Here is a 55,699-nt window from a genome sequence, read left to right as displayed (position 1 = left end):
ACATCCATGTCCTCGCCCAGTTTTCCGGTGATGAACCCGCCCGGCTTGGTCGAAACCTGCCCCGAGACATAAACCATGTCGCCCACCTGAACGTAGGACACATAGTTCGCCGCCGGCGCCGATGCCTCGGGCAGGGTGATGCCAAGATCGGCGAGTTTGCTTGCGATGCTCATGGGGTGGGCTCCTTCTTGCGCGTGACTGTCGCGCGGAACCTACCCGTCCGGGCCCGCCGGGAAAAGGCCTAAGCCTATTCCCGGAACGCCTTGGTGAAGTAATCCGCCATCGGTTTGACCAGATAGCCCAGCGGCGAGCGATCCTGCGTGCGCAGGAACGCCTCGACCGGCATCCCGGGAATCAGCGTCGCGCCCTTGGGCAGACGGTCCTGTTCGCCGTCGTTCAGCTTGATCTCGGCCCGATAGAAGGACAGGCCGCGATCCTGGTCCTCGAAGGCGTCGGCCGAAATCTGCGTGACCGTGCCGAAGAGTTCCGGCGTCTCGCGCTGGTCGAAGGCCGAGAACCGCAGCGCGACCTCCTGGCCGACAAAGATCTTGTCGATGTGAATCACCTCGATCCGGGCGGCGATGACCAGCGGGCGGTCCTGCGGCACCAGATACAGCACCGGCTCGGCCGCGCGGATGACCGAGCGGGGGGTGTGCACCTGCAAACCATAGACGATGCCCGACACCGGCGCCGTGATATCCAGCCGCGACAGCCGTTCCTGCAGCGACCGCCGCTGTTCCGCCAGCTCAAGCTCGCGGTATTGCAGGTCGCGCAGGCGGGTGATCGCATCCTCGCGCTGGCGGGTGCCGATCTTGAGCACCTCGATGTCGATCTCGGTGATCCGCCCCTCCGCCTGGGCCTGCGAGGCGATCAGCTCGCCCAGCGAACCCTCCAGGTTGGCGGCGGTGCGCTGCAGGTTCAGCACGGTTCCGGCCTGCGCCAGCCCGCGGTTCAGCAGCGACTGCTGGTTGTTCAGTTCGACCTCGATCAGTTCCAGCTGCCGCCGCATCGACTTCTGCTGCGCGCCGATCCCGACGATCTGGTCACGGATCTGCCCGCGCCGCTTGTCCAGTTGCTCGACTTCCCGCTCGACCGATTCCTTGCGGGCGACGAACAGGCGCTGCTGGCCGTCCACCAGTTCGGCCACATCGGGGTTCTTCGCGGCGGCCTCCATCAGTTCCTTGTCAAAGACGATGGTGTCGGCCTCGTCACGCTCGGCCTCCAGCCGGCCGCGCCGGGCGCGCAGCTCGAACAGTTGGCCTTCGGCGATCAGCAGATCCGAATGCAGCAGCTGCGAATCGAGTCGGATCAGCGTCTGGCCGACCTCGACCTGATCGCCCTCCTTCACCAGGATCTCGGCCACCACGCCGCCGTCGGGGTGCTGCACCACCTGGCGGTTGCGGTCCACTTCGATCCGCCCCGACGAGATGATGGCGCCGGAAATCTGCGAGACCACCGACCATGTCCCGAACCCGCCGATCAGAACCAGCAGGGCGATGACGCCGGTCAGAACCTGACGCCGGGCGGACCAGGGTGTATCGCTCATCGCACGCCCCCCATCGCCGTGGATTTCTGCAGTTCCTCGTGGTTGGCCACCATCTCGCGCAGCACCTTCTCCTTGGGTCCAAAGGCGGCGCGGGTGCCCTGGTCAAGCATCAGCAGGGTGTCGCATTCCTGAATCGCGGCAGGCCGGTGGGCCATGATCAGGCAGGACCGGCCCTCGGCCTTGAGCGAGCGGATCGCATGGTTCAGCGCCTGCGACCCCTCGTTGTCGAGGTTCGAGTTCGGCTCGTCCAGGATCACGATCACCGGATCGTCGTACAGCGCGCGCGCCAGGGCGATCCGCTGCATCTGCCCGCCGGACAGCCGCCCGCCACCGGCCGTCACCTTGGTGTCATAGCCATCGGGCAGGCGCAGGATCATGTCATGCGCGGCGGCCTTCTTGGCGGCGGCGACCACCTTCTCGGGGTCGGGCGTCGGGCTCAGCCGGGCGATGTTCTCGGCCACCGTGCCGTCGAACAGCTGCACCCGCTGCGGCAGATAACCGATATGCGTGCCCAGCACGTCGGGCGCATATTGATCCAGCGCAGCACCATCCAGCCGAACGATCCCCCCTGCCGGTCGCCAGACGCCGGTCAGGGCCCGCGCCAGCGTCGATTTCCCGGCGCCCGAGGGGCCGATCACACCCACCGCCTGGCCCGGTTCGACGCGGAAACTCACGGTCTTCAGAGAGGCGCGGTTGTCGCCCGGCGGCACGATGGTCAGCGACTGCACATCCAGCAGCGCGCGCGGCTTGGGCAGGGCGGTGCGCGGCTGTTCCGCCGGCACCTTGTCCAGCAGATCGGCCAGGCTGTTCCAGCCCTTCACGCCGCGCTGCACCAGCGCCCACTGGCCGATGGCCATCTCGATCGGGGCCAGCGCGCGGCCCATCAGGATCGACCCGGCGATCATCGCGCCGCCGGTCATCTCGTTCTGCAGCACCAGATAGGCGCCCAGGCCCAGCATCGCGGATTGGAGGAACAGCCGCAGCGTCTTGGTCATCGACGAAAAGGACCCCGACACGTCGTTGGCCACGACCGTCTGCTGCAGCGACGTGTCGCGCGCGACCTTCCAGCGGCGGAAGGCGGCGCCACGCATACCCATCGACTGGATCATCTCGGCCTCGTTCCGGATCTCCTCGGACATGAGCGAGGCGCGGTGCGAGGTCATGTTGGCCTGCATCATGGGCCGGCGCGAGAAAATCTGGTTCAGAAAAGTGATCAGGACCAGCAGCGCCCCGCCGCCCAGCGCAAGAAAGCCGAGCCAGGGGTGAAACAGCATGATCCCGGCCAGGAACACCGGCGTCCAGGGCAGATCGAAGGCTGCCATCAACACCGGCGAGGCGATCAGGCGCTGAACCGCCTCGAGATCCGCCAGACCGGTCTGCGCCGCGGGATCCTGCGCCACGGCCGACCGGCGGATCATCGCGTCGAACACCCGCTGGTCCAGCGCGGCCTGAAACCGTGCGCCGACGCGCGCCATGATTCGCCCGCGGGTGTGGTCGAGGATCCCCATGATTCCGTAAAGGAACACCACCAGCAGCGAGAGCGCGACCAGGGTCGCCTCCGACCGGCTGCCCAGCACCCGGTCATAGACCTGCAGCATGTACAGCGGTCCGGTCAGCATCAGCATGTTGGCGACAAAACTGAACAGGCCGACAAACCAGTACAGCGCGCGCCCCTGCCGGCGCGCGTTGCGCAATTCTTCCCGTCCGGGACTGTGCTTAACCACCTACTCGGCCCTTCGTTTTTTGTGCATCTTGCGCCCGATCCGGCGATTCTATCAGGATGAGGACGCCGATGGCAGCCTCTGTATGTTTCATTCCCGCCACAAATTCATTAAGTGACTAGTCAATAACTGTGAACCGCGTGGCTTTGCCCTACATACACAGCCAACGGTCGCGTCGAATCTGTCGAGTGGACAATTGATAGTATGAATCCAAAGTTGCAACCTGCCCGTCTCGCGATCGCCGCTGTTCTTCTGGCGCTGGTGTCTGCCTGCACCACGCCAGATCGTGTCATGCGCGGGTCAGGGGATGTTTTCGACCCCTACGAGCGGACAAACCGCAAGATCCACGCGCTGAACGTCGGTCTCGATCGCGTCGCCTTCCGCCCGGCGTCCAAGGGCTATGTCACCATCGTGCCCGATCCGATGGTCGAAAGCTTCTCGAACTTCGCCGACAATCTGTCGATGCCCAAGAACATGGTGAACGCCCTGTTGCAGGGCAATCCCAAGCTGTTCGGCCAGGCGCTGGCACGCTTCCTGATGAACACCACCATCGGCTTTGCCGGGCTGGCCGATCCGGCCACCGAATTCGGCCTGCCGACGGCGCAGACCGACTTTGGCGAAACACTCTACGTCTGGGGTGCGCAGGAAGGCGCCTATATCGAACTGCCGGTGCTTGGTCCCTCGACCGAACGCGATGCGGTGGGCACCTTTGTCGACTTTTTCCTCAACCCCATCGGCTATGCCCGCAACCAGCCGGCCGACAACATCACCACCTATGCCGAGATCGTCCAGCGCATGGGCGACCGGGGCAAATTCGCCGATACGGTCGACTCGATCCTCTACGAAAGCGAAGACAGCTACGCCCAGGCGCGGGTGATCTACCTGCAGAACCGGCGCTTCGAACTGGTCGGGGCAGGGGGCGAGACCTATGCTGATCCCTACGACGACGCGTTTCCGGATGACACATACGAGGACCCCTATGCCGAGTAATCTTTTCACCCGCCGTTCCTTCACCGCAACTGCGCTGGGCGCGCTGGCCGTGGCCTTCCTGCCCAGGCCGGTGCTGGCCCTCTCCGAAGCCGGAGCGCGCAAGCTGGTCGACACGCTTGTGGCCGACATCAACCAGGTCATCAGCTCGGGCAAGTCCGAGGCCGCGATGATCAAGGACTTCGAGCGCATCTTCGTGCGCTATGCCGACGTTCCGATCATGGCCCGCTACGCGCTGGGCTCGGACGCCCGCCGTGCATCGGGGGCGCAGATCAATGCCTTTACCAAGGCGTTCCAGCGCTACATCTCGACCAAATACGGCAAGCGCTTCCGCGAATTCATCGGGGGCAAGATCGAAGTGAAGTCGGCGCGTCAGATCAAGGCCGGCTACGAGATCCGGTCGACCGCCTATCTGCAGGGCCAGGCGCCGTTTGACGTGACCTTCCTGGTCTCGGACAAGTCGGGCAAGGATCTGTTCTTCAACATGTTCATCGAAGGCGTGAACATGCTGCTGACCGAGCGGACCGAGATCGGCGCCATGCTCGACAAGCGCAAGGGCAACATCGACCAGCTGATCGCCGACCTGTCTCGCATGGGCTGACCGCTCGGCGCTGTCACAAAACGTCAAACGCCCTTCCCGTCAGGTGAAGGGCGTTTTCGTTTCCGGCGCTCAGCGCTGTGGCTGGGTGACCGCGTTGTTGCTGCCCTGACCGCCGCCGCCCAGCAGGTTCTGCAGGAACCGCTCCACGCCCGAGCCGACGGGGTTGTTCTCCTGCGCGGACGGGTCCAGCATGTCCGACGCACCGGTGGGCGCCATCATCGGCAGGGGCTTGGGTGTCAGCCCCTCGTGCACGCGCACCATGGTTTCGTGGAAGATCTCCGCCGGAAGGCCCGAGCCGGTGACGCCCGACAACGGCGTGTTGTCGTCGTATCCCATCCAGACGCCGGCCACGTAATCCGCCGTGAAGCCGATGAACCAGGCATCGCGCGCCGCCTGCGTGGTGCCGGTCTTGCCGGCCACCTGCCAGCCCGGGATCTGGGCGCGGCGTCCGGTGCCTTCGCTCACGACCTTTTCCATCATCCAGATCAGTTCCTGCGCGGCTTCGGTGCGGATCACCCGCTCGCCGATGCCGCCCTCTGTGCCCATCAGCGGCTCCTTGTCGTCCAGCAGCCGCAGGTCGATCAGCCCGTAGGGCTTGACCGAAGAGCCGCCGTTCAGGATGCCGGCATAGGCGCCGGTCATCTCGATCAGCGTGCTTTCTGACGCCCCCAGCGCCAGCGCGGGGCCCAGCGCCAGATCGCTCTGAATGCCAAAGCCTTCGGCCACCTTGCGCACGTTCTCGCGCCCGACGCTTTCCGAGACCTTGACCACCGGCACGTTCAGCGAATCGCGCAGGGCCTGGGCCAGGGTCACCCGGCCGTAGTGCTGGCGGGTATAGTTGTCGGGGCACCATTGGCCCGATCCGGGGATGTTCATGCAGAAGGGTTCGTCCAGAACCGTATCCAGCGGCGACCGCCCGAGGTCCAGCGCGGTGGCATAGACGAAGGGCTTGAACGACGACCCGGTCTGCCGCAGCGCCTGCGTGGCCCGGTTGAAGGCGCCGGTCACCTTGGTGTCGCGTCCGCCGACCATCGCCCGCACCGCGCCATCGGCAGACATGACGACAATCGCCGCCTGCGCCTTCGACCCCTCCTTGACCTTCTCGGTGAAGATGAACCGCATCGCATCCTCGGCCGCCTTTTGAAGGCGCGGGTCCAGCGTGGTGCGGATGATCACGTCTTCGGTCGTGTTGCGGGTAAAGAACTCCGGCCCGCTCGACATCACCCAATCGGCGAAATAGCCGCCGGCGCGCGCCTCCGCCGCTTCCGACAGCTGGGCGGGATGGGCGATGGCGTCCTGCGCCTGGGCCTCGGTGATATAGCCCTGATCCCGCATAAGCCCGATGACCACCGCCGCCCGGTTCTGCGAGCGTTCCAGGTTGTTGGTCGGCGCCAAAGAGGTGGGCGCGGTCAGCAGACCGGCAACCATCGCGCCCTCAGCCGGGGACAGCTCGGCCGCCGGCTTGTTGAAAAAGCGTTTCGCTGCGGCCTCGGCCCCATAGGCGCCGCCGCCCATGTAGGCGCGGTTGAGATAGATGCCCAGGATCTCGTCCTTGGTATACTTGGCCTCCATCGCCAGCGCATAGACGGCTTCCTTGCCCTTGCGCCACAGAGAGCCGCGGCGGCAGTCGGCTTCGTATTCCGCCTGGTTCTTCCACTCGTTCGGCACGTATTCGACCCCGAGACACAGCAGCTTGGCCGTCTGCTGGGTGATGGTCGACCCGCCATGCCCCGACAGCGGCCCGCGCCCTTCTGACAGGTTGATGCGCACCGCGCTGGCCACGCCCCGCGGGCTGACGCCGAGATGGTGATAGAACCGCTTGTCCTCGGTCGCGATGATCGCGTTCTTCAGATAGGGCGATACCGAATCCGCGGTGACGACGCCCCCGAACTGATCGCCGCGCCAGGCGAAGGTCTTGCCCTCATAATCCTGCAGCGTGACCGATCCGCGCGCACGCCCGTCCAGCAGCGCCGAGGCGTCGGGCAGCGTCGAATAGACATAGGTGACCGCCAGCCCCAGCATGATCGCCACCACCGCGGCGATCCGCCAGGTGATCCGCCAGATCAGCCGCAGGATCCAGCCGATCAGCCCGCCGAAGAACCCGCCGATCCCGCCGCCCGAGCTGCGACTGCGCGGCTTTGCCGTGCGGCGGCCCGCGGTCTTGGCCTTCGGGGCGCCCGGTTTGGCAGGGGCCTTTGATTTCGGCTTGGACGAGGCCGCCGGCTGCACCGCCTTCGCTGCACCATACCGTTTGTCGGCCACCAGAGGTGGGTTGCGCCTCGATTTATCGCTCATTCCAGCCCTGCCCGGCCCTCTTGGATTTTGCGCGAGACTACTCTCTCTCGTTGGGATTGTTGAGGCCCGTTCGTCCGCACACGGATTCGTTTTCAGCTTAAATTTTAAGCATCAACAAATAAACGTGCAAAAATTGTGCAACTTGTCGGACTCGTAGCCGGAACATTGGGCGCAAAATGTTTCCTTTAGCTGCGGTGCAGCGCTTGCTGGCCCCACAGAATGCAGGTGGGGCCTGCGTCATGGAAGGGGACAGAGGTGAAACTCATCATAGCGACAATCAAGCCGTTCAAGCTGGAAGAGGTCCGCGAGGCGCTGACCACCGCCGGCGTGCGTGGCATGATGGTTACCGAGATCAAGGGCTTTGGTTCGCAGTCCGGACACACTGAAATCTATCGCGGCGCCGAATATGCCGTGAACTTCGTTCCGAAAATCAAACTGGAAATCATCGTTTCCGCCGGGATGGCGGACTCTGTGGTCGAGACGATCACCAAGACCGCGCGCACTGGCAAGATCGGCGATGGCAAGATCTTCGTGCTGGACGTGGAACAGGCCATTCGGGTGCGCACCGGCGAGACCGGCGAAGACGCGCTGTAACCGACACCGCAGAGACTGAGGGAAACAGATATGAAAAACGTGAAGACTCTTTTGCTTGCGGCGCTTCCGGCCTTGATGCCGGTTGTGGCGATGGCGCAGGATTCCACTGCCGCCGTCACCGAGGTTGCCGCCGAGACCATGGACAAGGGCGACGTCGCCTGGATGATGACCGCGACGCTGCTGGTGCTGTTCATGCTGCTGCCGGGCCTGGCGCTGTTCTACGGCGGCCTCGTGCGGTCCAAGAACATGCTGTCGGTCCTGATGCAGTGCACCTCGATTGGCGCGCTGATGATGGTGATCTGGGTTCTGTATGGCTATTCCTTCGCCTTCGGCGGCAGCGACAGCGCCTACTGGGGCGGTCTGGGCAAGCTCTTCCTGAAGGGCGTGACGGCCGATTCGATGGCGGCCACCTTCACCGATGGCGTGGTGATCCCGGAATATGTCTTCATCGCGTTCCAGATGACCTTTGCCGCGATCACGCCCGCGCTGATCATCGGCGCCTTTGCCGAACGCATCAAGTTCGGCGCGCTGATGCTGTTCTGCGCCCTCTGGGTCACCTTCGTCTACTTCCCGATCGCCCATATGGTCTGGGATGGGAACGGCATGATCTTCAACTGGGGCGCCATCGACTTCGCCGGCGGCACCGTGGTCCACATCAACGCCGGGATCGCCGCTCTGGTCGGTTGCATCGTGATCGGCCCCCGTGTCGGCTTTGGCAAAGAGAACATGGCGCCGCACTCGATGACGCTGACGCTGGTCGGCGCGGCCATCCTGTGGGTCGGCTGGTTCGGCTTCAACGCCGGTTCGAACCTCGAATCGAACGGCGGCGCGGCTCTGGCGATGATCAACACCTTTGCGGCAACCGCAGGTGCGATCCTGGCCTGGAACGTGATCGAGAAGTTCACCCGCAGCCATTCGTCCATGCTGGGCGCGGCCTCGGGCATGATCGCCGGTCTCGTCGCCATTACCCCGGCCTGCGGCACCGTCGGCCCGGTGGGCGCCATCGTGCTGGGCGCGATTGCCTCGGCGGTCTGCTACTTCTTCGTCGCGGTGGTGAAGAACAAGTTCAAGTATGACGACAGCCTGGACGTCTTCGGCATCCACGGCATCGGCGGCATCATCGGCGCTGTCGGCACCGGCATCTTCACCGCGCCCGGCCTCGGCGGGACCGGCGGCGAAGACTACGTGATGGCGGCGCAGACCTGGATCCAGATCAAGGCCGTGCTGGTGACCATCGTGTGGTGTGGCGTCGTGTCGTTCATCCTGTTCAAGATCGTCGACGCGATCATGGGCCTGAAGGTCTCGGAAGAAGACCAGCGTCAGGGCCTCGACCAGACGAGCCACGGCGAATCCGCCTATACCGCCTGATCGGCCGAAGCTCAGGGACAGTAAAAGGAAAGGCCCCGGCACTGCCGGGGCCTTTTCACGTTCCGACCGGCCGGGTCAGCCCTGCTTGGCGCGCAGGTAAGCCGGGCGCTGGCTCAGCTCGCGGGCATAGGCGCGCAGCACTTCGTTGGTCACCGGAAACTTGGCGATGGCCGCCCAGTTCAGGCAATGCACGGCCAGGATGTCGGCAATCGTCATCGTGTCGCCCATCAGGAACGGCCCCTCGAACCGGTCGGCCAGCCGGTTCAGGTTGCGCTCGAACTCCACATGCAGCCCGGGCAGCACGCTGGGCACGCGCAGCTCTTCCGGCAACAGCCGCGTCATCCGCGCCACGGTCCACAGCACCGCGTCGAACTCATCCAGCAGCAGGTTCGTCAGCGCATCCTGCCGCGCGCGCGCGATCGTCCCGGCGGGGAAGGTCAGCTTGCCATGCTTGTCGGCAAGATAGGTCATGATCGCGGTCGAATCGGTGATCACATCCTCGCCGACCTGTAGCGCCGGGATCTTCCCGCTCGGGTTGACGCCGGCGATCCCGGGGCTGTGCGCCGCCGCCTCGATCAGCTCGTAGGGCTCCCCCAGTTCCTCAAGCAGCCAGAGCACCCGAAAGGCCCTGCTCGCCACCAGACCATAGACCTTGTACATGCGTCACTCCCATTGTTTCGCCAGACTGTTCGCGCGGCCTCGCGGGCCGGTCAAGCCCGATTCAGCGGCGGCCGCCCAGCTTGGCCAGGCGGATCAGCGCGCGTTCGACCAGCGCCATCGCCGGCGCCCGCTGCCCGGCCGAGCGCAGCAAAAGGTCGGTGTCGGTCAGATGGGTCAGTGCCATCTCAAGCCGGTCCGGCCCCCAGTTCTGCGCCTGCCGCACCAGCCGGTCGCGCCGTGCGCCGAACAGCGGCGGGCGCACCTTGCCAGCGCCCGAGGACGCCCCGCCGGGGTCCGAGGCCATGGTATAGAGAATGCGGAAATGCCGCGCCGCGCCGATGCAGAGCGAGACCGCCGTGGTGCCCTGCGCCGTCAGCCGGCGGATCAGCGGACCGATCTCGCCGTCTCTGCCCTCGGCCACCACGTTCAGCACGTCATCCAGCGCGGCCTCGGTGGACTGCGGCGCGCAGGCCGCGATTTCGGCCAGCGTCACCGGCGAGGCATCGCCCAGCTTGTAGAGCGACAGTTTTTCCAGCGTCTGGGCAAAGTCGCCCGGCCCGATATCGGTGGCCAGCGCGGTCAACACCGCCATGCTGTCGTTCGGCACCGCGCCCAGGCCCGCGGTCGCCAGCATCCGCTCGATCTCGGCCCGGCCGGGCGGATCGTCATACAGCCCGACCGCATAGGCGTTGCGATGGCCCTCGAACAGCTTGCGCAGTTTCGACGTCGCCTTGAGCGCACCGGCGGTCACCACGATTTGCGCATCGCCCGGCTTCCAGTCGGTCAGCGCGGCCTCGATTGCGGGGGCCGCCGTGTCATTGGCGTCTTCAACAAAGACGGCGCGCTGGCCGGGGAAGAACCCCTGCGCCTTGACCGCGTCGATCAGCAGCGCCGCGTCCTTGCGCAGATCGGCGCCGGGCATCCGGGTCAGCCGCATCTCTTCATCGGCGCCGGGGCCAAGCAGCGCGCCCAGAACCTGCTGGCGTTTCAGCGACACCCGCATCGCGTCGCCGCCATAGATCAGCAGGCCGGTACGCTCCGGCTCGGGCCGCGCGAAATAGCCGTCGGCGTCACGGGTGGAAAGCTTCATGCCCCAAGGCCGGGCGTCGCATACAGCCGGGTCACGATCTGGTCGGCCAGGATGACCATCAGCCGCTCGCGCGCGTCGGTTTCGGCGGCCAGCGCCTCGACGGTCGAACCGGTGGCGGAATAGCCGGTGAAGTTGCGCACATCGCCTTCGGCCAGTTTCACATCGCTGCCGGCGCGCGTCAGAACATAGGTCGCACGCCCGACCAGGCTGATTCGCGTGATCGCGCCCGAAGCCGTCACCGCCTGACCCTGCGGTTCGACCTCAGTGGTGACGCTCAGATGATAGGCCGGCGTGCCGGCACGGCCCAGCCTGTCCTCCAGCGCGCGTACGATCAGATAGCCGTCCTCGGTATCGACCGGCTCCATGCTGACCTTGCCGTCCAGCGCCCGCCCCGCGCCGCCCGGTCCATAGACGGGACGAAACCCGCAGGCGGCCAGCGCCAGCGGCAGGGCGATCACAAAGCGGCGGCTATACGACGACATTCACGATCCGGCCGGGGACAACGATGATCTTGCGCGGCGTGGCCCCATCCAGCGCCTTCACCACAGCTTCGACTTCCAGCACCGATTTTTCAACCTCGTCCAAGGGCATGTCGGCCGGAACGCTGATTTCCGCGCGCCGCTTGCCGTTGATCTGGATCGGCAGCGTCACGGAATCGTCGAGCAGCATCGCCGGATCGGCCTTGGGCCAGGGCGCGGCGGCCACCAGCCCTTCGCCCCCCAGGATGGCCCAGACCTCTTCCGAGAGGTGCGGGGTCATCGGCGACATCAGCTGCGCCAGAACCCGCATCGCGCTCCATTTCGCGCGGGCCGAGGCCTTGGAGCGGTTCAGCGCGTTGACGAAGGTATAGATGCGGGCGATGGCGGCGTTGAAGCCGAAGCTTTCGATGCCCTTGGTCACCTCGTCGATCATCTTGTGCGTGGTGCGCAGCAGCTCGTCGTCCATAGGGTTCTGGCCCAGCTGATGGGCGTCCATCACCTCTTGCAGGGTGGCGTCGATATCGCCGACGCCCTGATCGCGCTGGTCGGCCAGGTCGCGCGCCATGCGCCAGACCCGGGCGAGGAACTTCGACGTCGCCTCGGCGCCCGAGGCGGTCCATTCCACGTCGCGTTCCGGCGGGCTGTCGGACAGCACGAACCAGCGCGCCGTATCGGCGCCGAAGTCACGGATGATGTTGACCGGGTCGACCACGTTCTTCTTCGACTTCGACATCTTGGCCGAGGGGATGATCTCGACCGGGGTGCCATCGGCCAGCTTGCCGTCGGTGACGTCCTCGGGCAGGTGATAGACCGGGCGGCCCTTGTCGTCGCGGGTCTGGTAGATCTCGTGCGTCACCATGCCCTGCGTGAACAGCGCATCGAAGGGCTCGGCGCATTTCGCCGGCAGGTGGCCGGTGATGTGCATCGCCCGCGCGAAGAAGCGGGAATAGAGCAGGTGCAGGATCGCGTGTTCGATCCCGCCGATATACTGGTCGACGTTCATCCAGTAATCGGCCGCGTCCATCTCGGTCGGCGTGTCCGCATGGGGCGCTGTGAAGCGGGCGAAATACCACGACGAGTCCACGAAGGTGTCCATCGTGTCGGTCTCGCGCTTGGCCGGTTTGCCACAGACAGGGCAGGGCACGTCGCGCCAGGTCGGATGCCGGTCCAGCGGGTTGCCGGGCACGTCGAAGGTCACATCGTCGGGCAGCTTGACCGGCAGGTTCTCCTTCTTCTCGGGCACCACGCCGCAATCCGCGCAATGCACCACCGGAATCGGGCAGCCCCAGTAGCGCTGCCGCGAAAGGCCCCAGTCGCGCAGGCGGAACTTGGTGACGCCCTTGCCCCAGCCCTGCGCCTCGGCAAAGTCGATGGTGGCGTCGATCGCCTCTTGCCCGCTGGCCACGTCGAGTCCGGCAAAGTGGTTGATCCACTTCACCTTTTCTTCCTTCGGCGGGACATAGGCGGTGTCGCCGACCGGCTGCGGATCGGACAGCGATTCAAAGGTGGAAATCACCGGCAGGTCGTATTTCCGCACGAAATCCAGGTCGCGCTGGTCATGGGCCGGACAGCCAAAGATCGCCCCGGTGCCATAGTCCATCAGGATGAAATTGGCGATCCAGACTGGCAGCTGCCAATCCGGGTTCAGCGGATGGCGCACGGTCAGGCCGGTGTCGAAGCCCAGCTTCTCCGCCGTCTCCAGCGCCTCTTCCGTTGTGCCGCCCTTGCGGCAAAGGGCGCGGAACTCCTCGACCTCTGGCCGCGTCTCGGCCAGCGCCTTGGCCAGCGGGTGGTCGGGAGAGATGCCGACGAAAGACGCGCCCATCAGCGTGTCGGGGCGGGTGGTATAGACCTCGATGGGGTCGAAATCCTGAACCGGCTGGAAGGCCATCTGCAGCCCGCGCGACTTGCCGATCCAGTTTTCCTGCATCAGGCGCACCTTGGCGGGCCAGTTGTCCAGCCCGTCGAGCGCGGCCAGAAGTTCGTCGGCCATGTCGGAGATGCGGAAGAACCACTGGGTCAGCTCGCGGCGTTCGACCTCGGCGCCGGATCGCCAGCCCTTGCCGTCGATCACCTGTTCGTTGGCAAGCACCGTCATGTCGACCGGGTCCCAGTTCACCACGGCGTTCTTGCGGGCGACGAGACCGGCCTCCAGCATGTCGATGAACAGCGCCTGCTGCTGGCCGTAGTATTCCGGGTCGCATGTGGCGAACTCGCGGCTCCAGTCGATCGACAGGCCCAGCGGCTTCATCTGCGCGCGCATGTCGGCGATGTTCTGGTAGGTCCAGTCCTTGGGGTGGCCGCCAATCGCCATCGCCGCGTTCTCGGCCGGCATCCCGAAGGCATCCCAGCCCATCGGGTGCAGCACGTTGTGCCCGGTCGACAGCTTGTAGCGCGCGATCACGTCGCCCATCGTGTAGTTGCGCACGTGGCCCATATGGATGCGCCCCGACGGATAGGGGAACATCTCGAGCACATAGTATTTCGGCTTGCTGCGATCGAGCCTGGCGCGGAACAGGCCGGCCTCGTCCCAGGCCTGCTGCCACTTGGTTTCGATGTCCGCTGCGGAATATCGCGACATGCGGTTCAGTTCCTTGAAATGAACGCGCCGGGCGAGAAGGCCCGGCGCCACGTTGGGGGCCTGTTGGGCGAAAGAGCCCGGACTAGAGCTTGCGGTCCTGGATGCGCAGCTGCCGGGCACGGGCCAGAATCGCGTCTTCGATGGCCCGCGCGGTGGCCGGGTTGACCGTCCCGCCGCCCTGACTGTGCAGCGAGACATTCAGCGACCGCGCGTCCAGCGCCGGATCGCGCACATGGACGGTTGCCCGATAGGCCCGTCCGCCGCCCGGCGGGTTGCCGTATCCTGTCACGATCACGCCGGTGAAGGGATCGACCGACTGGACCGGCAGGAAGTTCAGCACATCCAGCGAGGCCGCCCAGATATAGCGGTTCACATTCACGGACTGATCGGCCTTGTTCGGGCCGAAGGCATCCCAGAGGGACGACTTGGAATATCTGCCGGCGCTGCCCTCGCGTCCGGGCTCTGCCGCATAGGTCGCTTCCGAGCCCACGACGACCGGACCCAACAGCCCGCCTCTACGCTCGCCGCCCCGTCGCGCGCCGCAGGCGGCCACGGCGAGGCACAGAGCCAAAATCAGGGTCACCCGCAGGGGCCTATCAAGTGTCATGACGGTTTCCGGTCATTATCGCTATGAAATGTCCTACCCAAGCCCGCTTGAGGGGGCAAGGGCAATGTGCCTTTTGGCGAATCTGGCCCGGTATTAAGATGTATCGTGCGCACGGGGGGCCGTTCCTCGCGCGATGCGGGCGCAACGCCGGAGAACATGGGGAGATCGGGCGTGCCCGCGATCCCCCGCGCCTGAAAAGACCCTTTGGTGCCGGTGCGTTGAACTTACTGTGGCAAAGCTGCACCATTCGCCACGACTTTGCCCCAATCCCGTCCGCGAGCCTTGCCAAAACAGGGGTGAAAGAGCGAAACCGCTGCATATACCCACACCAGATTCTCTGGTTTGGGCGTATGATTTGAAACCGAGGGAAAAACTATGAAAAAGGTTCTCTTCGCTACGACGGCGCTGATCGCTACCGCGAGCATGGCCGCCGCCGAAGTCAAGATCAGCGGCTACGGCCGTTTCGGTCTGGATTACAACGATCGCAACGCTGTCTCCGGCACCAACGGTATCGGCGCGCCTGCGAACGGTATCTCGGAAACCACCATCACCAGCCGTCTGCGTCTGCAGTTCGACATGTCGACCGAAACCGACGGTGGCGTGACCCTGGGTGCCCGTTTCCGTGCACAGGCCGAAAGCCGTGACAACGTCGCTGGCACCGCTGGCTTCAACGGCGCCCGCTTCTATGCAAGCTACGGCGGCTTCACCCTGGGTGTCGGCAACATCATCGGCGCCATCGAAGGTATGCCGGGCCTGTACCTGGAAACCAACTCGGCCGGTATCGGCATCGACGGCGCTGGCTTCCACAGCCTCGTGACCAACGTCAACAACTCGTTCTTCGACTGGGACGCGTATGACTCGGTCGGCGCTGGCGCAAACGGCATCGAAGTCCTGTACAAGTCGGGCGCCTTCGCAGCGCACATCTCGTACTCGGAAACGAACGCACGTGCTGCAACCTTCCGCTTTGACCCGACCACCGGTCTGGCCGTTCCGGTTCCTGCAACCCCGCGCACCAACCGCACCGCGGCCAACGTTGCCTACACCTTCGGTGACTGGACTGCCGCTCTGGCCGTTCAAAGCTCCGACCGTATCGGCGAAGACAAGACCGTCTTCACCATCGCAGGCAACATCGGCCAGTTCGGCGTTCGCTTCGCAGCTGCTGACAACGACGGCATCAAGAAGTACGGTATCTATGGCAACATGGACATCGGCACCGCCTCGAACATCCTGCTGTTCGTGACCTCGGAAGACGCAGCTGACGCCGGTGCAATCGCACAGGGCCGCGACAACCGTGACTCGACCGCTGGTAACGACACCGGTGGCGAAGGCGAATCGTATGGTATCCACTACGCCTACGACCTCGGCGGCGGCGCTTCCTTCGAAGCCGGTGCTGTCCGTTCGTCGAACGACCAGACCCAAGTTCAGGCCGGTGTGTTCTTCAAGTTCTAACTTGAAACACACGCTTGACGCGTGAATCTGGGCGGGTCTTCGGACCCGCCCTTTTCTTTTCCGGCGTCCTGGTGTTTGCCTGCACCGCAAAGACAGGAGGCGAAGATATGTCGCTTGGCGAGATAAAAGACAGGATTTCCGCGGCAGAGCTGAAGGCGGGGCGGCGCGACGGATCGGTCACGCTTATTGCCGTGTCGAAGATGCAACCCAATGCACGGGTCGAGGCCGTTCTGCTGGAAGGCCAGCGGGTGTTCGGCGAGAACCGGGTGCAGGAAGCGGCAGGCAAGTGGCCGGCATTCCGGGAGCATTACGAGGGCATCGAACTGCACATCATCGGACCGCTGCAGACCAACAAGGTGCGCCAGGCGATCGAGCTGTCGCAGGCGATCCATTCGGTGGACCGGCCCAAGCTTGCCAGCGCCATCGCGCGCGTGGCTCAGGAAACGGGGTCGTGCCCGGAGCTGTTCATCCAGGTGAATACCGGGGAAGAGATGCAGAAGGCAGGCATCCTGCCGGCCGGAGCGGACGGGTTCATCTCCGACTGCCGGCGGATGGATCTGCCGGTCGCCGGGCTGATGTGCATTCCGCCGGTGGACGAGGAGCCCTCGATGCATTTCGCCCTGCTGGCCAAGATTGCCGCGCGGAACGGGCTTGAGGGGCTTTCCATGGGGATGAGCGGCGATTTCGAGTCCGCGATTGCCCTCGGTGCGACCCACGTTCGGGTCGGATCGGCCATCTTCGGCGAGCGGAAGTAAGGGAATTCCTCTCCTCTCCTAGCGCACCACCACACGCGTCCCCGGCACCGCCTTGGGCGCGATGGCATGCAGGTCCGCGCGCGAGAATGCGACGCAGCCGGCCGTAGGGAAGCAGCGCCGGCGCCACTGATGCAGGAAGATGGCCGAGCCGCGGCCGGGCTCGGCCTCGGGCCAGTTCCAGTCGGTCACCAGAACCAGGTCATACATCGGATCGGCGCGGCGCATGGCCTCGTGGCTGAAGCCGTGCGGCGCCCGGACAAGCTGGTTGTAAGCCGGATCGCGGATATCGTCCGACCACAGATCGCGTGGCCCGATGGGGATGGCCCAGGGCGCGGGGGCGGGCAGACGGTCGGGCCGATAGAACATGCCGACGATGTGGTGAACCCCACGCGGGGTTGCGCCATCGCCCTCGCGCTTGGTCCCGGAAAGGCCGCCGCGCCCGATGGTGCAGGGCCACACCCTGCCAAGGAAACGCAGGCCGGTGGGTGTCAGGATCATGTCGTGCGGGCTCATCGGAAACCGGGCTCCAGTTCGGCGGGGTCGGTCACGTCCACATCCCAGAACCAGCGGCCTTCGGGCGGAAGTTCCGCCAGCGCAAAGGCGAAATCGCGCGGCAGAATTGCGCGCCGGACGGCCCAGGCGGTGGCCTCGATGCAATTGTCGGGGGTCAGATTGTGGTTCTGGCGCACAAGCTGGGCCTCAAGCGTCATGGTCGCGCGGTCGGCGAAAGGCGGCGGTGCGGTTTCGGGGCGCCAGCCCGCCACAAAAATCGCGCGGGGAATCGACGGAAGATAGGTCGCAAAGCCAAGACCCTGCACCGCTGTCAGCCGCCGGCGAAAGACCTGAAACACTCCGTCGACGGCAGTATAGGCCGAGTTGTCGGAAACAAGGTTCATCCGGTCCCGCAGATCGTCGAGAAAGGCGCGGTATTCCTGCGAGGCGTGGCGATAGGTCCAGGGCTGGGGCACGAGGGTTGTCCAATTGTAGGCTGAGCACCACTACACCCGAAATCCCCGCCGGCGGGAACCCCGGAGGCAGCGTCACGTTGACCCTCAGCAACCGCCAAGGAGAACGGGAGACTTAAAGGATATGCCCCGATTTCTTCGCCTTGGTGTCGAGATACTTCGCGTTCAGCGGGTTGAGGCCGACCTTGAGCGGCACCCGTTCGGCTACGGCGATGCCGGTCTTTTCCATCATCGCCACCTTGGCCGGGTTGTTGGTCAGCAGCCGGACCGAAGAGAACCCCATCGATTTCAGGATATCGGCGCCAAGGCGGAAGTCGCGTTCGTCATCCTCGAACCCAAGGCGGTGATTGGCCTCGACCGTGTCGAACCCCTGATCCTGCAGCGCATAGGCGCGCATCTTGTTGGCCAGCCCGATGCCGCGCCCCTCCTGATTGAGGTACAGCAGGACGCCGCTGCCTTCGTCGCCCATGTGCTGCAGCGCCGCCCGCAGCTGCGGCCCGCAGTCGCATTTGAGCGACCCGAGCAGATCGCCGGTAAAACAGGCCGAGTGCAGGCGGGCCAGCACCGGCTTGGCGCGGTCGGGGCGCCCGATTTCGACCGCGTAATGCTCTTCGCCGCCGTCGTCGGGGCGATAGATGTGCAGCCGCCCGGCCTCGGACACCGACAGCGGCAGGCGGGCGTTGACCACGGGGTGCAGCGGGCTGCGGTCCAACAGATGTTCACGCGCGGCGGCCAGCGAGATGCGGGTCAGGCCGTTGTCGGCGGCAAAGCGCGCGGCATCGGCCAGAGGCGCCGTCACCATCGCCGGCAGCAGCCGCGCCGACTTGGCCAGCTGGATCGCCAGCCGGTGCAGGGCGGCGTCCCCGTCGCGCTGGCTGACCAGCGGGCCCTTCATCGGCGTGGCAAGATCGTCTTCAGGATCGGCCAGCGCCGCGATCCAGGCGAGGCCGGTGTCGTCCGGCAGCCGGATGCGGGCAAGATCGCCGTCATAGGCGCGCGCCTTCAGCGTTTCGGCCCGACGGGCTGTGATCGCCACGGTCAGGTCGGGGGACAAAGCGCGCAGATCCGCAAGCCTCTGGGCGCTCAGCGTTTCGGCGGCGGCGGCGACGATCCCCTTGGCGCCATCCTGCAACACCACGGGCAGGCCCATGCGCAGATCGGCCCGCGCACGCGCGAGCAGTTCGGTGATATCGGGCATGAACGTCATCGGCGGCCAAAGTCCTGGCTGAATCGGTCACTTGCTACGCGGATTTCGCAGCAATGTGAAACATTTCCCCCATTCCGGACACGACGGCGTGAAAAGTTTGCAGCAAATCTTGTTCATCGCGTGACGCGGGAACATCTCACCCACAAGAACCGGAGGCCCGTATCATGGCGCAACTGAAGAAAATTCTGCTGGTGGACGACGACGACGACCTGCGTGAGGCGCTGAGCGAACAGCTGGTGATGACCGAGGATTTCGACGTCTTCGAGGCCAGCAGCGGCGCCAAGGCGCTGGAGCGTGTGCGCGAGGCGCTTTACGATCTTGTCATCCTCGACGTGGGCCTGCCCGACACCGACGGGCGCGAGCTGTGCCGCCTGATGCGCAAGCAGGGCGTGAAGGCGCCGGTGCTGATGCTGACCGGTCACGACAGCGACGCGGACACGATCCTGGGCCTGGACGCCGGGGCCAACGACTATGTCACCAAGCCGTTCAAGTTCCCGGTGCTGCTGGCGCGGATCCGCGCGCAGCTGCGCCAGCACGAGCAGAGCGAGGACGCGGTGTTCCAGCTTGGCCCTTACACGTTCAAGCCCTCGATGAAGATGCTGATCACGGCCGAGGACAAGAAAATCCGCCTGACCGAGAAAGAGACGAACATCCTCAAGTTCCTCTACCGGTCGTCCGACGGCGTGGTCGCGCGGGACGTGCTGCTGCACGAGGTCTGGGGCTATAACGCCGGGGTCACGACCCATACGTTGGAAACCCATATCTACCGCCTGCGCCAGAAGATCGAACCCGACCCGTCGAACGCACGGCTGCTGGTCACAGAAAGCGGGGGGTATCGGCTGGTTGCGTGACCTGCCAGGGTGACAAAAAATTGCCGCGCTTGGTGATTAAGATCACAGAAAGCGAATCGGATCAGGCATAGTTTCGACCCATCCCGTCGCATATCCGGGTCATGATATGCACCTCCCTGTTGGACTGGCCGGGCCTTGTTCCCGGCCTTTTTTTCTTCCAGACCAATCGGGAGGGGGCGACCGATGCTGCGATGGGTTTTCCGTGTTGTGCTGGAGGCGCTGGCCAAGCGGGCGGGCTTACGGATCACCGCAAGGTGACGCTGCAGCTCTTCCTGCTCGCCATGGCCTCGGCCAGCTGCTTCGCGGTGGGAATTGTGCTGGCTCCCTTTGGCCTGCGCCACCTCAGCGCGCTGTCGGGGGCCGCGGTCAGCGTGCCGACCAGCGCGGTCCTGTTGCTGACCGCCTCACCCCTGACGGTAGACTGGCAGCACTGGGACCCGCACAGCGCGGCGATCTTCGCCGCGGGCGGGCTGTTCTATCCGGCCGGCGTCACCCTGCTGAACTTCGCCGGCAACCGGCGGCTGGGGCCGAACCTGACCGCGGCGGTGGGCAATGTGACCCCGCTGTTCGCCATCGCGCTGGCGATCCTGTTCCTGGGCGAAACCCTGCGGCTGGAACAGGCCGCGGGCATTGCGCTGCTGTTCCTCGGGCTCGCCACCATCGCCGCCGACCGGCTGCGCAGCCATCCCGGCGCCAGCCTCTGGCTGCTGGGCCTGCCGCTGCTGGCGGCCGCTCTGCGAGGCGGTGCGCAGCCGCTGGTCAAGGCGGGTCTCGCCGGCTGGCCCGATGCCTTTGCGGCGGCCACGCTGGCCTATGCCGTCTCGGCCAGCGTGATCCTGCTGGCCTATCTGCTGCTCGGGCGCGGCGGACCGGCGCGGACGCTGCCGGGCATCCTTTGGTTTGTCGCGGTGGGAACGGCCAACGGCACCTCGCTGCTGCTGCTTTACATGGCCCTGTCGCTGGGCGCGGTCAGCCTCGTCGCGCCGGTCTTTGCCTGCTATCCGCTGATCACCTACGCCATCAACCGCCTGCTGCTGCGCCAGCGCGACGTGACGCCGCGCGGCATCCTGGGGATCGTGTTGACCGTCGCCGGCGTCGTGGTGTTGCTGGCGCTTTGAGCGGGAACCGGGTTTCGCCCGCCCGCGAACAGGACTAAGGTCGCTGCGCCGCAATCCGGAGACTGCCCATGACCTTCACCCTCGCCACCTGGAACATCAATTCGGTCCGCCTGCGCGAGCCGCTGGTGCTGAAGCTTCTCGCCGAGGAAGGGCCCGACGTGCTGTGCCTTCAGGAATGCAAGTCCCCGGTCGAGAAGTTCCCGCTCGAGGGGATGCGCGCGCTGGGCTATACCCATATGATCGGGCGCGGACAGAAGGGTTACAACGGCGTCGCCATCTTTTCTCGCCTGCCGATCACCGAGGTCAGCGCGGCGGATCACGCCCGCCTCGGCCACGCCCGTCACATCGCCGGGCGGCTGGAGAACGGCGTGACCATCCATAATTACTACGTCCCGGCCGGGGGCGATGTGCCCGACCGCGACGTGAACGACAAGTTCGGGCAAAAGCTCGACTATCTCACCGACATGCGCGACGCCTTCCACGCCGAACGCCCCGAAAAGGCGATCCTGGTCGGTGATCTCAACATCGCCCCGCGCGAGGACGATGTCTGGGATCACAAGAAGCTGCTGAAGATCGTCAGCCATACGCCGGTCGAGGTCGAACATCTGGCGCAGACGCAGGATGCCGGGAAATGGGTGGACGTGACGCGCCAGGATGTGCCCGAGGGACTCCTCTATTCCTGGTGGTCCTATCGCGCCGCCGACTGGGACGCGGCCGACAAGGGGCGGCGGCTGGACCACGTCTGGGCCACGCCCGACATCTCGAACGCGGCGCATTCCAGCCGCATCCTGCGCGCGGCGCGCGGCTGGCAGCAGCCCTCCGACCACGCGCCGGTCTTCGCGACCTTCGACCTCTGAAACCGCCGCCTTTCGCGGTGACGGGGTCCCGGCAGGCTTTGACATCCGGGACCGCGCCACACATATGAAAGGCAACACTGAACCTGTAGAACGGGTGGATACGATGGACCTGAACCTGAGCGCCGCGACCGGCGCGGATCTGATCAAGGATACAACCGAAGCGACCTTCATGGCCGATGTGATCGACACCTCGCAGGAGGTGCCGGTGGTCGTCGATTTCTGGGCGCCCTGGTGCGGCCCCTGCAAGACGCTGGGCCCGATGCTCGAGGATGCGGTGCGCGCGGCCAAGGGCGCGGTGCGCATGGTCAAGGTGAACGTCGACGAGGCGCAGAACATCGCCGGACAGCTGCGCATCCAGTCGATCCCGACCGTCTATGCCTTCCACAAGGGCCAGCCCATTGACGGCTTCCAGGGCGCCGTTCCGGCATCCGAGGTCAAGGCTTTCATCGACCGCGTGGCCAAGGCCGGCGGCGGCGCCGCCCCGGGCGAGGAACTGGCCGAGGCCATCGCCGCGGCCGAGGCGATGCTGGAAGAAGGCGCCGCCGTGGACGCGGCCGAGACCTTCGCGGCAATCCTGGGCGAAGAGCCCGAGAACCCGGCCGCCTATGGCGGGCTGGTGCGCGCCCATGTCGCGCTGGGCGAACTCGACAAGGCCGAGGCGATCCTGAACGGCGCGCCGGCCAGGATCTCGAAGACGGCCGAGTTGGAAGCGGCCCATGCCCAGATCGCGCTGGCGCGGCAGGCATCGAACGCCGGCCCGGTATCCGAGCTGCGCGCGAGGGTCGAGGCCGATCCGGCCGACCTGCAGGCGCGGTTCGACCTGGCGCTGGCGCTCCACGCCTCCGGCCAGGTGGGCGAGGCGGTGGACCAGCTGCTCGACCTGTTCCGGCGCGACCGCGAATGGAACGATGGCGCGGCAAAGGCGCAGCTGTTCACCATCTTCGACGCGCTCAAGCCGAACGATCCGGTCGTGCTGGCCGGGCGGCGCAAATTGAGCTCGATGATATTTGCCTGACCGGACCGGGGCGCTAGGTTGCATCCCATGCTCAAACCTGCGGACCTGCCCGACACGATCTCGGTATTCCCCCTGCCGGGGGCGCTGCTGCTGCCGCGCGCCCGGCTGCCGCTGCATATCTTCGAACCGCGCTACCTGCAGATGCTCGAAGACACGCTCAAGACGCCGCACCGGCTGATCGGCATGATCCAGCCCAATCCGCGGCCCAACAGCGCGACCCAGCTGCACGCCATCGGCTGCGCCGGGCGGGTCACCCAGTTCTCGGAAACCGAGGACGGGCGTTATATGATCACCTTGGCCGGGCAGTCGCGGTTCCGCATCAGCCGCGAGCTGGACGGCTTCTGCCCCTACCGGCGCTGCGAGGTGTCCTGGGACGGGTTCGGACAGGACCTCGGCAAGACCGAGACCGACCCGGAACTCGACCGCGACAGGTTCCTCGCGCTGCTGCGCCAGCTGTTCGAGCGGCGCAACATGAACACCGACTGGGACACGCTGAAAGAGGCCGATGACGAGCTGCTGATCAACTCGCTGTCGATGCTGCTGGACTTCAGCCCCGAGGACAAGCAGGCCCTGCTCGAGGCGCCCTCGCTGCCGACCCGGCGCGAGACTCTGGTGACATTGATCGAATTCACCCTGCGCGGCGGGGATCCCGGACAGGAGGTCTGGCAATGATGGACGAGCCCTCGGTGCAATTCGACCGCCACATGCTCGAGGCGCTGGTCTGTCCGCGCACCCATGCCTCGCTCGACTACGACGCCGAGCGGCAGGAGCTGATCTCGCGCTCGGCGCATCTGGCCTTTCCGATCCGCAACGGCATCCCGATCATGCTGATCGACGAGGCGCACGTGATCGACTGAGGCGCCGCGCCCGCCTCTTCTCTGGTTCTCAAATACCCTCGGGGGTCCGGGGGCAGAGCCCCCGGCTCGACGCCCTCAAAGGGCGTTGCCGGTCATCAGGCGGGGCAGGTCGCCGGTCAGGCCCGCCGCCTCGCGGATGAAGCCGCGGCGCAGGGCAGGGGTGGCGTTGATCAGCCCCATGCCGAGGTTGCGACCAAGGCGCAGAACCGGATTGTCGTTCGAAAACAGCCGGTTGAAGGCGTCGGTGGCCAGCGCCAGCGTGGTTGTGTCGAACCGGCGCCACTGCTGGTAGCGGTCCAGCACGCCGGGGCCGGCGATGTCCTCGCCACGGCGGGCGGCCAGCGTCACCACCTCGGCCAGCGCGGCGACGTCGCGCAGGCCGGCATTCAGCCCCTGTCCGGCGATCGGGTGCAGACCATGGGCCGCGTCGCCGACCAGCGCGAGGCGCGGGCCGATGAAACTCTTGGCCAGCGTCAGGCCCAGCGGATAGCTGAACCGCCGCCCGGCCAGAGCGATCTCCCCCAGGAAATCGCCAAAGCGTGGGCGCAGGACGGCCAGATAGCTTTCCTCATCCATCGCCGCGATCTCGGCGGCATGAGCGGTGGTTTCGCTCCAGACGATAGAACTGCGGTTGCCGGTCAGCGGCAGGATCGCCAGCGGTCCGGGCGGCATGAAGAACTGATGCGCGATGCCGTGGTGGGGCAACTCGTGCGCGATGGCGCAGACCAGCGCGGTCTGGCCATAGCCGTGGCCGGTGCGGCGGATGCCGGCGCGTTCCGCCGTGCCGCTGGCGCGGCCGTCGCAGCCGACCAGCAGTCGGGCGTGCCGCTGGCTGCCGTCCGACAGGGTGACGCTGACCAGGTCCGGTCCGGTCTGCTGGGCGGTGACGCGCAGGCCCGACAGCGTGGTGACTCCCGGTTCGGCCGCCATCGCCTCCAGAAAGGCGCGGCGCAGATGGCGGTCCTCGACCATATAGCCCATCGGGCCTTCCTCGATCTCGCCATGGTCGAACATCATCACCAGAGGCGAGGGGCCAAGGCCGGCGTGGCCGTCGCTGACCCGAATTTCCAGCATCGGCTGCGCGTGATCGGCCACCGAGTCCCAGATGCCGATGGCAGAGAGCAACCGCTGCGAGGTCAGCGCCAGCGCATAGGCGCGCCCGTCAAAGGCGGCATCGGCGCGGGTCTCTTCGGCCAGCGCGTCGATCACGGTCACGGAAAAGCCCGCCCGGGCCAGGGCAAGGGCCAGCGCGGGGCCGTTCAGGCCTCCGCCGACGATCAGGATATCGGAAGTATCGCTCATAGGCTGCACTATGGGGCGCGCTTCGGGATTGTCCATGCGCGACAGCGTCGCTACCGTCGCGGCGACATGGATCAGGGGTATGCGATGCAGGATTGGCTTTGGATGACGGCGGCGGATCTCGGGCGCGGTATCGGCGAGGGCAAGATCGACCCGGTGGCGCTGGCCGAGGCCTATCTGGACGCGGTCAAGGCGCATGAGCTGCGCGACCGCATCTATGCCCGCCTGACCGAAGAGCGCGCGATGAGCGAGGCGATCGCGGCGCACGACCGGGCCAAGTCGGGGCGGCGCCGGTCGCTGCTGGACGGTGTGCCGATCAGCTGGAAGGATCTTTTCGACACCGCCGGCGTGGCAACCGAGGCAGGGTCGGCCCTGTTGAAGGACCGGGTGCCCGAGCGCGATGCCGTGGTCCTGCGCAACGCGACCGAGGAGGGGCTCGTCTGCCTTGGCAAGACGCATATGAGCGAATTGGCCTTTTCCGGTCTGGGCTTGAACCCGGTGACGGCGACGCCACCCTGCGTGAACGACCCCGAGGCGGTGCCGGGCGGATCGTCTTCGGGCGCGGCGACCTCTGTCGCCTTTGGCCTCGCTGCGGCGGGCATCGGGTCGGACACCGGCGGATCGGTGCGGGCCCCGGCGGTCTGGAACGATCTCGTCGGGCTGAAGACTACCTCGGGGCGGTTGAGCCTTGAGGGGGCGGTGCCGCTGATCTCCCAGTTCGACACGGTGGGCCCGCTGACGCGCAGCGTCGAGGATGCGGGTCTGTTGCTGGGCGCCATGGAGGGCCGCCCGGCCCCCGACCTGCGCGGCGCCTCCCTGAAGGGGCGACGGCTGGCAGTGCTGAAGACGCTGGGGCTGGACGAACTCGAGGACCGTCCGGCGCAGGCCTTTGCCGGGGCGGTCGACCAGCTGTCGGCGGCGGGCGCGCAGATCGAGGAGATCGAAGTGCCGGCCGTACTCGACGCCTTTGCCACCTCGGCAGTGCTGTTCAGCGGGCAGGCCTATGGCCAGTGGCGCGAAGTGATCGAGGCCAACCCGGACCTGATGTATGCCGAGATCCTCGCGCGGTTCCGCAGCGGGCAGACCTTCTCGGCCCCCGATCTCGCGGCAGCCCAGTTGCAGCTTGAAGCGGCCCGGCGGGAATACGCGGCGGCGACGGCGGGGTATGACGCCATCCTGCTGCCGACCTCGCCGATCCTGCCGCCCAATGCGAAGCGGCTCGAGACGGATTCGGACTATTACAAGCGCGCCAATCTGCTGGCGCTGCGCAACACGCGGGCGGGCAACCTGCTGGGGGTCAGCGCGCTGACCCTGCCGGCGGGGCACCCGAGCTGCGGCATCATGTTCTTCGGGCGCCCCTTCGACGAGGCCGGGCTGCTCAGGCTAGGGGCGGCGGCCGAAAAAGCTTTGGCCTGAAAGCCACAATTGCGCCTTCTTAGGTCAACGCGGCTGGACGCAGGCGTGAGGCGCGGCTAACGTTCGGGAAACGGGGCGAAATGACCCCGACAGAGGCAGTGACAATGAATTTTCCCGAGCGGTTTGCAAACCTGCCGCCTTATGCGTTTCCGCGTCTGCGGAACCTTCTGGACTCGCACGAGCCCGGTGGCGATGTCGTTCACATGACGATTGGCGAGCCCAAGCACGCCTTCCCCCAATGGGTGGTGGACGTGATCGTCAGGAACGCGGACGGCTTCAACAGCTATCCCCAGAACGAGGGCACCGACGCTCTGCGTGGCGCGATCACCGACTGGATCGGCCGGCGCTATGGCGTCGATCTGGATCCGGGCCGCAACGTGATGGTGCTGAACGGCACGCGCGAGGGGCTGTACAACGCAGCCATGGCGCTGGTGCCGGAGACGAAGAACGGGCAGAAGCCGGTGATCCTGTCGCCGAACCCGTTCTATCAGGTCTACATGATCGCGGCGATTTCGGTCGCGGCCGAGCCGGTTTTCGTTTCGGCCACAGACGCCACCGGCCACCTGCCGGATTTCGGAGCGCTGTCCAAGGACGTGCTGAACCGCACGGCCGCGGCCTATATCTGTTCGCCCGCCAACCCGCAGGGCGCCGTCGCCTCGCGCGATTACTGGGCGAACCTGCTGGCGCTGGCCGAGCAATACGATTTCCGCGTCTTCGCCGACGAGTGCTACAGCGAGATCTACCGCGACGACGCGCCTCCGGGTGTGCTGAGCGTCGCGCGCGACGTTGGGGCCGACCCCGAGCGGGTCATCGCCTTCCATTCGCTGTCCAAGCGGTCGAACTTGCCGGGTCTGCGGTCGGGCTTTGTCGCCGGCGGTCCCAAGACGATTGCCGCGATGAAGCAGCTGCGGGCCTATTCCGGTGCGCCGCTGCCGGGACCGTTGCAGGCCGCCGCCGCCGCCGTCTGGTCGGACGAGGCGCATGTGATCGAGAACCGTGCGCTCTATCAGGAGAAATACCGCGTCGCCGACGAGATATTCGCCGACGTGCAGGGCTATCGCGCGCCTGAGGCCGGGTTTTTCCTCTGGATGCCCGTCGACGATGGCGAGCAGGCAGCGCTGAAGCTGTGGAAAGAGACCGGCGTGCGGGTGCTTCCGGGCGCCTATCTGGCGCAGGGCAAGCCCGGGCAGAATCCGGGCGAAGGATTTATCCGGGTCGCCATGGTGGCCCCAAAAGACGAGATGGCGCAGGGCCTGACCCGGCTGCGCGACTGTCTCTACAAGTAAGAAAAGACCGAGGACAGCATGGCATATCAAACACGCAGCCGAGATCCCTTTCTGGACAGCACCATGCAGGCGGCCATCGAGAAACGCGGCAAGGAGCTGATCGGGATCGCGCTGATCGGTCTGGCCATCGCCGCCGCGGCGATGATCGGGTCCTATACGCCGGACGATCCGAACTGGATGGTCTCGACCGATGCCCCGGTGCAGAACTGGATGGGCCGGATCGGGGCGACCGTGGCCGCACCGCTGTTCATGATCGTGGGCTGGGGCAGCTGGGGCATTGCGCTGATCCTTGGGGTATGGGGTCTGCGTTTTGCCGCGCACTACGGTGAAGAGCGGGCGATGAACCGGCTGATCTTTGCGCCGATCGCAATTGCGCTGGCCTCGGTCTATGCGGCGACGCTGGTGCCGGGGGCGGAATGGCGCGCGACGCACAGCTTCGGGCTGGGCGGGCTCTTCGGCGATACGGTGATGGGCGCGCTGCTGACGCTGCTGCCCTTCGGGTCGCACCTCGCGCTCAAGCTGTCCTCGCTGTTGCTGGCGGTGGGGATGCTGGCGCTGGGCGCCTTCGTGATGGGGTTCACGCGGGTCGAGATTTCGCGCGGGCTGCGGTTTGCGATGATCGGGCTGATCATGGCCTATGGCGGCCTGCTCAACCTGCTGGGCATGACCGCCCGCGCCTCGGGTGCGGCGCTGCGCGAACAGCGGCTGCGGCTGGCCGAACGCCGAGAAGCCGCGGCGCTGGCGCGGAACGAAACTGCGGTGATGCGCTCGGACCTGATGGATGACGACGACGATTTCGAGCCGATCCGCATCGTGTCGCGCAAATCCGAGGCGGGCGAGCGTCAGGGCTTCCTGTCGCGGATGCCGGGCCTGATCCGGCGCGCCGATCCGCTTCCGGAACTGGTCGAACCCGAGGCGCTGGACTTTGACGCCGAGATGCCGGGCGATGACCGAATCCGGGCCAAGATCGCCGACGTGATCCGCACCCGCAAGCAGGTGGTGGCCGAGCCCGAGCCCGATCCGGCGCGTCCGCTGACCAAGGGCCGGGGCCGTGGTCCCGACCCGCTGATCCTGAACCGCCGTGGCCCGGCCGAACTGCCGCCCGAGCCGCCGCTGACCGGCGCGCGCCGGGTCGAACCGCCGCTGACGCGGGCGCAGGTTGCGGAAATCGAGCCTGAAGTCGAGCTGGACGAGGACGACTATCTGCCGCTGGAGGAACCCGAGGCCCCGGCCATGCAGATCCCGGTGGCCGAGCCGAAGAAGGTCGTGCAGCACCCGACCCGCAAGCCGCCAGCGCCGTCGCGCCGCGCCCAGGCCGAGGCGCAGCCGGCGCTGAACTTCGACGGCGATGGCAGTGAATTCGAGCTGCCCCCGCTGAACCTGCTGATGAACCCGGCGGGTATCACCCGCCATCATCTCTCCGACGAGGCCCTGGCCGAGAATGCGCGGATGCTGGAGAACGTGCTCGACGATTATGGAGTCAAGGGCGAGATCGTCTCGGTCCGCCCCGGCCCCGTGGTCACCATGTACGAACTCGAACCCGCGCCGGGCCTCAAGGCCAGCCGTGTCATCGGCCTGGCCGACGACATCGCGCGTTCGATGATGGCGCTGTCGGCCCGTGTCTCCACCGTGCCGGGCCGGTCGGTGATCGGGATCGAACTGCCCAACGAAAACCGCGAGAAGGTCGTGCTGCGCGAGATCCTCGCCAGCCGCGATTTCGGCGACAGCACGATGAGCCTGCCGCTGGCGCTGGGCAAGAACATCGGCGGCGACCCGGTGGTCGCCAACCTGGCCAAGATGCCCCACCTGCTGATCGCCGGGACCACCGGTTCGGGCAAGTCGGTGGCGATCAACACGATGATCCTGTCGCTGCTCTACAAGCTGACGCCGGAAGAATGCCGGCTGATTATGATCGACCCGAAGATGCTGGAACTCTCCGTCTATGACGGCATTCCGCACCTGCTGTCCCCCGTGGTCACCGACCCCAAGAAGGCGGTTGTCGCGCTGAAGTGGGTCGTGGGCGAGATGGAAGACCGCTATCGCAAGATGTCCAAGATGGGCGTGCGCAATATCGAGGGTTACAACGGCCGGGTGAAGGATGCGCTGGCCAAGGGCGAGATGTTCTCGCGCACCGTCCAGACCGGCTTTGACGACGAGACCGGTGAACCCGTCTTCGAGACCGAGGAATTCGCGCCCGAGGCGATGCCCTTCATCGTGGTCATCGTCGACGAGATGGCCGACCTGATGATGGTGGCGGGCAAAGAGATCGAGGCCTGCATCCAGCGGCTGGCGCAGATGGCGCGGGCTTCGGGGATTCACCTGATCATGGCGACGCAGCGCCCCTCGGTCGATGTGATCACCGGCACGATCAAGGCGAACTTCCCGACGCGGATCTCCTTCCAGGTGACGTCGAAGATCGACTCGCGCACGATCCTGGGCGAGATGGGCGCCGAACAGCTGCTGGGCATGGGCGACATGCTCTACATGGCGGGCGGCGCCAAGATCACGCGCTGCCACGGGCCCTTTGTTTCGGACGAAGAGGTCGAAGAGGTCGTCAACCATCTCAAGGGCTTCGGTCCGCCGGAATACGTCAACACCGTGCTGGAAGGCCCGGATGAAGAAAGCGCCGGCGACATCGACATGGTGCTGGGCCTGGGCGGGAACACCGACGGCGAGGACGCGCTCTATGACATGGCCGTGCAGGTGGTGATCAAGGACCGCAAATGCTCGACCTCCTACATCCAGCGCAAGCTGGCCATCGGCTATAACAAGGCGGCGCGCCTTGTGGAGCAGATGGAGGACGAGGGTCTGGTCACGCCGGCGAACCACGTCGGCAAGCGCGAAATCCTGGTGCCGGAACAGCACTGAGTCACGCTGCGGCCCCTCTGCCCCGGAACCGGCGGGGGGATCATGCCGTTGTGATGCGATCCGCCGTGCAGAGCGGCCATGGGCAGACTATATGGAATTCATGATTACACGACGTGCCTTTGCGGGCGGCCTGGCCCTGCTTTCCACCCTCTCCCCCGCCCTGGCGGAGGATAAGCTGTCTCTGGACGCGCTTTCGGCCTATCTGAACACGATCCAGACCGCCCAGTCCGAGTTCACCCAGTTCAACGAGGACGGGTCGAAATCTACGGGCATGCTGTATATCAAGCGGCCCGGGCGGATGCGGTTCGAATATGCGCCGCCGAATTCGGGCGTGGTGATCGCCGGCAGCGGGGCGGTGATCCTGCATGACAAGAAGTCGAACCAGCCGCCCGAGACCTATCCGCTGAAACGCACGCCGCTGAACCTGATCCTGGCGCGCAAGGTGGATCTGGGGCAGGCCAAGATGGTCATGTCGCATTCCTTCGACGGCACGTTCACCGTCGTGCGCGCGCAGGATCCGAAAGACCCCGAGATCGGCTTCATCGACCTGATGTTCAGCGCCAACCCCATCGCGCTGAAGCAATGGGTAATCACGAACGAACAGGGCACCCGCACGGCCGTCGTGCTGAACGGGCTGACGCCCGGCGTCACCCTGCCGGACAGCATGTTCCAGACGACGGTCAGCGGCCGGTCGAGCAACCGCTGAGTCAGTAGGCGCGGCAGCCGCGCAGCTGATTTTCGTACAGCACCGCGCGGGCCTCGACCTCCGAGGCGGTGCGCAGCAGCCAGCTCTTGGCGTTGTGGCTGCCGCGCGAGAACCCGCTGTGACCTTCGTGATAGGCCAGATACTGGTTGCGCGCGTCGGTCAGCTGGATGCCGTTCTTTTCTCGGCTGCGGTTCATGTACCATCCCATGAAATCGGTCGCGTCGCGGATATCGTCACGACGCGCGCCGCGGCGGCCGGTGTCCTTGCGGTATTCGTCCCAGGTGCCGTCGAGCGCCTGGCTGTAGCCATAGGCGCTGCTTTGCCGACCCATCGGGATGATGCCAAGGGCATAGCGGAAGGGCGTGCGCGCATCGCTGCGGAAGCGGCTTTCCTGATAGATCGTCGCCATCTGCACCGCGGTCGGCACACCCCAACGGCGTTCGGTCGCCTTGAAGGCGCGCACGTATTTGGGTTGTTGCCGCGCAATCATGCAGGCGTCATCCAACGCCGATGGCGAGGTGGAATAGCCACCGCCACAGGACGCCAGAACAAGCGTCAGAATCATTGCGCCGAGGGTTCTGCTCATCTGCCTCTGCCTTTTTTAGGGCAAGTTTACAGCATCGCGCGGCGCAGGCAAAGACCTATCGAAAAGCAGGGAACCGCATGTTAACTGTGCCGTTCAGCTTCACAAACTGTTTCTTGCGAAGAGCGTCCAAATATTGGACAAGGCGCCGCCTAAGGCGTTATTTAGCAGGTAGGGGCCAGTAAAAATGTTAAAGACGCGTGCCAAATATAACCTAGGACAGATCGTCCGTCACCGGAAGCACCCCTTCCGGGGTGTCGTGTTTGACGTGGACCCCGAATTCTCGAACACCGACGAGTGGTACGAGGCGATTCCCGAGGAAAGCCGCCCGGCCAAGGGGCAGCCATTCTACCATCTGCTGGCCGAAAACGATCAGACCTACTACGTGGCCTATGTCTCGGAACAGAACCTGATCGCCGACTACTCTGGCGAGCCCGTGGACCATCCCGATATCGGCGACATGTTCGGCCCGTTCCAGGACGGCTCGTACCCCCTGCACTTCAACCTGAACTGAGCGCCCGTCAGTAGCCGAGCGCGCAGCCGTCCTTGCGCGGATCGCTCGCGCCTTCCAGCACCCCGTCTTCCCGGATACGGATTGCCTGCGCCCCGCCCAGAGGCTTGGTCGCGATATCGATCCTGTGGCCAAGGTCGGCCAGTTCGGCGCGGGTTTGCTCGCTGAAGCCACGCTCCATCCGCAGCACGCCGGCTTCCGGGAAGCCGCGTGGGGCATCGACGGCGGCCTGCATCTCCATGCCATAGTCGACCAGATTGCTGACCAGCCGCGCGTGACCCGTCGGCTGATAGGCGCCGCCCATCACGCCAAAGGGCATCTCGACCCGGCCATTGCGGCGGATCATGCCGGGGATGATGGTGTGCATCGGCCGCTTGCCGCCGCCCATCTCGTTCGGGTGACCGGCCTCGAGCGTGAAGCCCGCGCCGCGGTTCTGAAAGAGAATCCCGAACTTGTCCGAGGCGAGACCCGAGCCGAAGCCGTGGAAGATCGAATAGATCAGCGACACGGCCATGCGGTCGCGATCGACCACGGTGATATAGATCGTGTCCTTGTGGATCGCCTCGGTCAGCGGCGCGGCCTGTTCCATCGCCTTGTTCGGGTCGATCAGCGCCGCCAGCCTGGCCGCCGTCTCGGGCGCCAGCATATGCGCCAGACGGGTCGTGTGATCGGCATCCGCGATAAAGCGGTTGCGCGCGTCATAGGCCAGCTTCGAGGCCTCGGTCTCGATATGCAGACGCTTTGCGCCCAGCGGATCCATACCGCCCATATCGAAATGCGACAGGATGTTGAGCAGCAGGATGGCCGTCGCCCCCTGACCGTTCGGCGCATGTTCGACCAGTTCGACATCGCGGTACGGGCCGGCGACCGGATCGGTCGGCGTGCAGGCGGTGGCGGCGAAATCGTCGAGCGTGTGCAGACCCCCGAGCGCGTTGAGCGAATCGACCATGTCCTGGGCGACCTCACCGACATAGAATCCGTCGCGCCCCTCGCGGGCGATCCGGCGCAGCACCTCCGCCTGACCGGGCGCACGGAAGATCTGGCCGGCGCTGAGGGGTTTGTCGTCGCGCAGGAACAGCTCGCGTGCGCGGCCCTGCAGGCAGGCGGATTCGCCGATCCAGTCGAAGGCCACGCGCGGCGCAACAGGCACCCCGGTCTCGGCATGGTGGATCGCCGGTTGCAGGATCGCGTCGATGCCGATCTTTCCGACCGTCTCGGCCAGGTGGCAGAAGGCGTCGATGGCGCCGGGAACGGTCACCGCTTCGACCCCGTGCACCGGCACCGCGCTGTGCCCGGCGGCGCGCAGGCTTGCGGCGCTGGCCGCCGCGGGGGCACGGCCCGAACCGTTCAGGGCCTTGATCTCGTTGCTGCCGGGCGGGGTCCAGAGCACGAAGCAGTCTCCGCCGATCCCGGTCATCTGCGGCTCGCAAATCCCCAGCACCACGGCGCCGGCGATGGCCGCGTCCATCGCGTTGCCGCCGCGCTTGAGCACATCCAGAGCGACCTGCGCGCCAAGCGGGTGTGAGGTGGCGCACATCGCTTCGGTGCCAAATGTGACCGAACGGCCCGGGGCCTGGAAATCGCGCATCTGACAGCTCTCCCTTGTGTCGTCAGGGCAGACCCTAGACGGCAACGGCGGGAGGTAAAACCTGATTTTGCGGGAGAGAATTCCTCGGTGCCACGCACTGGGTGGGGGCTATGACGCGCGGCACCGAGGGAAGCCATATGCAGCTACGGTTTCAAATGTCGTGGTTCACTGGGGCATCAGTTAGGAGGGATTGCGGCAGCTTTGGGGCGCATTCGGAAAATGCGAACAATCCCTGTCCGAGGCCGCGTTAGTCCGGCAGAGGGAATCGGACGCGCAGACGGTTGACGCCCTTGTCGCGGCGATAGCGCACATTCGGCGCCAGGCTGCGGATCAGCAGCCAGCCGAACCCGCCCTCGGGCAGATCGGCCGGGGGCACGGCGAAATCCATCGGCGCTCCCGGCGGCAGGCGCCCGGCGCTGAAACCCTGGCCCCAGTCCGAGACGACCAGGCACAGCCCGCGCGGACCCACGGAATAACGGATGCCGACGAATCCCGGGGACTGGCCGTGATAGGCATGTTCAACCACGTTGTTGACGATCTCGGCCAGGACGATTTCCACCGACCCGAGATAATCGTCCGTCCAGCCGCGCGGCCGCAGGGCATCGACGACCCGCGTGATTGCGGCGCGCGCGGCAGGGCCCGTGGCCCGGAACCGCTCCGCGCCGCCCTGCGCCCGGGGCCGGTAGGGCCGGGCCAGACGGTCAGTCCCGGTCGTCACCCAACGCGTCATCGAGCGTGCGGTGCAGGCGAAAGACCGTATCCATCCGGGTCAGCCGGAAGACCTTGTCGACCGTGGGCGTCAGGCCGGCAAGCTCCAGCCGGCGGTCGTTGCCCAGCTGCTTCATCGCGGCGACGATGGCGCCAAGACCGCTGGAATCGATGAACCCGACGCGAGACAGGTCGAGGATCACCCGGGCCGGGCCGGAGTCGGTTTCGGCGCGCATGTCCTCCTTGAACCGGATCGCCACGGCGGCATCGATTCGCGACGCCTTGACGGTCACGACCTGCGCGCCGTTGGTCAGTGTGCTGCTCAGCATCATAAGCGCCCCGTGGCCAATCATGAGGCTCTACGCTAGACGGCAATCCTTACCTTTCGGTATGCAGGACACGTCAAATAGCGGAGGTCGAGATGAAACAGGTTGTCATCGCCGGGGCGGCGCGTACGCCGATGGGCGGATTCCAGGGTGTTTTCGACGGGATCACCGCCGCGCATCTGGGCGGGGTCGCGATTCGCGCCGCGCTGAAGGATGCGGGGGCCTCCACCGTGGACGAGGTGCTGATGGGCTGCGTCCTGCCAGCCGGCCAGGGCCAGGCGCCGGCGCGTCAGGCCCTGTTCGACGCGGGGCTGGGCGAAGAGGTGCCGGCGACCACGCTGAACAAGATGTGCGGCTCGGGGATGAAGGCGGCGATGATCGGCTTCGACCAGATCGCGCTGGGCCATGCGGAGGTGATGGTGACCGGGGGCATGGAGAGCATGTCGAACGCCCCCTACCTGCTGCCCAAGATGCGCGGTGGCGCACGGATCGGTCACCAACAGGTGATCGACCACATGTTCCTCGACGGGCTGGAAGACGCCTATGACAAGGGCCGCCTGATGGGCACCTTCGCCGAGGACTGCGCCGAGGCCTTCCAGTTCACCCGCGAGGCACAGGATCAATATGCGCTGGCCTCGCTGTCCAACGCGCTCGAGGCCGAGCGCAGCGGTGCCTTCCGTACCGAAATCGCCCCGGTGACGGTGCATGGCCGTTCGGGCGAGGCGGTGATCACCACCGACGAACAACCGGGCAAAGCGCGGCCCGAGAAGATCCCTCTGCTCAAACCCGCCTTCCGCAAGGACGGCACGGTGACGGCGGCCAACTCCTCCTCGATCTCCGACGGCGCCGCCGCGCTGGTGCTGGCCAGTGCCGAGGCGGCCGAGGCGCGCGGCCTGAAGGTGCGCGCCCGCATTCTCGGCCACGCCAGCCACGCCCAGGCGCCCTCGCAGTTCCCGACCGCGCCGGTGCCTGCCGCCCGCAAGCTGCTGGAGCGGCTCGGCTGGCATGTCGACGACGTCGACCTCTGGGAGGTGAACGAGGCCTTCGCCGTGGTGCCGATGGCCTTCATGCGCGAAATGCGGGTGCATCGCGACCAGGTCAACGTCAACGGCGGCGCCTGCGCGCTGGGGCATCCCATCGGCGCCTCGGGCGCGCGGATCATGGTGACGCTGCTCAACGCGCTGGAAACCCGCGGCCTCAAGCGCGGCGTCGCCGCAATCTGCATCGGCGGCGGCGAGGGAACGGCCATCGCCATCGAACGGGCCTGATCTTCCTCTTGCTTCAAATATTCCTCGGGGGGTGAATGGGCCGCAAGGCCCAGAGGGGGGCAGACAGCCCCCCTTGCCCGCCCGCCGCAGGCGCTTTCAGTTGAAGGAGATCCCGCCGTCCACCACCACCGTTTGCCCGGTGGTCGATGTGCTTTGCACGAGGGCCAGCACCTGGGCCGCCACATCCTCGGGCGCGGTGGTTCTGTTCAGGATCGCCTTGTCGCGCCAGCTGTCGATATAGGTCTGCTCCGCGGCGCCGGTCAGGCCGGTGCCCTCGATCAGGCCGGGCGCGACGCAGTTGACCAGCACCTCGGGCGCCAGCGTCGCGGCAAGATAGCGGGTCAGCGGGATCGCGCCGGCCTTGGCCATGGCAAAGGACAGCCCGGCATCGCGCGGCGAAAACCCGATGGTAGAGCCTATGTTGACGATCCTGCCGCGCCCCGAGGCGCGCAGCCAGGGCGCGGCGGCGCGCGCGGCAAGGAAGGGCCCGCGCATGTTGATCGCCATGAGATGATCGTACAGCTCGGGCGTCAGGGCGGCGATATCGCCAAAGGGCACCACGCGCGGGCTGTCCTCTCCCGGCAGGGTCGGGCGGCCACGCCCGGCGTTGTTGACCAGGATATCGAGCCCGTGCCAGGCCTCGGCCACGGTGCGCACCGCCGTTTCGATGGCCGCGGCGTCGGTGATGTCCATTTGCACCGCCATGGCGCGGCGTCCCAGCGCCTCGATCTCGGCGCAGACCTTTCTGGCCTCCCCGTCGCGCGACAGCCAGGTCACCGCCACATCCGCCCCCGCGCGGGCCAGGGCCAGGCTGATGTGGCGCCCCAGTCCGCCGCCGCCGCCAGTCACCAGTGCCCGCGTTCCGTCGATATCCATCTCGCGCCCCCTTGCAGTGCCGGTGCCGAGTGACCCGAAAAGGCGGGGCGAGGTCAAGCCTCAGTCGGCCTCGACCAGGCGTTCGGGGTGGCGCGCGTCGGTGCACCAGAGATCGGCGGACTGGACCCAGACAGTATCCTGCAGGGCGGCGTGAACGGTGATCTTCTGCGCCTGGCTTTCGATGATGGCGGGATCGAGCATGTTGAGGAAGAGGGCGAGGGCTTCGGCAGTCAGGCACATGAGGACGGCTCCTTGCGTCGGTTTGGCAAAGTGTCCTCCGGCACTTCATGGGTCAGGGTATCGGGTGCCCGGAATTCCGGGAGGTGGCATCGAAGCCCCACGGCCGTTCCGGCCCCCTTTTGCCCTTACGGCGGGCAGTCTCGCCGAAAATGGTGAAGGCTTGGTCAAACACCTGGTCGTGTCCCCCAGGCAATGCGTGAAATTTGTCTTGGAAATTTCATCGACTCGGATCAGTATGAAATTCACCCGCAATTTTTCACGAGACCGCCCATGTTCCAGACTGCTCCCCTGTCCGGATCGCTCGGCGCCGACCTGCGCGCCCTGCGCAAGGCGCGGGGGGTCACTCTGGCCGAACTGGCCGGCGATCTGGGCCGCTCGGTCGGCTGGCTGTCCCAGGTGGAGCGCGACCTGTCGCAGCCCTCGATCACCGACCTGCGCCATATCGCGGCGCGGCTGGGCGTCTCGGTGTCGATGCTGTTCGGTCAGGCGCCGGCGCCGGCCGAAGAATCGGGATATATCGTGCGCCGCGGCGCGCGGCGGACCATAGGTTCGGGCGCCGCCGGGCTGGTCGAGGAACTGCTCTCGCCCGATCTCACCGATGCCTTCGAGATGGTGCATTCGACCTTCGAGCCCCACAGTCGCATCGGCGAGATGGTGACCCGTCCGACGCAAGAGGTCGGCTATCTCGTGTCGGGCAAGCTCGATCTGGTGATCTCCGGCAAATCCTTCACCATCCATCCGGGCGACAGCTTCCGCATCCGCGGCGAGCCCTTCGAATGGATCAACCCCTATGACGAACCGGCCGTGGCGATCTGGGTGATCGCCCCGCCGGTCTACTGAGGAGGACGACATGTACAAAGGAAGCTGCAACTGTGGCGGCGTGACCTTCACCGTGGCGGGCGATCTCGCGCCGCCCTCGGCCTGTCACTGCGGCCAGTGCCGCAAGCAGTCCGGCCACTTCTGGGCCTCGGCCCGCGCCGAGAACGATGTGCTGACGGTGAACGACGCCGGCAGCCTGCGCTGGTATGCCGCCAGCGATTTTGCAAAGCGGGGCTTCTGCGGAACCTGCGGTGCCTTCCTGTTCTGGAAGAACCCGGATGAGTCGCATACTTCGGTCGCGCTCGGGGCGCTGGAAAAGCCCACCGGGCTTGCCCTCTCGCGCCATATCTTCGTGGCCGACAAGGGCGATTATTACGACCTGAACGACGATCTGCCGAAGCGGGCGCAGTAGATGACCTTTCCGTCCCAGGCCCGCGTGGTCATCATCGGCGGCGGTGCGGTTGGCACCTCTTCGCTTTACCACCTCGCCAAGGCGGGCTGGACCGACTCTGTGCTGCTGGAAAAGAACGAACTGACCGCCGGGTCGACCTGGCACGCGGCGGGTAATGTGCCGACCTTTTCGACCTCGTGGTCGATCATGAACATGCAGCGCTATTCCACCGAGCTGTATCGCGGACTGGGCGCGGCGGTGGATTACCCGATGAACTACCACGTCACCGGATCGATCCGGCTGGCGCATTCCGACGCGCGGATGATGGAATTCGCCCGGGCGCGCGGGATGGGACGGTATCAGGGGATGGAGATCGACATCCTCGGCCTGGATGAGATCAGGGGCAAATACCCTTTCATAGAGCCGCATGACCTGAAGGGCGCGCTGTACGACCCGTCGGACGGAGACATCGACCCGGCGCAGTTGACCCAGGCGCTGGCCAAGGGCGCCCGCGAGATGGGCGCGCGGATCGAGCGGTTCTGCCCGGCAACAGGCGTGCGGCGCGAAAACGGCGAATGGATCGTGGAGACGCCCAAGGGCGAGATCCGCTGCGAGATCGTGGTGAATGCCGCCGGCTATTACGCGCAGCGGGTGGCAGAGTGGTTCCGTCCTTTTGGCGGGCGGCGCCTGCCGATGATGGTGATGAGCCATCAATACATGCTGACCGACGAAATCCCCGAACTGAGCGCCTGGACCCGCGAACAGGGTCACAAGCTGCCGCTGCTGCGCGACGTGGATTCCTCCTACTACCTGCGTCAGGAAAAGACCGGTCTGAACCTTGGCCCCTACGAGCGCAACTGCCGGGCGCATTGGGTCCGCCCGGACGATCCGATGCCCGAGGACTTCTCGTTCCAGCTCTATCCCGACGACCTGGAGCGGCTGGAGTGGTATATCGAGGATGCCATCGCGCGCGTGCCGCTGCTGGGTTCGGTCGGGGTGAACAAGGTGATCAACGGCCCGATCCCCTATGCGCCGGACGGCCTGCCCCTGATCGGGCCGATGCCGGGTGTTCCGAACGCCTTCGAGGCCTGCGTCTTTACCTTCGGCATCGCCCAGGCGGGCGGTGCGGGCAAGGTGCTGGCGGAATGGGTGACCGAGGGGCAGACCGAATGGGACATGTGGTCGTGCGATCCGCGCCGTTTCACCGGTTATGCCGATCAAGACTATTGCGTCGCCAAGGGGATCGAGACCTATGGCCACGAATACGCGATGCATTTCCCCTGGCATACCTGGCCGGCCGGGCGCGGCAAGCGGCGGTCCACGCTGCATTCCCGGCTGGAGGCAGCCGGCGCGCAGTTCGGGGCCTATAATGGCTGGGAACGGGCGAACTGGTTTGCCGGGCCCGGCGATGACCTGTCGGAAGAGACCACGCAGACCTGGAACCGAGCCGGCCCCTGGGAGTCGCGGATCAAGGCCGAATGCGAGTCTGTACGGGACAGTTGCGGCATTCTGGCCATCTCCGGCTTTACCCGGCTCAAGGTCGAAGGGCCGGGCGCGCGCGCCTTTGTCGACAGCCTGACCTGCTCTCGCCTGCCGGCCGAGGGCAAGATCGGCCTTGTCTATTTCCCCGACAGCCGCGGCCGGATCCTGACCGAGATGTCCTGTCTTGTGCATGGCGAGGACGAGGTCGGGCTGATCACCGCCGGGGTGGCGCAATGGCACGACGGCGAACTGCTTTCGCGCAAGGCGCCGCCGGGAGTGACCGTCAGCGATCATTCCGACGCGGTGGAATGCCTGCTGGTCACGGGGCCGAAGGCGCGGGAGATCCTGGCGCCGCTCACCGACGCCGACCTTTCGCTGCCCTGGCTGTCGGTGCAATACGACACCCATGTGGCAGGCCGGCCTTGCGCCCTGATCCGGGTCTCCTTCGCCGGTGAACTCGGCTGGGAGCTGCATTGCGCCCCCGAGGATGCGCCGGCGATCTGGGACGCGGTTGCGGCCGCCGGGGCGCGACCCTTCGGCATGTGGGCGCTGAACGCGCTGCGGATCGAAAAGGGCTATCGCGCCTGGAAGGGCGACCTGTCCACCGACTATTCGCTGCTGGAAGGCGGGCTGGACCGCTTCGTGCGCTTCGACAAGGAATTCCCCGGAAAAGCGACTCTGCTCCAAGAGAAACAGGCCGGAACGAAAAAGCGGTTCGTGACCCTGAAGGTCGATGCCGGCGCCGTGGATGCGCCCTATATGTCGACGCTCTGGCACGACGGCGAGGTGGTGGGCGAGACGACCTCCGGCGCCTGGGGCTATCGCGTCAATGCCTCCCTGGCGCTGGGAATGCTGCGGGCCGATCTGGCGGTGCCGGGCACCCAGATCGAGGTTGACATCTTTGGCCACCGACGCGCCGCCGAGGTCATGCCGGACGGGCCGGTCTGGGATCCGAAGAACGAAAGGCTGAGGGCATGAGCGACATTACCCTTCTCGACGGCTCCATCGGCCAGGAGCTGGTACGCCGCGCGGATGTGATGGACCAGCGGCTGTGGTCGACGCGGGTGCTGATCGACCACCCCGAGATGGTGGGCGCGCTGCATCGCGAGTATTTCGCTGCCGGCGCGACCATCGCGACGGCCAACTCCTATGCGCTGCACCGCTCGCGGCTGGCGCCGCTGGGGATGGAGGGCGACCTGCCCGCGTTGCTGGACAGCGCCCTGACCCAGGCCGAAACGGCCCGCGCTGACCATGGCAGCGGGCGCATCGCCGGCGCGTTGGGGCCGCTGCTGGCCAGCTACCGCCCCGATCTGGATCCCGATCCCGGGATCGCCGCGCCCAGATTTCACGAAGTCGCCGCAGTGATGGCACCCCGGGTGGATATCCTGCTGATCGAGACCGTCTCCTCGCTGCGCGAGGCCGAGGGGGCGCTGAAGGGCGTCTCGGATCTGGGCAAACCGGTCTGGATCGGCTTCACGGTCACAGATGCCGACGGAACGCGCCTGCGCTCGGGCGAGCCGCTGGCCGAAATCGCGCCGCTGCTGCGGGACTTCGCGCCCGAGGCGGTCCTGATCAACTGCTCGCCGCCCGAGGTCATTGCCGCGGCGCTCGACATCCTCGCGCCCATGGGTCTGCCCTTCGGTGCCTATGCCAACGGCTTTACCCGCATCTCAGAGGACTTCCTCAAGGATGCGCCAACTGTCGCTTCGCTGGAACGGCGGAGCGACCTGACGCCCGCGGCCTATGCGGATCAGGCGATGACCTGGATCGACCATGGCGCGACGATCCTCGGCGGCTGCTGCGAGGTCGGGCCGGCCCATATCGCGGAACTCGCGCGGCGTCTGCGCGCGGCGGGCCATCGCATTGTCTGACCCCCTGCTTCTTCTCTTTGCCAATACTCCGGGGGGCTCGGGGGGCAGCGCCCCCCGCCCCGGTCGGATCGCGCCGGCGATCCGAAACCTGAAAGGTTTCCCGAATGCCAGCACTTCCTGACAAGGCCCGCGTCGTCATCATCGGCGGCGGTATCGTCGGCTGTTCCGTCGCCTACCACCTGACCAAACTCGGCTGGACCGACGTGGTGCTGCTGGAACGCAAGCAGTTGACCTCGGGCACGACCTGGCATGCCGCCGGTCTGATCGCACAGCTGCGGGCGACCTCGAACATGACGCGGCTCGCGAAATACAGCCAGGAGCTTTACGGCGGGCTCGAGGCGGAAACCGGCGTTGCAACCGGGTTCCGCCGTGTAGGGTCGATTACCGCCGCGCTGACGCCCGAGCGGCGGGAAGAGATCTTCCGCTCGGCCGCCATGGCGCGGGCCTTCGGGGTCGAGATCGAGGAGATCACGCCGGAGGAAATCGGCGCGCGCTATCCGCATCTGAATCTCGACGGGGTGGTGGCGGGCGTCTATCTGCCGAAGGACGGACAGGGCGACCCCGGCAATATCGCGCTGTCCCTTGCGAAGGGCGCGCGGCAGCGCGGGGCGCTGATCGCCGAGCATACGGCCGTGACGGGTTTCACCAAGGCGGGCCGCCGGATCACCGGGGTCGATTACGTTTCGGCCGAGGGGCCGGGGCATATTGCCTGCGAGATGGTGGTGAACTGCGGCGGTCTCTGGGGCCGCGATGTTGGGCGCATGGCCGGGGTGAACGTCCCCCTGCAGGCCTGCGAGCACTTCTACATCGTCTCCGAACCCATCGCGGGGCTGGACCAGCTTCCCGTCCTGCGCGTGCCGGACGAATGCGCCTATTTCAAGGTCGACGCCGGCAAGCTGATGCTTGGCGCCTTCGAGCCGAAGGGCAAGCCCTGGGGCCCGCCGCGCCCGGATTTCGAGTTCGACCAGCTGCCCGAGGATTTCGACCATTTCGAACCCATCCTGGAAATGGCGGTGAACCGGATGCCGATCCTGGGGCAGGCGGGGATCCACACCTTCTTCAACGGGCCCGAGAGCTTCACGCCCGACAACGCCTATCACCTGGGTCTGGCGCCCGAGATGGACAACGTCTGGATCGCGGCTGGATTCAACTCCATCGGCATCCAGTCGGCGGGCGGCGCGGGCATGGCGTTGGCGCAGTGGATGGAGGACGGCGCCCGACCCTTCGATCTGGGCGACGTGGACATCGCGCGGGCGCAGCCCTTCCAGGGCAATGCGCGCTACCTTCGGGAGCGCGCCTCCGAGACGCTGGGATTGCTCTACGCCGACCACTTCCCGTTCCGCCAGAAGGCGAGCGCGCGCGGCGTGCGGCGCACGCCCTTCCACGCGCATCTGGCCGAGCGCGGCGCGGTCTTCGGCGAACTGGCGGGCTGGGAGCGGGCCAACTGGTTCGTGCGGCCCGGGCAGGCGGCGGAATACACCTATACCTGGGGGCGGCAGAGCTTCTTTCCCAATGTCGCGGCCGAACTGGCGGCGGTGCGCGGCGGGGTGGGCATGTATGACATGTCGTCCTTCGGCAAGCTGCGGGTCGAGGGACCGGACGCTGAATCCTTCCTCAACCATGTCTGCGGCGCCGAGATGGCGGTGCCGATGGGCAAGATCGTCTACACCCAGTTCCTGAACGCCAGAGGCGGGATCGAGGCCGACGTGACGGTGACCCGGCTGTCCGAAACCGCCTATCTGGTGGTGACCCCGGCCGCGACACGGCTGGCGGACGAGACCTGGCTGCGCCGGGCCCTGGGCGACCGGCGGGTCGTCATCACCGACGTGACGGCGGGCGAAGGCGTGCTGGCGGTGATGGGACCGCGCGCGCGCGAGCTAATGCAGCTGGTCTCGCCCAACGATTTCTCGAACGCGGCCAATCCCTTCGGCACCATGCAGGACATCGAGCTCGGCCTTGGCCTCGCGCGGGCGCACCGGGTGTCCTACGTGGGCGAGTTGGGCTGGGAAATCTACGTCTCGGCCGATATGGCGGGCCATGCCTTCGAGACGCTGTGGGAGGCCGGGCAGGGCCTTGGCCTTCGGCTCTGCGGAATGCACATGATGGACTGCGCGCGGATCGAGAAAGGCTTCCGTCATTTCGGGCACGACATCACCTGCGAGGATCATGTCCTGGAAGCCGGGCTGGGGTTCGCAGTGAAGACGGCCAAGCCAAAATTCATCGGCCGCGAGGCGGTGCTGCGCAAGAAGGAGGCGGGCCTCGACCGGCGCATGTTGCAGTTCCGCCTGACCGATCCCGAACCGCTGCTCTACCACAACGAACCGCTGCTGCGCGACGGCAAGATCGTCGGGCATCTATCATCAGGGGCCTATGGCCACCATCTGGGCGCGGCCATCGGCATGGGTTATGTGCCTTGCCGCGGCGAAGCGCTGGCCGACCTGCTGGCCTCCCGCTGGGAGGTGGACGTGGCGGGTGTGCGGGTGCCGGCGCTGGCCTCGTCCCGGCCGATGTACGACCCTGACGGCGAAAGGGTGCGGATGTAGCGCCGGTCGCGGCCGGGAAGGGGGCTCTGCCCCCGCCGCGCCTGCGGCGCGACTCCCCCGAGGAAATTTGGAAACCAGAGAAGATCAGGGGCGCGGTGCATTTGCCTTTCTCTGGTTCACAAATACCCTCGGGGGGTCCGGGGGGCAGAGCCCCCCGGCCGGTCGGCGCGCAGAGCGCGGCGAAACAAAAAGGGCGGCGCGTTGTGCGCCGCCCTTTGCATTTGTCCGGAATCTCCGGGTCAGTCGATCATCGGGATCAGCTTGTCGAGGCTTGCCTTGGCATCGCCGTAGAACATGCGCGTGTTCTCCTTGTAGAACAGCGGGTTCTCGATGCCCGAGTATCCCGTGCCCTGGCCGCGCTTGGAGACGAAAACCTGCTTGGCCTTCCAGCACTCCAGCACCGGCATCCCGGCGATGGGCGAGTTCGGGTCTTCCTGCGCCGCCGGGTTCACGATGTCGTTCGAGCCGATGACGATGGCGACGTCGGTGTTCGGGAAGTCCTCGTTGATCTCGTCCATTTCCAGCACAATGTCGTAGGGCACCTTGGCCTCGGCCAGCAGCACGTTCATGTGGCCGGGCAGGCGGCCCGCCACCGGGTGGATGGCAAAGCGCACCTCTTTCCCGCGGGCGCGCAGCTTGCGGGTGAGTTCGGCCACCGCCTGCTGGGCCTGCGCCACGGCCATGCCGTAGCCCGGGATGATGATGACCGAGTCGGCATCGTTCAGTGCCGCAGCGACGCCGTCGGCGTCGATGGCGATCATCTCGCCCTCGATGTCCTGCGCCGGCCCCGAGGTGCCGCCGAAGCCGCCGAGGATCACGTTGACGAACTTGCGGTTCATCGCCTTGCACATGATGTAGGACAGGATCGCGCCCGAGGAGCCGACCAGCGCGCCGGTGACGATCAGCAGGTCATTGCCGAGGGTAAAGCCGATGGCGGCCGCGGCCCAGCCGGAATAGCTGTTCAGCATCGAGACCACGACCGGCATGTCTGCGCCGCCGATGCCCATGATGAGGTGCCAGCCGATGAAGCCTGCGATCAGCGTCACCAGCACCATGGTCCAGATGCCCGAGCCAGTCATGTAGAGCAGGCCGAGCACGATGCAGGCGGCCAGCGCGGCGGCGTTCAGCATGTGGCCGCCGGGCATCTGTGACGGCTTGCCGTCGACCTTGCCGGCCAGCTTGCCGAAGGCGACGACCGAGCCGGTGAAGGTCACGGCGCCGATGAAGATGCCAAGGAAGACCTCGACCTTGAGGATCGCGATTTCCACCGCGTCCTTGTGCCAGAGCTTCTTGCCGAAGCCGGTCAGCTGGGCCGCTGCCTCGTCGATGCCGGCGGCCTTCAGGTCGAGCACGGAGGACAGCATGATGTCGGCGTTCAGGCCGATGAAGACGGCGGCGAGGCCGACGAAGCTGTGCAGCGCCGCGACCAGCTGGGGCATTTCTGTCATCTGCACGCGGGCGGCGACATACTGTCCGGCAAACGCGCCCGCCGCGACGGCGATCAGGATCAGCCAGACGTTGTAGACGCCGGGGCCGAAGACGGTGGCGATGACGGCCAGCGCCATGCCGGCGATGCCGTACCAGACCGCGCGCTTGGCGTTTTCCTGGTTCGAGAGGCCACCCAGCGAGAGGATGAAGAGGACAGCCGCCGCGATATAGGCCGCCGAGGTGATTCCGATAGAGAACATGGCGGGCCCCTTACGACTTCTGGAACATGGCCAACATGCGCCGGGTCACGAGGAACCCGCCGACGATGTTGATGGAGGCGATGAGCACCGAGACAAAGCTCAGGATGACCACCAGCCAGTTGCCCGCGCCGATCTGGAGCAGGGCGCCAAGGATGACGATGCCCGAGATCGCGTTGGTCACGGCCATGAGCGGGGTGTGCAGCGCATGGCTGACGTTCCAGATCACCTGGAAGCCGACGAAGCAGGCCAGCGCGAAGACGATGAAGTGGCTCATGAAGCTTTCGGGCGCATAGGCGCCGATCAGCAGCATCAGCAGGCCGCCAACCAGCAAGACGCCGACCTGGCTGCGGGTCTGCGCCTTGAAGGCCGCGATGTCCTGGGCCTTGCGCTCTTCCGGGGTCAGTTCCTTGGCCTTTTCCTTTGGCTTCTGCGCGGCAATGGCCTGAACCTTGGGCGGCGGCGGCGGGAAGGTGACGGCCTTGGCGTGGGTGACGGTCGCCCCGCGGATCACGTCGTCTTCCATGTTGTGATTGACGACGCCGTCCTTGCCCGGGGTCAGGTCCGTCATCATGTGACGGATGTTGGTGGCATAGAGCGTCGAGGCCTGGGCCGCCATGCGGCTGGGGAAATCGGTATAGCCGACGATGGTCACGCCATTGTCGGTGACGATCTTCTGGTCGGGCACTGTCAGTTCGCAGTTGCCGCCGCGTTCGGCGGCAAGGTCGACGATGACCGAGCCGGGCTTCATCATTTCGACCATGTCCCTGGTCCAGAGCACCGGCGCGGGCCGGTTCGGGATCAGGGCGGTGGAGATGACGATATCGACCTGCGGGGCCAGTTCGCGGAACTTTTTGAGCTGTGCCTCGCGGAACTCCGGCGAAGAGGGCGCGGCATAGCCCCCGGTGGCGGCGCCGTCCTGGGCCGGGCCTTCGAAATCGAGATAGACGAATTCCGCGCCCATCGACTCGATCTGTTCGGCGACCTCAGGGCGCACGTCGAAGGCGAGCGTGATGGCGCCGAGCGAAGTGGAGGTGCCGATGGCGGCAAGACCCGCCACACCGGCACCGATCACCAGCACCTTGGCCGGGGGAACCTTGCCGGCAGCGGTCACCTGCCCGGTGAAGAAGCGTCCGAAGTTGTTGCCGGCCTCGATCACGGCGCGATAGCCGGCGATATTGGCCATCGACGACAGCGCGTCCATCTTCTGGGCGCGGGAAATACGCGGCACCATGTCCATGGCGATGACGCTGGCGCCGGTGTCGGCGGCCTGCTTCATCAGCGCTTCGTTAGAGCCGGGGTAGAAGAAGGAGATCAGCGTCTGGCCGTCCTTCAGCATCGCCACTTCGGCTTCGCTGGGCGGGCGCACCTTGGCGACAACCTCGGCCTTGGCCCAGAGATCGGCAGCGGTCTTGACGACCTCGACACCCGCGGCTTCGTAGGCCGCGTCGGAAAATCCGGCTTTCAGGCCCGCTCCGGACTGGATCAGGCAGGTGTGGCCGAGCTTCTGCAGGGCGGTTGCGCTGTCCGGAGTCATGGCGACGCGGTTTTCGCCCTCAAATACTTCCGTGGGAGTGCCTATTCTCACCGATTGGTCCCCTTATCCTCATCCCCCGCACTGGGCATACCCATGCGGCAAGTCGTGAATCCACTAACCCGCGGCCCAGCAATGCGCAAGCGCACGGGTTGCACAGGTAGGGCAACTTTTGAAAAGATTTACAGCCAGCGGCGAACTTTTCGTTCGTAGCGTGCAAAGTCGGCGTGAAAGCTACGGCGCAGGCGATTCTCTTCCGGCACGATGAAGCGGCGCTCTATCAGCCAGACGAAGAGGGGCACCAGCACCAGCGAGGGTACGGCGTCTACCAGCAGGACCGCACCGGCAAGGATCATGGCATCGCCCAGATAGATCGGGTTGCGGGTGCGGGTGAAGATGCCCGACTGGATCAGCCGCTCCGGCGTCCGGTGCGGGATCACGGTGGTGCGCTGCCTGCGAAATTCAGCGAAGGCCAGTAGCATCAGCAGGACGCCGCCGCCGATCAGAAGGCCGGCGAGCAGGTCGGTCAGAGGGCTGGCGAGGCTGAGACCCACCGGCCAGTAGCGCGCCTGAGCCCAGGCGATCGCGATGAACCCCGCGAGCCAGACCGGGGGCATGTCGATCCATTTCGTCAACGGCAGCGACGAGGAGCTCATTCCCACTCCATCTCGGCAAAAACCCGTCCGGCGTTCTTGGTGGCCAGTTCCTCGAAGGTGTCGAGATGAGCCCAGGCAGACTGATCGACATAATAGGCGCTGGCAAGATCGCCGCCCGCGTCGATGTGTGCTGCTATCTTTTCGCGCAGATCGACGAGGTAGTCATGGGTATACCGGCGGACCTGGGCAAGGTTGGTCGGGTGGCCGTGACCTGGGATCACATAGGTGGGCGCCAGCGGTTCAAGCTTGGTCTCCCAGGTTTCGATCCAGCATTTGGTGCAGGTGCCTTCGAAGATCGGGAGCATGCGTTCGTGAAAGGCCATGTCGCCGGTCAGCATGAGGCCGAGGTCGGGCAGCCAGACCTGGGCGTCGCCCGGATCGTGCGCCGGGCCGAGATGCAGGACCTCTATGCGCACCCCTCCCAGTGTCAGTTCATGGCGATCCTTGAAGGTCAGGTTGGCATGTTCGACGCGGGTACCCTCGGCGCGGTCGCGGTTATAGGCGTGCATGCCCTGAAGCATGAAGTCGCCGTTCTTGCGTGTCTCTTCGACCGCATCGACATGGGCCAGCACATCGACGCCCTGATCGCGCCAGTAGCCGTTGCCCAGCATGGCGTGGCCCTGGCCATTTTCGTTGATCACCAGCACGACGGGCTGGTCGGTGACACGGCGGATCTCATCGTGAAGCGCCGCCGCCAGTCGGTTCGACGCACCGGCATTCACCACCACCACGCCTTCGGAGGTGACGATGAAGGAGAGGTTGTTGTTGTGGCCCGCATTCTCGTAGGTCGGCGGCGCCGTCGCCCCGATGGCCGTGAAGACATGGGGGATGAATTCCACGGGTTTGGAGTAGAGTTCGGATTGAGGATACTGGTCGGCGATATCTTCGCTGGCCGCGGCGGCCGTGGCGACCAGCATCAGCAGGGCGACGAGATGTTTCATGCGGCTCCTCCGTTTCCAGTAAAACATTCGGCTGTCTGAATGCGTTTGTAAAGCGACGCCGCGGCGCGAAGAGTCGCAGGGCTTGCCTGTCCGGGCAAAGCCGGTAAGGGTCTGCGCAACATCGAGGAGAGACATATGACACTTCAGGGCAAACACGCGTTCATCACCGGCGGCGGTACCGGCATCGGCCTGGCCATTGCCCGCGCTTTCGCCAAAGAGGGCGCCAGCGTCACGATCACCGGACGCCGGCAGGAGGTGCTGGACGAGGTGGCAGGCGAGGGCATCACCGGTCTGGCCATGGATGTGCGGGACGAAGCGGATGTGGTGGCCAAGGTCGCCTCCTCGGTCGAGGCGCGCGGACCGGTGCAGATCTGTGTGGCCAATGCCGGCGTTGCCGAGGGGCGGGCGGTCCACAAGACCTCGATGGAGTTCTGGCGCAACATGATGGCGACCAACCTCGATGGCGCGTTCCTGACGATCCGCGAGTGCCTGACCTCGATGCGGCCGACCGGGTGGGGACGGGTGATCACCATCGCCTCGATGGCCGGCGTACGCGGCCTGCAGGGAGCGGCCTGCTATTCGGCCTCCAAGCACGGCATGATCGGGCTGACGCGGTCGCTGGCCGAGGACTATCTGGGCCAGCCGTTTACCTTCAATGCGATCTGCCCGGGCTATGTCGATACGCCGATCGTCACGCGCAATACGGCGAGCATTTCCGAGCGCGCCGGGATCAGCGCGGATGCGGCGCGCGACATCATGATCAACTCCAATCGTCACAAGCGGCTGATCGAACCGGAAGAGATCGCCGCCGCCGCGATGTGGCTGGTCGGCCCTGGCAGCCAGAGCGTGAACGGCCAGACCATCGAGATCGCCGGCGGGCAGATGTAGTCCGAACCGCCGGACCGAAGCCGCGCGAGGCGCGCGGCTGCCTCCGGCGGAGGTATTTTGGAACCAGAGAAGCGCAGTGGCGCGGCGCTGGACAGGTCGCAAATTGCGGTGTAGACCGGATTTGCTTTATGCTTAAAGTATTCCCAGCGCCCGCCGGAGAGTGCCGATGACCGATTTCGCCGCCACCAAGTCGATGTTCCACCTGCCCGAAGGGGTGATCTACCTCGACGGCAATTCCCTTGGGCCGTTGCCCAAGGCTGCGCCAGCCCGGGTCGCCGAGATGCTGACGGATCAATGGGGCGAAATGCTGATCACCGGCTGGAACCGCGGCGGCTGGATGCAGATGCCGATGGCGCTGGGCGACCGGATCGGGCGGCTGATCGGCGCCGAGCCCGGGCATGTGACGGTGGGCGACACGCTGTCGATCAAGGTCTATCAGGCGCTGGCGGCCGCGCTGATGCTGCGGCCCGAGCGTAAGGTGATCCTGTCCGACAACGGCAACTTCCCCTCCGATCTCTACATGGCCTCGGGGCTGGTGAAGTTACTGGGTGCGGGATACGAGCTGCGCGTCGTCGATCCCGAAGCGGTGGCCGGGGCGATCACCGAAGAGGTCGCGGCGATGATGCTGACCGAGGTGGATTATCGCACCGGGCGCAAGCACGACATGGCGGCGCTGACCGCCAAGGCCCATGCAGCGGGGGCACTGGCGGTCTGGGATCTGGCGCATTCCGCCGGGGCGCTGCCGGTGGATCTGGCGGGTGCGGGTGCGGATTTCGCCATGGGCTGCACCTACAAGTTCCTGAACGGGGGCCCCGGCGCGCCGGCCTTCATCTATGTGTCGCCGCGCCACGCGGGCAAGGCGGTGCCGGCGCTTTCGGGCTGGCTGGGGCACGAGTCGCCCTTCGCCTTCGATCTCGACTATCGCCCGGGCGCGGGGATCGAACGGATGCGGGTGGGCACGCCGCCGGTCGTGCAGATGACAGCGCTGGCCGCGGCACTGGACATCTGGGATCAGGTCGACATGCAGGCGCTGCGGGCGCGATGCATTGCTCTGTCCGATCTGTTCATCGCCGAGGTCGAGACCGCCTGCCCGGATCTGAGGCTGGCGAGCCCGCGCGACGGTGCCCTGCGCGGCAGCCAGGTCTCGTTCCGCTTCGATCAGGGATATGCGGCGATGCAGGCGCTGATCTCGCGCGGTGTAATCGGCGATTTCCGTGCGCCCGACATCATGCGGTTCGGGATCACGCCGCTGTATCTGGACGACGACGATATCCGCGCCGCCGCCCGCATCATTGTCGAGGTGATGACCGCGAGGGCATATGAGCGCCCCGAATTCCAGGTGCGCTGGGCGGTCACATGATTCCGGCCGTGCGCCCCTACCGGCGCGAAGATGCGCCGGCCGTTCATGCGGTGTTCCGCGCGGCGGTGCGCGAGGGCGCGGCCACCCGCTATGACGCAGCGCAGCGCATGGCCTGGGCCGCGCAGGACGAGATGCCCGAGTCATGGCCCGACTGGCTGGCGGGGATGGACACGCAGGTGGCCGAGGACGAGGCAGGGGTCGCCGGATTCATGGCGGCGACGCAGGAGGGCTATCTCGACATGGCCTTCGTACACCCGCGTTGGATGGGCAAGGGTCTGGCGCAGACTCTGTACAGCGTCATTCTTGCCAATGCGCGGGCGCGTGGCGTGACCCGCATGACCTCGCACGCGAGCCACTTTGCCCGCGCGTTTCTGGCCCGCAACGGCTGGCAGGTGGATCATCCCGAAACCGTCACCCGCAACGGCGTTGCGATCGAGCGCTTCGCCATGTCCCTGGAACTGACCGCATGAGCGATCCCTACGATCCGGCCCGCGAGGGCGCGCAGATGGCCTTCGACGGCCGCATGTCCTATGGCGATTATTTGCAGATCGACAAGCTGCTGAGCGCGCAGGCGCCGCTGTCGGATGCGCATGACGAGATGCTGTTCATCATCCAGCACCAGTCCTCGGAGCTGTGGATGCGGCTGGCGATCCATGAACTCTCGGCGGCGCGGGCGGCGCTGGGGGAAACCGATGTGCGGCCGGCCTTCAAGATGCTGGCGCGGGTCAGCCGGATCTTCGAGCAGCTGAACAGCGCCTGGGACGTGTTGCGAACGATGACGCCCAGCGACTACACCACATTCCGCGGATCGCTGGGGCAGTCCTCGGGGTTCCAGTCCCACCAGTATCGTCAGATCGAATTCATCCTGGGCAACCGTAACGCCGCAATGATCCGGCCCCATGCGCATCGCCCGCAGGTCATGGCCCTGTTGCAGGCCGAACTGGCGCGGCCTTCGGTCTATGATGTCGCCCTGCGGGCGCTCAATGCGGCGATCCCGCTGCCGGCCGAGGTGCTGGACCGCGACCCGGCCAGCACCCACACCGAAAACGAGGCGGTGATGGCGGCCTGGACCGAGGTCTATCGCGCGCCACAGAAATACTGGAGCCTCTATGAGCTGGCCGAAAAGCTTGTGGATCTGGAGGACTACTTCCGCCGCTGGCGCTTCAACCATGTCACCACGGTGGAAAGGGTGATCGGGTTCAAGCGCGGCACCGGCGGCACCGGCGGCGTCAGCTATCTGAAGCGGATGCTGGAGGTCGAACTGTTCCCGGAGCTCTGGCATCTGCGAACCGGTCTGTGACCCGTCCGGCTGGACGGCGCCGGGTCACCTGACATAGGCTGCAGGGGGCGAGAGCAAGGATCCCCGCGTGCGCATCAGCAAGACCAGAGCGGCCGGCGAATGCTGATCCAGCTGATTCTGGGCAGTATCCTGATCGGCACGACATCCATCGCTGCCACGATGAGCTGGTGGGGACTGGAGGTGTTCCTGATCCGCTCGCATGGCTGGGTGACGCGCCGCCCGCACGGGCCGCGCCTGATCGCGATCTTGTCGCTGGCCATGCTCTGGACGCTGATGGTGATGACCGCATCTGTCTGGATCTGGGCGCTCGCACTTTGGACGCTGGATATCTTCATCACGCTCGAGGCGTCGGTCTATTTCGCCCTGGTCGCTTTCACGACGCTTGGGTTTGGTGACATCCTTCTGCCCATCGAATGGCGCCTGCTGGGCGGCATGGCGGCGGCCAACGGGTTGCTGATCTTCGGGCTTTTGACCGCGATGCTGGTCGAAACGCTGCGTGAGACGCGGTTGCGCCAGCGCGGGGACCGGCGCTGAGCACTGGACCCCGTGGCCGCTTCGGTCCTAGGGTCGGGGCGGAGAAAAGGAGAACCGACGATGGCAACCGGCAAGAACATCCGCACCTATTTCGAAGGACGCTGGCACGACGGCGACGTGCCGATCATGCGGGCGGCGGATCATGGCGCCTGGCTGGGGTCGGGCGTTTTCGACGGGGCACGATATGTCGACGGGCTGGCGCCCGATCTCGATGCGCATTGCGCCCGCGTCAATCGTTCGGCCGAGGCGCTGATGCTGACGTCCACGGTCACCACCGCGGCGATGGTCGAAATCGTGCGCGATGGGCTGACGGCGTTCAGCCGCGACACGGCCGTCTATATCCGTCCGATGTATTGGGGGATAGATGGCGATGTCACGGCCATCGTGCCGAATGCCGATACGACCGGGTTTGCGGTCTGCCTTGAAGAGATCCCGATGGCCGCGCCGACGGCCGCTGCGACGCTGACCCGCACGCGGTTTCGCCGGCCGGTGCTGGAGGACGCGGTGGTGAACGCCAAGGCCGGGTGCCTTTACCCGAACAACGCGCGGATGCTGGTCGAGGCCCGCTCGAAGGGCTTTTCGAATGCCCTGGTGGCCGATGCGATGGGCAATGTCGCCGAAACCGCCACGGCCAATATCTTCATGGTCAAGGACGGCGAGGTCTTCACGCCGATCGCCAATGGCACCTTTCTGGCCGGGATCACCCGCGCCCGTCACATGAGCAACATGCGCGCGGACGGGATTAAGGTGCACGAAACGGTGCTGAGCTTTGCCGATTTCGAGGCAGCGGACGAAGTGTTCATGTCGGGCAACATGAACAAGGTGACGCCGGTCAGCGCCTTTGACGAGCGGCAGTATCAGGTGGGGCCGGTCACGCGGCGGGTGCGCGAGATGTATTGGGACTGGGCGGCCAGCAACGGCTGACCGCCGGTCTCAGAGCAGATCGGAAAAGGCCACCGTCTGGTCGGCGAAGACCACAAAGTCGATGTCGATCAGCCGGTCCTTGCCTTCGTAATAGCCGTCGCGCCCGCCATCGGCAGAGTCCGTGATCGTCAGCTGGGTGACCTCTCCGCCCCGGTTGCTATCGAACCAGCGCGCGGTGGCAAAGCTGTAGTCGGCGCGGTTTCCGTCATAGTAGACCCGGTCGTTCCGGGCAGCCCCGCCGCTGTTCCAGACATGGCCATAGATCCGGTCGTCGCCGACGCCTCCATAGATCCGGTCGTTGCCGTCCTCGCCATAGATTTCGTCATCGCCCGAGCCGCCAAAGATGATGTCGGCGTCATTGCCGCCGAACAGCCGGTCGTTGCCATTGTCCCCTTCCAGCATGTCCTCTCCGTTTCCGCCGAACAGGCTGTCATCGCCATCGCCGCCGCGCAGGACATCGTCGTTGTCGTATCCGCGCAGGTCGTCGTTTCCGGCATAGCCGAGCAACACGTCGGCACCGTCGCGCCCGGTGAGAGCGTCGTTCAGACGGGTGCCGAACTGAACCTCGCTGACTCGGACCGAAAGGTTTGCGAAGTGCAGATAGTCGATATCCTTTCCCGCCGTCACGTCTGCGCTGCCCCTGGTGCTGATGACCAGATCGTCGGAGCCCCGGGCGAAGTCGTAACCTCCGACCACCTTGTCGAGATACAGAGTGTCGTCGCGCGGTGCGGTGCCGAAGACCTCGGAACCCTCAAGCTGGCGATCGAAGATCATGAAGTCGGTGATCGTCCCGTCGAAGTGGCTGTAGATCATGTCGGCGGTGCCGGGCGTGCTGCCCCAACCGGTGGCACCGACCACGAGGGATTCAGCGTTGCCGGTCAGGTCGATTGTGATGTCCTTCTCGTAGGCGACCCTGGCGCCGTCGAGCCAGAGTTCCAGCCCCTCGCGTCCGAAGTTCAGCGCGAACTGATGTGTATCTCCCGGTTTCACCGCGTGATCGACCGTCATGTAGTGCGAGCCGCCGTCACTCTGGATGCGGACGGTCAGGCTGCCGATCTCGTTGACATAGGCGGCAATGTGGCCGTCGGAGTCGCCCGTGGCGTCCTTCGAGAACAGCACCTGGAATTCGCCGGTATCCGCCGCTTCGAAGGTAAAGGCGATGGTTCCGGCGGCCAGGGCGAGATCGGCCTCGTGATCGATCACCAGCGGGGCGCGGTCGTCCGGCGAGAAGTCGTGGCTGCCCGCCACCGCCAGCACCGGGGTCAGGCCGGCGGTCAGGCCAAGGTCGCCAGGGCGTGCGATGTCCTTCGGCGGGCGGATCCGGCCGGTGTCTTCGCCCATGTCCGTCGGTTTGACGGCCTCGCCCAGGTCCTCGATGGAGGTGACGATGCCATAGGCCGGGGCGGCGGTGTGTTCGATGTCGGAGCGCTTCACCAGGTCGCCGTAGACGGTGATCGTGCCCAGCCGGTCGTCGTTATGCGCGCCGCCGTTGT

53 protein-coding genes (1 of these 53 cut by a window edge) are annotated in these 55,699 nt (G+C 66.0%); 29 read left to right on the top strand and 24 right to left on the bottom strand.

Annotated elements, in window-relative coordinates:
- The 3 genes from ACFO5X_RS10580 to ACFO5X_RS10570 form a co-directional block, all read right to left on the bottom strand.
- Window positions 1–173 carry the beginning of a RidA family protein gene (locus tag ACFO5X_RS10580; protein WP_380717403.1) on the bottom strand. The gene continues 286 nt to the left of window position 1, outside the view, so the window shows 173 of its 459 coding nt (coding positions 1–173); the start codon lies at window positions 171–173; its stop codon lies beyond the left edge, outside the window.
- 74 nt (window positions 174–247) lie between these two features.
- Window positions 248–1,546 carry an HlyD family type I secretion periplasmic adaptor subunit gene (locus ACFO5X_RS10575; RefSeq protein ID WP_380717402.1) on the bottom strand — a complete coding sequence of 433 codons (1,299 nt, stop codon included), beginning with the start codon at window positions 1,544–1,546 and terminating at the stop codon, window positions 248–250.
- Window positions 1,543–3,240, bottom strand: coding sequence for a type I secretion system permease/ATPase (locus ACFO5X_RS10570; RefSeq protein ID WP_380717401.1), 1,698 nt, complete (start codon window positions 3,238–3,240; stop codon window positions 1,543–1,545). Before ACFO5X_RS10570 ends, ACFO5X_RS10575 begins: the two co-directional genes overlap by 4 nt.
- Window positions 3,241–3,471: 231 nt before the next feature.
- Between ACFO5X_RS10570 and ACFO5X_RS10565 the strand changes: the two genes are divergently transcribed.
- Entirely contained in the window at window positions 3,472–4,257 is a 786-nt protein-coding gene (locus ACFO5X_RS10565) for an MlaA family lipoprotein (protein ID WP_380717400.1), read from the top strand.
- A complete protein-coding gene (locus ACFO5X_RS10560; protein WP_380717399.1) occupies window positions 4,247–4,855 on the top strand; it encodes an MlaC/ttg2D family ABC transporter substrate-binding protein in 609 nt (202 codons plus the stop codon). Before ACFO5X_RS10565 ends, ACFO5X_RS10560 begins: the two co-directional genes overlap by 11 nt.
- A 69-nt stretch (window positions 4,856–4,924) precedes the next feature.
- On the opposite strand, the gene ACFO5X_RS10555 is transcribed toward ACFO5X_RS10560, so the two are convergent.
- Window positions 4,925–7,150, bottom strand: coding sequence for a transglycosylase domain-containing protein (locus ACFO5X_RS10555; RefSeq protein ID WP_380717398.1), 2,226 nt, complete (start codon window positions 7,148–7,150; stop codon window positions 4,925–4,927).
- Window positions 7,151–7,405: 255 nt separating this feature from the next.
- On the opposite strand from ACFO5X_RS10555, the gene ACFO5X_RS10550 reads away from it, so the two are divergent.
- A complete protein-coding gene (locus ACFO5X_RS10550) occupies window positions 7,406–7,744 on the top strand; it encodes a P-II family nitrogen regulator (protein WP_380717397.1) in 339 nt (112 codons plus the stop codon).
- Between the two features lie 30 nt (window positions 7,745–7,774).
- Window positions 7,775–9,112 (top strand): ammonium transporter, encoded by a 1,338-nt coding sequence (locus ACFO5X_RS10545; RefSeq protein ID WP_380717396.1) that lies wholly within the window; start codon window positions 7,775–7,777, stop codon window positions 9,110–9,112.
- A 75-nt stretch (window positions 9,113–9,187) separates the two neighbouring features.
- On the opposite strand, the gene ACFO5X_RS10540 is transcribed toward ACFO5X_RS10545, so the two are convergent.
- The 5 genes from ACFO5X_RS10540 to ACFO5X_RS10520 form a co-directional block, all read right to left on the bottom strand.
- Entirely contained in the window at window positions 9,188–9,772 is a 585-nt protein-coding gene (locus tag ACFO5X_RS10540; RefSeq protein WP_380717395.1) for a glutathione S-transferase family protein, read from the bottom strand.
- A 61-nt stretch (window positions 9,773–9,833) separates the two neighbouring features.
- Complete coding sequence (gene holA, locus ACFO5X_RS10535) at window positions 9,834–10,862, bottom strand: DNA polymerase III subunit delta (protein WP_380717394.1); 1,029 nt, start codon at window positions 10,860–10,862, stop codon at window positions 9,834–9,836.
- A complete protein-coding gene (gene lptE, locus ACFO5X_RS10530; protein WP_380717393.1) occupies window positions 10,859–11,344 on the bottom strand; it encodes an LPS assembly lipoprotein LptE in 486 nt (161 codons plus the stop codon). Before lptE ends, holA begins: the two co-directional genes overlap by 4 nt.
- Window positions 11,331–13,922 carry a leucine--tRNA ligase gene (gene leuS, locus ACFO5X_RS10525; RefSeq protein ID WP_380717391.1) on the bottom strand — a complete coding sequence of 864 codons (2,592 nt, stop codon included), beginning with the start codon at window positions 13,920–13,922 and terminating at the stop codon, window positions 11,331–11,333. The genes lptE and leuS overlap by 14 nt, the downstream gene beginning before the upstream one ends.
- Before the next feature lie 82 nt (window positions 13,923–14,004).
- The gene (locus ACFO5X_RS10520; RefSeq protein ID WP_380717390.1) at window positions 14,005–14,529 is read right to left on the bottom strand and encodes a DUF3576 domain-containing protein; all 525 of its coding nucleotides are present in this window, start codon (window positions 14,527–14,529) and stop codon (window positions 14,005–14,007) included.
- Between the two features lie 375 nt (window positions 14,530–14,904).
- On the opposite strand from ACFO5X_RS10520, the gene ACFO5X_RS10515 reads away from it, so the two are divergent.
- Together ACFO5X_RS10515 and ACFO5X_RS10510 are read left to right on the top strand one after the other, a co-directional pair.
- Window positions 14,905–15,978: a porin gene (locus tag ACFO5X_RS10515; protein WP_380717389.1), complete on the top strand. Its 1,074-nt coding sequence runs from the start codon at window positions 14,905–14,907 to the stop codon at window positions 15,976–15,978.
- 107 nt (window positions 15,979–16,085) lie between these two features.
- Window positions 16,086–16,733 (top strand): YggS family pyridoxal phosphate-dependent enzyme, encoded by a 648-nt coding sequence (locus ACFO5X_RS10510; RefSeq protein ID WP_380717388.1) that lies wholly within the window; start codon window positions 16,086–16,088, stop codon window positions 16,731–16,733.
- An 18-nt stretch (window positions 16,734–16,751) separates the two neighbouring features.
- Here the strand turns inward: ACFO5X_RS10510 and ACFO5X_RS10505 are convergent, their stop codons facing one another.
- The 3 genes from ACFO5X_RS10505 to ribA all read right to left on the bottom strand — a co-directional run bounded on the left by ACFO5X_RS10505 (window position 16,752) and on the right by ribA (window position 18,905).
- Window positions 16,752–17,246, bottom strand: coding sequence for a L,D-transpeptidase family protein (locus ACFO5X_RS10505; protein WP_380717386.1), 495 nt, complete (start codon window positions 17,244–17,246; stop codon window positions 16,752–16,754).
- Window positions 17,243–17,701: a DUF2267 domain-containing protein gene (locus tag ACFO5X_RS10500; RefSeq protein ID WP_380717384.1), complete on the bottom strand. Its 459-nt coding sequence runs from the start codon at window positions 17,699–17,701 to the stop codon at window positions 17,243–17,245. Before ACFO5X_RS10500 ends, ACFO5X_RS10505 begins: the two co-directional genes overlap by 4 nt.
- A 112-nt stretch (window positions 17,702–17,813) precedes the next feature.
- Window positions 17,814–18,905, bottom strand: a complete 1,092-nt coding sequence (gene ribA / locus ACFO5X_RS10495) for a GTP cyclohydrolase II (RefSeq protein WP_380717382.1) — start codon at window positions 18,903–18,905, stop codon at window positions 17,814–17,816.
- A 164-nt stretch (window positions 18,906–19,069) separates the two neighbouring features.
- Between ribA and ACFO5X_RS10490 the strand changes: the two genes are divergently transcribed.
- From ACFO5X_RS10490 to ACFO5X_RS10465, 6 genes are all read left to right on the top strand, one after another.
- Complete coding sequence (locus ACFO5X_RS10490; RefSeq protein WP_380717380.1) at window positions 19,070–19,756, top strand: response regulator transcription factor; 687 nt, start codon at window positions 19,070–19,072, stop codon at window positions 19,754–19,756.
- A gap of 254 nt (window positions 19,757–20,010) precedes the next feature.
- The gene (locus tag ACFO5X_RS10485) at window positions 20,011–20,874 is read left to right on the top strand and encodes an EamA family transporter (protein WP_380717378.1); all 864 of its coding nucleotides are present in this window, start codon (window positions 20,011–20,013) and stop codon (window positions 20,872–20,874) included.
- Window positions 20,875–20,942: 68 nt separating this feature from the next.
- On the top strand, window positions 20,943–21,731 hold the full coding sequence (locus ACFO5X_RS10480) for an exodeoxyribonuclease III (protein ID WP_380717376.1): 789 nt from the start codon (window positions 20,943–20,945) through the stop codon (window positions 21,729–21,731).
- Window positions 21,732–21,834: 103 nt separating this feature from the next.
- On the top strand, window positions 21,835–22,746 hold the full coding sequence (gene trxA, locus ACFO5X_RS10475) for a thioredoxin (RefSeq protein WP_380717375.1): 912 nt from the start codon (window positions 21,835–21,837) through the stop codon (window positions 22,744–22,746).
- A 27-nt stretch (window positions 22,747–22,773) separates the two neighbouring features.
- On the top strand, window positions 22,774–23,418 hold the full coding sequence (locus ACFO5X_RS10470) for an LON peptidase substrate-binding domain-containing protein (protein WP_380717374.1): 645 nt from the start codon (window positions 22,774–22,776) through the stop codon (window positions 23,416–23,418).
- Window positions 23,418–23,603 (top strand): Trm112 family protein, encoded by a 186-nt coding sequence (locus tag ACFO5X_RS10465; protein WP_380717839.1) that lies wholly within the window; start codon window positions 23,418–23,420, stop codon window positions 23,601–23,603. Before ACFO5X_RS10470 ends, ACFO5X_RS10465 begins: the two co-directional genes overlap by 1 nt.
- Before the next feature lie 75 nt (window positions 23,604–23,678).
- Here ACFO5X_RS10465 and ACFO5X_RS10460 read toward each other — a convergent pair whose 3' ends face one another.
- Window positions 23,679–24,905 (bottom strand): FAD-dependent monooxygenase, encoded by a 1,227-nt coding sequence (locus ACFO5X_RS10460; RefSeq protein ID WP_380717373.1) that lies wholly within the window; start codon window positions 24,903–24,905, stop codon window positions 23,679–23,681.
- Window positions 24,906–24,989: 84 nt separating this feature from the next.
- On the opposite strand from ACFO5X_RS10460, the gene ACFO5X_RS10455 reads away from it, so the two are divergent.
- From ACFO5X_RS10455 to ACFO5X_RS10440, 4 genes are all read left to right on the top strand, one after another.
- A complete protein-coding gene (locus tag ACFO5X_RS10455; RefSeq protein WP_380717372.1) occupies window positions 24,990–26,318 on the top strand; it encodes an amidase in 1,329 nt (442 codons plus the stop codon).
- 104 nt (window positions 26,319–26,422) lie between these two features.
- Entirely contained in the window at window positions 26,423–27,604 is a 1,182-nt protein-coding gene (locus ACFO5X_RS10450; protein WP_380717371.1) for an aminotransferase class I/II-fold pyridoxal phosphate-dependent enzyme, read from the top strand.
- An 18-nt stretch (window positions 27,605–27,622) separates the two neighbouring features.
- Window positions 27,623–30,472 (top strand): DNA translocase FtsK, encoded by a 2,850-nt coding sequence (locus ACFO5X_RS10445; RefSeq protein WP_380717370.1) that lies wholly within the window; start codon window positions 27,623–27,625, stop codon window positions 30,470–30,472.
- A gap of 91 nt (window positions 30,473–30,563) precedes the next feature.
- Window positions 30,564–31,178: a LolA family protein gene (locus tag ACFO5X_RS10440; RefSeq protein WP_380717369.1), complete on the top strand. Its 615-nt coding sequence runs from the start codon at window positions 30,564–30,566 to the stop codon at window positions 31,176–31,178.
- Window position 31,179: 1 nt separating this feature from the next.
- On the opposite strand, the gene ACFO5X_RS10435 is transcribed toward ACFO5X_RS10440, so the two are convergent.
- Entirely contained in the window at window positions 31,180–31,764 is a 585-nt protein-coding gene (locus ACFO5X_RS10435; RefSeq protein ID WP_380717368.1) for a transglycosylase SLT domain-containing protein, read from the bottom strand.
- Window positions 31,765–31,948: 184 nt separating this feature from the next.
- Here ACFO5X_RS10435 and hspQ point away from each other — a divergent pair, with 184 nt between their 5' ends.
- The gene (gene hspQ, locus ACFO5X_RS10430; protein ID WP_380717366.1) at window positions 31,949–32,275 is read left to right on the top strand and encodes a heat shock protein HspQ; all 327 of its coding nucleotides are present in this window, start codon (window positions 31,949–31,951) and stop codon (window positions 32,273–32,275) included.
- Between the two features lie 7 nt (window positions 32,276–32,282).
- Here hspQ and ACFO5X_RS10425 read toward each other — a convergent pair whose 3' ends face one another.
- The 3 genes from ACFO5X_RS10425 to ACFO5X_RS10415 all read right to left on the bottom strand — a co-directional run bounded on the left by ACFO5X_RS10425 (window position 32,283) and on the right by ACFO5X_RS10415 (window position 34,900).
- Window positions 32,283–33,860, bottom strand: coding sequence for a gamma-glutamyltransferase family protein (locus tag ACFO5X_RS10425; RefSeq protein WP_380717365.1), 1,578 nt, complete (start codon window positions 33,858–33,860; stop codon window positions 32,283–32,285).
- Window positions 33,861–34,107: 247 nt separating this feature from the next.
- Complete coding sequence (locus ACFO5X_RS10420; protein WP_380717364.1) at window positions 34,108–34,578, bottom strand: ATP-binding protein; 471 nt, start codon at window positions 34,576–34,578, stop codon at window positions 34,108–34,110.
- Window positions 34,562–34,900 (bottom strand): STAS domain-containing protein, encoded by a 339-nt coding sequence (locus tag ACFO5X_RS10415; RefSeq protein WP_380717363.1) that lies wholly within the window; start codon window positions 34,898–34,900, stop codon window positions 34,562–34,564. Before ACFO5X_RS10415 ends, ACFO5X_RS10420 begins: the two co-directional genes overlap by 17 nt.
- A gap of 89 nt (window positions 34,901–34,989) precedes the next feature.
- Here ACFO5X_RS10415 and ACFO5X_RS10410 point away from each other — a divergent pair, with 89 nt between their 5' ends.
- A complete protein-coding gene (locus ACFO5X_RS10410) occupies window positions 34,990–36,162 on the top strand; it encodes an acetyl-CoA C-acyltransferase (RefSeq protein WP_380717362.1) in 1,173 nt (390 codons plus the stop codon).
- A gap of 96 nt (window positions 36,163–36,258) precedes the next feature.
- Here ACFO5X_RS10410 and ACFO5X_RS10405 read toward each other — a convergent pair whose 3' ends face one another.
- Together ACFO5X_RS10405 and ACFO5X_RS10400 are read right to left on the bottom strand one after the other, a co-directional pair.
- Window positions 36,259–37,038: an SDR family NAD(P)-dependent oxidoreductase gene (locus ACFO5X_RS10405; RefSeq protein ID WP_380717361.1), complete on the bottom strand. Its 780-nt coding sequence runs from the start codon at window positions 37,036–37,038 to the stop codon at window positions 36,259–36,261.
- A 60-nt stretch (window positions 37,039–37,098) separates the two neighbouring features.
- A complete protein-coding gene (locus tag ACFO5X_RS10400) occupies window positions 37,099–37,278 on the bottom strand; it encodes a hypothetical protein (protein ID WP_380717360.1) in 180 nt (59 codons plus the stop codon).
- A 270-nt stretch (window positions 37,279–37,548) separates the two neighbouring features.
- Between ACFO5X_RS10400 and ACFO5X_RS10395 the strand changes: the two genes are divergently transcribed.
- The 5 genes from ACFO5X_RS10395 (at window position 37,549) to ACFO5X_RS10375 (ending at window position 44,384) form a co-directional block, all read left to right on the top strand.
- Window positions 37,549–38,118, top strand: coding sequence for a helix-turn-helix domain-containing protein (locus ACFO5X_RS10395; protein ID WP_380717359.1), 570 nt, complete (start codon window positions 37,549–37,551; stop codon window positions 38,116–38,118).
- Window positions 38,119–38,128: 10 nt separating this feature from the next.
- Window positions 38,129–38,509: a GFA family protein gene (locus ACFO5X_RS10390; protein WP_380717358.1), complete on the top strand. Its 381-nt coding sequence runs from the start codon at window positions 38,129–38,131 to the stop codon at window positions 38,507–38,509.
- On the top strand, window positions 38,510–40,948 hold the full coding sequence (locus ACFO5X_RS10385) for a GcvT family protein (protein ID WP_380717356.1): 2,439 nt from the start codon (window positions 38,510–38,512) through the stop codon (window positions 40,946–40,948).
- Entirely contained in the window at window positions 40,945–41,841 is an 897-nt protein-coding gene (locus ACFO5X_RS10380; protein ID WP_380717355.1) for a homocysteine S-methyltransferase family protein, read from the top strand. Before ACFO5X_RS10385 ends, ACFO5X_RS10380 begins: the two co-directional genes overlap by 4 nt.
- A gap of 104 nt (window positions 41,842–41,945) precedes the next feature.
- Window positions 41,946–44,384 carry a GcvT family protein gene (locus tag ACFO5X_RS10375; protein ID WP_380717354.1) on the top strand — a complete coding sequence of 813 codons (2,439 nt, stop codon included), beginning with the start codon at window positions 41,946–41,948 and terminating at the stop codon, window positions 44,382–44,384.
- A 239-nt stretch (window positions 44,385–44,623) separates the two neighbouring features.
- Here the strand turns inward: ACFO5X_RS10375 and ACFO5X_RS10370 are convergent, their stop codons facing one another.
- The 4 genes from ACFO5X_RS10370 to ACFO5X_RS10355 form a co-directional block, all read right to left on the bottom strand.
- Complete coding sequence (locus ACFO5X_RS10370; protein ID WP_380717353.1) at window positions 44,624–46,072, bottom strand: NAD(P)(+) transhydrogenase (Re/Si-specific) subunit beta; 1,449 nt, start codon at window positions 46,070–46,072, stop codon at window positions 44,624–44,626.
- Between the two features lie 10 nt (window positions 46,073–46,082).
- Window positions 46,083–47,657, bottom strand: coding sequence for a Re/Si-specific NAD(P)(+) transhydrogenase subunit alpha (locus tag ACFO5X_RS10365; protein WP_380717352.1), 1,575 nt, complete (start codon window positions 47,655–47,657; stop codon window positions 46,083–46,085).
- A 128-nt stretch (window positions 47,658–47,785) separates the two neighbouring features.
- Window positions 47,786–48,259, bottom strand: coding sequence for a methyltransferase family protein (locus ACFO5X_RS10360; protein ID WP_380717351.1), 474 nt, complete (start codon window positions 48,257–48,259; stop codon window positions 47,786–47,788).
- Window positions 48,256–49,200: an MBL fold metallo-hydrolase gene (locus ACFO5X_RS10355; protein WP_380717350.1), complete on the bottom strand. Its 945-nt coding sequence runs from the start codon at window positions 49,198–49,200 to the stop codon at window positions 48,256–48,258. Before ACFO5X_RS10355 ends, ACFO5X_RS10360 begins: the two co-directional genes overlap by 4 nt.
- Before the next feature lie 135 nt (window positions 49,201–49,335).
- On the opposite strand from ACFO5X_RS10355, the gene ACFO5X_RS10350 reads away from it, so the two are divergent.
- The 6 genes from ACFO5X_RS10350 to ACFO5X_RS10325 all read left to right on the top strand — a co-directional run bounded on the left by ACFO5X_RS10350 (window position 49,336) and on the right by ACFO5X_RS10325 (window position 54,206).
- The gene (locus ACFO5X_RS10350; protein ID WP_380717349.1) at window positions 49,336–50,088 is read left to right on the top strand and encodes an SDR family NAD(P)-dependent oxidoreductase; all 753 of its coding nucleotides are present in this window, start codon (window positions 49,336–49,338) and stop codon (window positions 50,086–50,088) included.
- Between the two features lie 166 nt (window positions 50,089–50,254).
- A complete protein-coding gene (gene kynU / locus ACFO5X_RS10345) occupies window positions 50,255–51,448 on the top strand; it encodes a kynureninase (protein WP_380717348.1) in 1,194 nt (397 codons plus the stop codon).
- Window positions 51,445–51,918 (top strand): GNAT family N-acetyltransferase, encoded by a 474-nt coding sequence (locus tag ACFO5X_RS10340; protein ID WP_380717347.1) that lies wholly within the window; start codon window positions 51,445–51,447, stop codon window positions 51,916–51,918. The genes kynU and ACFO5X_RS10340 overlap by 4 nt, the downstream gene beginning before the upstream one ends.
- Complete coding sequence (gene kynA / locus ACFO5X_RS10335; protein WP_380717345.1) at window positions 51,915–52,748, top strand: tryptophan 2,3-dioxygenase; 834 nt, start codon at window positions 51,915–51,917, stop codon at window positions 52,746–52,748. The genes ACFO5X_RS10340 and kynA overlap by 4 nt, the downstream gene beginning before the upstream one ends.
- Before the next feature lie 99 nt (window positions 52,749–52,847).
- Window positions 52,848–53,282, top strand: a complete 435-nt coding sequence (locus tag ACFO5X_RS10330; RefSeq protein ID WP_380717344.1) for an ion channel — start codon at window positions 52,848–52,850, stop codon at window positions 53,280–53,282.
- A 60-nt stretch (window positions 53,283–53,342) separates the two neighbouring features.
- Complete coding sequence (locus ACFO5X_RS10325; RefSeq protein WP_380717343.1) at window positions 53,343–54,206, top strand: branched-chain amino acid aminotransferase; 864 nt, start codon at window positions 53,343–53,345, stop codon at window positions 54,204–54,206.
- Between the two features lie 9 nt (window positions 54,207–54,215).
- On the opposite strand, the gene ACFO5X_RS10320 is transcribed toward ACFO5X_RS10325, so the two are convergent.
- On the bottom strand, window positions 54,216–55,699 hold a 1,484-nt coding region (locus tag ACFO5X_RS10320; RefSeq protein ID WP_380717341.1), incomplete at its 5' end, for a LamG-like jellyroll fold domain-containing protein.

Source organism: Seohaeicola nanhaiensis (genome assembly GCF_042654245.1).
GTDB classification, from domain to species: Bacteria; Pseudomonadota; Alphaproteobacteria; order Rhodobacterales; family Rhodobacteraceae; genus Seohaeicola_A; species Seohaeicola_A nanhaiensis.
Note: the sequence above shows the minus strand (reverse complement) of the source record. Positions and strands in the feature narration are given on the sequence as shown.

Bases quoted from the DNA above. Each gene is read 5' to 3' on its own strand.
- holA (WP_380717394.1), bottom strand. From the start codon at position 10,862: ATGAAGCTTTCCACCCGTGACGCCGACGGCTATTTCGCGCGGCCCGAG.
- ACFO5X_RS10560 (WP_380717399.1), top strand. From the start codon at position 4,247: ATGCCGAGTAATCTTTTCACCCGCCGTTCCTTCACCGCAACTGCGCTG.
- ACFO5X_RS10470 (WP_380717374.1), top strand. From the start codon at position 22,774: ATGCTCAAACCTGCGGACCTGCCCGACACGATCTCGGTATTCCCCCTG.
- ACFO5X_RS10380 (WP_380717355.1), top strand. From the start codon at position 40,945: ATGAGCGACATTACCCTTCTCGACGGCTCCATCGGCCAGGAGCTGGTA.
- kynA (WP_380717345.1), top strand. From the start codon at position 51,915: ATGAGCGATCCCTACGATCCGGCCCGCGAGGGCGCGCAGATGGCCTTC.
- ACFO5X_RS10390 (WP_380717358.1), top strand. From the start codon at position 38,129: ATGTACAAAGGAAGCTGCAACTGTGGCGGCGTGACCTTCACCGTGGCG.
- ACFO5X_RS10575 (WP_380717402.1), bottom strand. From the start codon at position 1,546: ATGAGCGATACACCCTGGTCCGCCCGGCGTCAGGTTCTGACCGGCGTC.
- ACFO5X_RS10410 (WP_380717362.1), top strand. From the start codon at position 34,990: ATGAAACAGGTTGTCATCGCCGGGGCGGCGCGTACGCCGATGGGCGGA.
- ACFO5X_RS10415 (WP_380717363.1), bottom strand. From the start codon at position 34,900: ATGATGCTGAGCAGCACACTGACCAACGGCGCGCAGGTCGTGACCGTC.
- ACFO5X_RS10425 (WP_380717365.1), bottom strand. From the start codon at position 33,860: ATGCGCGATTTCCAGGCCCCGGGCCGTTCGGTCACATTTGGCACCGAA.
- ACFO5X_RS10385 (WP_380717356.1), top strand. From the start codon at position 38,510: ATGACCTTTCCGTCCCAGGCCCGCGTGGTCATCATCGGCGGCGGTGCG.
- ACFO5X_RS10565 (WP_380717400.1), top strand. From the start codon at position 3,472: ATGAATCCAAAGTTGCAACCTGCCCGTCTCGCGATCGCCGCTGTTCTT.
- kynU (WP_380717348.1), top strand. From the start codon at position 50,255: ATGACCGATTTCGCCGCCACCAAGTCGATGTTCCACCTGCCCGAAGGG.
- ACFO5X_RS10480 (WP_380717376.1), top strand. From the start codon at position 20,943: ATGACCTTCACCCTCGCCACCTGGAACATCAATTCGGTCCGCCTGCGC.
- ACFO5X_RS10395 (WP_380717359.1), top strand. From the start codon at position 37,549: ATGTTCCAGACTGCTCCCCTGTCCGGATCGCTCGGCGCCGACCTGCGC.
- ACFO5X_RS10555 (WP_380717398.1), bottom strand. From the start codon at position 7,150: ATGAGCGATAAATCGAGGCGCAACCCACCTCTGGTGGCCGACAAACGG.
- ACFO5X_RS10350 (WP_380717349.1), top strand. From the start codon at position 49,336: ATGACACTTCAGGGCAAACACGCGTTCATCACCGGCGGCGGTACCGGC.
- ACFO5X_RS10515 (WP_380717389.1), top strand. From the start codon at position 14,905: ATGAAAAAGGTTCTCTTCGCTACGACGGCGCTGATCGCTACCGCGAGC.
- ACFO5X_RS10520 (WP_380717390.1), bottom strand. From the start codon at position 14,529: ATGACACTTGATAGGCCCCTGCGGGTGACCCTGATTTTGGCTCTGTGC.
- hspQ (WP_380717366.1), top strand. From the start codon at position 31,949: ATGTTAAAGACGCGTGCCAAATATAACCTAGGACAGATCGTCCGTCAC.
- trxA (WP_380717375.1), top strand. From the start codon at position 21,835: ATGGACCTGAACCTGAGCGCCGCGACCGGCGCGGATCTGATCAAGGAT.
- ACFO5X_RS10440 (WP_380717369.1), top strand. From the start codon at position 30,564: ATGGAATTCATGATTACACGACGTGCCTTTGCGGGCGGCCTGGCCCTG.
- ACFO5X_RS10330 (WP_380717344.1), top strand. From the start codon at position 52,848: ATGCTGATCCAGCTGATTCTGGGCAGTATCCTGATCGGCACGACATCC.
- ACFO5X_RS10325 (WP_380717343.1), top strand. From the start codon at position 53,343: ATGGCAACCGGCAAGAACATCCGCACCTATTTCGAAGGACGCTGGCAC.
- leuS (WP_380717391.1), bottom strand. From the start codon at position 13,922: ATGTCGCGATATTCCGCAGCGGACATCGAAACCAAGTGGCAGCAGGCC.
- ACFO5X_RS10460 (WP_380717373.1), bottom strand. From the start codon at position 24,905: ATGAGCGATACTTCCGATATCCTGATCGTCGGCGGAGGCCTGAACGGC.
- ACFO5X_RS10455 (WP_380717372.1), top strand. From the start codon at position 24,990: ATGCAGGATTGGCTTTGGATGACGGCGGCGGATCTCGGGCGCGGTATC.
- ACFO5X_RS10510 (WP_380717388.1), top strand. From the start codon at position 16,086: ATGTCGCTTGGCGAGATAAAAGACAGGATTTCCGCGGCAGAGCTGAAG.
- ACFO5X_RS10355 (WP_380717350.1), bottom strand. From the start codon at position 49,200: ATGAAACATCTCGTCGCCCTGCTGATGCTGGTCGCCACGGCCGCCGCG.
- ribA (WP_380717382.1), bottom strand. From the start codon at position 18,905: ATGACGTTCATGCCCGATATCACCGAACTGCTCGCGCGTGCGCGGGCC.
- ACFO5X_RS10375 (WP_380717354.1), top strand. From the start codon at position 41,946: ATGCCAGCACTTCCTGACAAGGCCCGCGTCGTCATCATCGGCGGCGGT.
- ACFO5X_RS10540 (WP_380717395.1), bottom strand. From the start codon at position 9,772: ATGTACAAGGTCTATGGTCTGGTGGCGAGCAGGGCCTTTCGGGTGCTC.
- ACFO5X_RS10445 (WP_380717370.1), top strand. From the start codon at position 27,623: ATGGCATATCAAACACGCAGCCGAGATCCCTTTCTGGACAGCACCATG.
- ACFO5X_RS10405 (WP_380717361.1), bottom strand. From the start codon at position 37,038: ATGGATATCGACGGAACGCGGGCACTGGTGACTGGCGGCGGCGGCGGA.
- ACFO5X_RS10435 (WP_380717368.1), bottom strand. From the start codon at position 31,764: ATGAGCAGAACCCTCGGCGCAATGATTCTGACGCTTGTTCTGGCGTCC.
- ACFO5X_RS10545 (WP_380717396.1), top strand. From the start codon at position 7,775: ATGAAAAACGTGAAGACTCTTTTGCTTGCGGCGCTTCCGGCCTTGATG.
- ACFO5X_RS10360 (WP_380717351.1), bottom strand. From the start codon at position 48,259: ATGAGCTCCTCGTCGCTGCCGTTGACGAAATGGATCGACATGCCCCCG.
- ACFO5X_RS10505 (WP_380717386.1), bottom strand. From the start codon at position 17,246: ATGAGCCCGCACGACATGATCCTGACACCCACCGGCCTGCGTTTCCTT.
- ACFO5X_RS10370 (WP_380717353.1), bottom strand. From the start codon at position 46,072: ATGTTCTCTATCGGAATCACCTCGGCGGCCTATATCGCGGCGGCTGTC.
- lptE (WP_380717393.1), bottom strand. From the start codon at position 11,344: ATGTCGTCGTATAGCCGCCGCTTTGTGATCGCCCTGCCGCTGGCGCTG.
- ACFO5X_RS10450 (WP_380717371.1), top strand. From the start codon at position 26,423: ATGAATTTTCCCGAGCGGTTTGCAAACCTGCCGCCTTATGCGTTTCCG.
- ACFO5X_RS10465 (WP_380717839.1), top strand. From the start codon at position 23,418: ATGGACGAGCCCTCGGTGCAATTCGACCGCCACATGCTCGAGGCGCTG.
- ACFO5X_RS10490 (WP_380717380.1), top strand. From the start codon at position 19,070: ATGGCGCAACTGAAGAAAATTCTGCTGGTGGACGACGACGACGACCTG.
- ACFO5X_RS10400 (WP_380717360.1), bottom strand. From the start codon at position 37,278: ATGTGCCTGACTGCCGAAGCCCTCGCCCTCTTCCTCAACATGCTCGAT.
- ACFO5X_RS10340 (WP_380717347.1), top strand. From the start codon at position 51,445: ATGATTCCGGCCGTGCGCCCCTACCGGCGCGAAGATGCGCCGGCCGTT.